Genomic DNA, 56,788 nt, shown 5'->3' on the forward strand with positions numbered 1-56,788 from the left:
AGGCCCGCGGCCACCCCGCCCAGCTTGTGGATAACCCCTTGAAAAGCTACAATCCCAGGCCCTGATCCGTTCCTCCTATCCACAAAAAGAACCCGCCTTCATGACCGAGGAACCCTCCCGCAGCCCCGACTTCGACACCGACGCCGATCCCGGCCAGGGGCTGTGGCAAGCCTGTGTCGAGCAGCTCGCGCAGGACCTGCCCGAACAGCAGTTCAACACCTGGATCAAGCCGCTCGTCGCCCAGGTCGCCCCCGACTTCTCCAAGGTCACCCTGCTGGTGGCCAACCGCTTCAAGCTCGACTGGATCCGCGCCCAGTACGCGGGCCGCATCACCGCGTTGCTCGAGGGCCTGTACGGCCAGCCGGTCACGCTGGAGTTAGCGCTCGCTCAGCGGGAAAGCGTTACCCGTACGGTGGTCCGCCCCGTGGTGCAGCAGCCCGCGGCCCCGGCAGAGACACCCATCGGCTCCACCCCGTCGGACGAGCCCGCGGCCGCCCCGTTCCGCTCGCGCCTCAACCCGGCACTCACCTTCGAGACCCTGGTGGAGGGCACGGCCAACCGCATGGCGCGTTCCGCCGCCATGCACGTCGCGGGCTCGCCCGGGCACCTGTACAACCCGCTTTTCATCTACGGCGGCGTGGGCCTGGGCAAGACCCACCTGGTGCATGCCGTGGGCAACCGCCTGCTGCAGGACAAGCCCGACGCCAAAGTTCTCTACATCCATGCCGAGCAGTTCGTCTCGGATGTGGTTAAGGCCTACCAGCGCCGCACCTTCGACGAGTTCAAGGCCCACTACCACTCGCTCGACCTGCTGCTGATCGACGACGTGCAGTTCTTCGCCAACAAGGACCGCACGCAGGAGGAGTTCTTCAACGCCTTCGAGGCGCTGCTGGCCAAGAAGAGCCACATCGTGATGACCTCGGACACCTATCCGAAGGGCCTCGCGAACATCCACGAGCGGCTTGTCTCGCGCTTCGACTCCGGCCTCACCGTCACCATCGAGCCGCCCGAGCTCGAGATGCGCGTGGCCATCCTGATCAACAAGGCCCGGGCCGAGAGCGCCGAGATGCCCGAGGAAGTCGCCTTCTTCGTCGCCAAGAACGTGCGCTCCAACGTGCGCGAACTCGAAGGCGCGCTGCGCAAGATCCTGGCCTATTCGCGCTTCAACCAGAAGGAAGTCTCCATCCAGCTCGCCCGCGAGGCGCTGCGCGACCTGCTGTCCATCCAGAACCGGCAGATCAGCGTGGAGAACATCCAGAAGACCGTCGCCGACTACTACAAGATCAAGGTGGCGGACATGTACAGCAAGAAGCGCCCGGCCTCCATCGCCCGGCCGCGCCAGATCGCGATGTACCTCGCCAAGGAACTCACGCAGAAGAGCCTTCCGGAGATCGGCGAGCTTTTCGGGGGGCGCGACCACACGACGGTGCTGCACGCGGTGCGCAAGATCGCGGGCGAACGCCAGCAGCTGACCGAGCTGAACCAGCAGCTGCACGTGCTGGAGCAGACGCTCAAGGGCTGAAGCAGCCCGCAAGACCACGGTGAAGCCCGCCCGCGCCCAGGAAATGCCCCGGTTCCCGGGCAAAATGCCAGGTTGGCCGAGGGGTGCCGGCAAAGGCATCGCCCACGCGGCCGCCGGGCGGCCCGGCACCGTCGCACAAATCACTAGGGGTTGAAGACATGATCGTCCTGAAGGCAACACAAGACAAGGTTCTCGCGGTACTGCAATCGGTCGCGGGCATCGTCGAGCGCCGGCACACGCTGCCCATCCTGGCCAACGTGCTGATCCGCAAGACCGGCAATGCCCTGCAGCTCACCACCAGCGACCTGGAAATCCAGATCCGCACCACCGCAGAACTCGGCGGCGACACGGGCGACTTCACCACCACGGTGGGCGCGCGCAAGCTGATCGACATCCTGAAGACCATGCCCGCCGACCAGACGGTGAGCCTGGAGTCGCAGCAGTCCAAGCTGGTGCTCAAGGGCGGCAAGAGCCGCTTCACCCTGCAATCGCTGCCCGCGGAAGACTTCCCCCTGGTGCAGGAATCCGCCGCCTTCGGTCCCGCCTTCAGCGTGCCGCAGAAGGTGCTGAAGGACCTGCTCGGCCAGGTGTCGTTCGCCATGGCGGTGCAGGACATCCGCTACTACCTCAACGGCATCCTGTTCGTGGCCGAGGGCAACACGCTGAGCCTGGTCGCCACCGACGGCCACCGCCTGGCCTTCGCGAGCGCCACGCTGGATGTGGAAGTGCCCAAGCAGGAAGTCATCCTGCCGCGCAAGACCGTGCTGGAACTGCAGCGCCTGCTGTCGGACGCCGGCGGCGAGAACCAGCCCCACATCGAGATGCAGTTCGCCAACAACCAGGCGAAGTTCACCTTCGGCGGCATGGAGTTCGTCACGAAGCTGGTCGAGGGCAAGTTCCCCGACTACAACCGCGTCATCCCCAAGAACCACAAGAACAGCGTCACCCTGGGCCGCGCGCCCCTGCTGGCCAGCCTGCAGCGCACGGCCATCATGACCAGCGACAAGTTCAAGGGCGTGCGCCTGAACATCGAACCCGGCACCCTGCGCGTGGCGTCCAACAACGCCGAGCAGGAAGAAGCCGTGGACGAGCTCGACATCGACTACGGCGGCGACACCATCGAGATCGGCTTCAACGTCACCTACCTCATCGACGCGCTCGCGAACATGGGCCAGGACATGGTGAAGGTGGAACTCTCCGACGGCAACAGCTCTGCGCTGATGACCATCCCCGACAACGACAACTTCAAGTACGTCGTGATGCCCATGCGCATCTGACGCACCGGTCCCCTGACTTTCTTTCGACCCCACCGGAAGCCGCACGCGGCTTCCCCGGACCCAAGGCCTTCCATGACCGCTGAGAACACCCTGCCCGAGCCCACCCTTCCCACGGGCGACAGCCAAGCGCAGTCCGTCGCAGCCCCCGACTCCGTGCCCGCCCAGGCCGCCGCGCCCAGCGACGGCTACGGCGAAGGCGCGATCCAGATCCTGGAAGGCCTGGAGGCCGTGCGCAAGCGCCCCGGCATGTACATCGGCGACACGTCGGACGGCACGGGCCTGCACCACCTCGTGTTCGAAGTGGTGGACAACTCCATCGACGAGGCGCTGGCCGGCCACTGCGACGACATCGTCGTCACCATCCACTCCGACAACTCCATCAGCGTGGTGGACAACGGCCGCGGCATTCCCACCGGCGTGAAGATGGACGACAAGCACGAGCCCAAGCGCTCGGCCGCCGAGATCGCCCTCACCGAACTGCACGCAGGCGGCAAGTTCAACCAGAACAGCTACAAGGTCTCAGGTGGCCTGCACGGCGTGGGCGTCTCGTGCGTGAACGCGCTCAGCAAGATGCTGCGCCTCACCGTGCGCCGCGACGGCAAGGTGCACCTGCTGGAGTTCAGCCAGGGCTTCGTGCAGAACCGCATCCTGGAGACGGTGAACGGCGTTGAGGTCTCGCCCATGCGCGTGACCGGCGAGACCGACAAGCGCGGCACGGAAGTCCACTTCCTGCCCGACACCGAGATCTTCAAGGAGAACAACGACTTCCACTACGAGATCCTCGCCAAGCGCCTGCGCGAGCTCTCGTTCCTGAACAACGGCGTGCGCATCCGCCTGAAGGACGAGCGCACCGGCAAGGAAGACGACTTCTCCGGCGCTGGCGGCGTGATGGGCTTCGTGCAGTTCATCAACGCCAGCAAGAAGGTGTTGCACCCCAACGCCTTCCACGCCACGGGCAGCCGCCCCGCGGAGACCTACGGCGGCATCCCCGGCACCGAGATCGGCGTGGAAGTGGCCATGCAGTGGAACGACGGCTTCAACGAATCCGTGCTCTGCTTCACCAACAACATCCCGCAGCGCGACGGCGGCACCCACCTGACCGGCCTGCGCGCTGCCATGACGCGCGTCATCGGCAAGTACATCGAGCAGAACGAGATGGCCAAGAAGGCCAAGGTCGAGGTGAGCGGCGACGACATGCGCGAAGGCCTGTGCTGTGTGCTCTCCGTGAAGGTGCCCGAGCCCAAGTTCAGCAGCCAGACCAAGGACAAGCTCGTCTCCAGCGAGGTGCGCGCGCCCGTGGAAGACATTGTCGCCAAGGCGCTCACCGACTACCTGGAAGAGCGCCCCAACGACGCCAAGATCCTCTGCGGCAAGATCGTGGAAGCCGCCCGCGCCCGCGAGGCCGCGCGCAAGGCCCGCGAGATGACGCGCCGCAAGGGCGTGCTCGACGGCATGGGCCTGCCCGGCAAGCTCGCCGACTGCCAGGAGAAAGACCCGGCGATGAGCGAGATCTACATCGTCGAGGGCGACTCCGCCGGCGGCTCCGCCAAGCAGGGCCGCGACCGGAAGTTCCAGGCCATCCTGCCGCTGCGCGGCAAGATCCTGAACGTGGAGAAGGCGCGCTACGAGAAGCTGCTCACCTCCAACGAAATCCTCACGCTCATCACCGCCCTGGGCACCGGCATCGGCAAGGCCAGCGCCGACGGCACCGGCAAGAGCGGCGCCGACGATTTCAACGTGGACAAGCTGCGCTACCACCGCATCATCATCATGACCGATGCCGACGTGGACGGCGCGCACATCCGCACCCTGCTGCTGACCTTCTTCTACCGCCAGATGCCCGAGCTGGTCGAGCGCGGCCACATCTACATCGCCCAGCCGCCGCTCTACAAGGTGAAGAACGGCAAGGAAGAGCTCTACCTGAAGGACGGCCCCGCGCTCGACACCTTCCTGCTGCGCGTGGCCCTGCGCGACGCCAGCGTGACCACCGGCGGCGAACAGGCCCGCACGCTCGATGGTGAAACCCTCAGCACCCTGGCGCAGAAGCACCAGGTGGCCGAGGCCGTCATCGAGCGCCTCTCCGCCTTCATGGACCGCGAGGCCCTGCGCGCGATCGCCGACGGCGTGGCCCTCAACCTCGACACCGTGGAAGACGCCGAGGCCAGCGCCGTCGCCCTGCAGGCCAAGCTGCGCGAACTGACCACCACCGGCGTGCCCGCCGAAGTGGCCGGCGAATTCGACGCCCGCACCGACAAGCCCGTGCTGCGCATCAGCCGCCGCCACCACGGCAACATCAAGAGCAGCGTCATCACGCAGGACTTCGTGCACGGCGCCGACTACGCCGCCCTGGCCGAAGCCGCCCACACCTTCCGCGGCCTGCTCGGCGAAGGCGCCAAGGTGCTGCGCGGCGAAGGCGAACGCCAGCGCGAGGAAAAGGTCGGCGACTTCCGCCAGGCCATGGCCTGGCTCATCAAGGAAGCCGAACGCACCACCAGCCGCCAGCGCTACAAGGGCCTGGGCGAGATGAACCCCGAACAGCTGTGGGAAACGACCATGGACCCCGAAGTCCGCCGCCTGCTGCGCGTGCAGATCGAGGACGCGATCGAGGCGGATCGGGTGTTCACGATGCTGATGGGGGATGAGGTGGAGCCGCGCAGGGACTTCATTGAGACGAATGCGTTGAGGGCGGGGAATATCGACGTTTGAGGTCGTTGTTTGCAGATGGGGCTTTCCAGCTTGGAGCGGAAGGCTCCACAGGTGAGGCCACCCCATACATAACCATGTGGCCGACTTCAGGGAGGGAGTGAGCGATGAACGGAACGACAGCGATCTACTGGATGGTGAGAGCCGGAGAGGGAGGTTTTCTCTTCGACGACTTCAAAAGCCAAGGCATCGTGGCGATCGGTTGGGAAGAAATGGATGACATGAGCAGCATGCTCAGCCGCGCCGACTTCCAGAAAGCCGCGGCGGAAGCCCATCCCCATGTCTCGGCAGGCACCTTGAGCAGCTACGCCGGCCAGACATACCGGTTCGTGCGCGAAATGAAGATCGGCGACCACGTCGTGACCTACAACCCCAGCACACGCAGCTATCTGCTCGGAACGGTGGCAGGGAACTACGAGTACGTGCCTGTAGGCACGAATGGCTACCCCAACCGCAGGCGCGTGCAATGGCGCGGCTCGATCGACCGCGACAGCCTCACCGTCGGCGCACGAAACAGCCTGGGCTCCATTTCCACGCTGTTCCAGCTGACCCTTGAAGTGGGCCAGGAGCTGGAACGACAGGCGGCCCAGCCTGCCAGCGCCGTCGCCCCGGCGCCTGAAGTCACCGCCGTCCAGGTGAGCGAGCAATACAAGGACATACAGAACCAGGCGCTGGAGTTCATCAAGGACCGCGTCAACGCGCTGGACTGGTCCGATATGCAGGAGCTCGTCGCAGGCCTGCTGCGCGCCATGGGCTACAAGACCCGCATCTCGCCCAGCGGCTCCGACCGGGGCAAGGACATCGTGGCCTCGCGCGACGGACTGGGGTTTGAAGATCCACGTATTGTGGTCGAGGTCAAGCACCGCGCGGCCGCCATGGGATCGCAAGAGATCCGCAGCTTCCTGGGAGGCCCTCATGAACGGGACAAGGGCCTGTACGTCAGCACCGGCGGCTTCACCAAGGACGCCCGCTACGAAGCCGAGCGGGGCCGCATTCCCGTCACGTTGATGGACCTGGACGATCTGGTCAAAACCCTGCTGGAACACTATGAGCAGGCCGACAGCCAGACCCAGCGGCTAGTGCCGCTGCGCAAGCTTTACTGGCCCGCCTGAGTCCCTGCGTCGGTAGCCACTGGTGCCCGGGCTACTGCGTCCCCACCGATGAATCTGCCAGCAGGCCCTGCGCACCTTGCCAGATCGCTTGCCGCCAGGGCGATTCATTTTGCGGCGGTGGGTTCACCAGATCAGTGGGATACCACCTTCCCCGGGTGCGCTGCAGTAGCTCTGGCACCAGCGCACAGCCTCTCTGTAGCCGCGTCAGGTCACGGGCCCCCAGCTCTTTGCCTACGGCCACCAACACCCCCGACTTCTGGGCCACATGCAGCAGCGCGGCCAGATTTTCGACACAGGGAGCATGGCCCATGTGCCATCCGTCTGTCAGAAGCCAATAGCGCGACCACTCCGATCCGTCCAGCCCGTCGCTCACCTCCTCGTACACCACGCTCAGCGGGCCGTCTGCACCAGGGCCCACAGGAGTGCCGATGGATTTCCAGACGGAGAGAAAACGATCTACGTTGGGCGCAGCCGTTTGGCGGGCTTGGAACCATGGGCCGTAAAGCGCAGGGTGCTTGTAATGATCGACCATGCGGTGCGGCGGCACATCCTCGCGCCCATCCAGCCAGTCGCGGCGCAGGTTCAAGTAATCAGCCGCCCAGTCCAGCAATGCGGGGGTGAGCTTGGGCTTGAGCTGATCGGGTGATGAGCAATCGGCCATGCCCAGCTCGGGCTTGGCCTGGGCAATGGCGGCAGGCACCAGACGAATGATCTGCTGCCGCGCGACGCCATGCGCTTCAAAGGCACGGATCAGCCGCTGTGCAGAGCGCCGGGCAGGGTCACGCCGCCCCCTCCACCAGTCCCAGCCCTTGCCCAACAGCCCCACCGCACTGGTAGCTTCACCGACCCACGACATGGTCAGGCCACCTCCTGCACCAGCGCCTCGGCCAAACGAGCCTGCACGGACTGGCATCCGGCCAAGCGCTGGCGCAGGTCGGCGCACAGGCGGCGAAGGGCCATGACGCGGGTGACGATGCGGGATTGTTCGGCGAGGGGTGGGACGGGCATCACCATTTTCTTGATGATTTGTCCGTTAATGTTCGGATCTTTCCGGAGCCCCCCAGCAAACGACATCCACTGAGAACGCACAGTGATCACATAGGTGTGCAGAAATTCACTGTCGATCCCAGCCACTGGAGGCAATGCAAATACAGATTGGTTGATTGTCGACGCCACGCCCAGTACGCCAGATTTGCCAATTGTTCCTGCACCGCCGTACATGGCGACACAGACCGTGCCTGCAGGGAAATACTTCAAACGGTTTTCAGCGACTGCCGCCTTAGTTATTAACTCCTCACACGTGGTGACTAGGCCGTTCGTCAAGTCAGTGGTCTTGACCCACGTTTCTGTACCGTCCGTGAAGAAATCAGTACGTGCTCTCAAAGGCGTAGTTCCGCTTCCGCCATCAAAAATGTTGCCCAACCTCACCCACTCCCACCCCACAGGCAACTCAAACGGCTTTTCCTCATCAGTGATGGGCGGCAGTGGCTTGTCGCGTTTGATCTGGCCGGTGGCGATGAGGCGGTCCTTTTCGGTGCGGATTTTCTGCAGCAGGGCGCTGGCGGGTTCGTCGGTGGGGTCTTGGGGCACGAGCAGGCCGCGCACGGCCAGTTGCAGCAGGGTTTGCTCCAGGGCGTCGATGGCTTCGGGGCGGTCCAGCAGCAGGTTGAAGTGCTGGGCCACGCGCTGCCAGTTTTCGGCCAATTCTTCGGGCGTGGTGCTGGCGGTGAGCGTGCCCAGCAGGGTGCTGACTAGTTGGGCATGTTGCGCGGCCTCCAGTTGGCCCTTGGCCTCCAGCGCATCGCACAGGCGCATCAGAGCTTCGACGCGAGTGACGATGCGGGATTGTTCAGTTAGGGGCGGGAGCGAAATAACTACGTTTGCAAAGTCCTTCCCGGAGATTTCCTTGAAAGTCGTACCAGAGGCCTCAGAATCAATTTTTCGGGCTAACTGCTTTAGATTCCAATACAAGTATTGACTCAGTCCCGCCAAATGAGGCACACAAGACTTGAAACCTTGATTGGTAGCCAGCGAATTCGCTGCAATCGCCACGTAGCCAATTGGTGCCCTGCTCGAAAACAAAACTGTCCCTGCGGGCAATACTCTCGCAGATGAAGAAGCCAAACCGTCGGCGCTAATGTCACGCCTTCCCGCAGCAACAGTAACGTCTCGCCGACCATAGAGATCAGCGGGTGTTAGCCATGGGATACCCTGGCTTGCCCAATACTTCGGCTCATCAGTCTTGGGGGTGCCTCCACCAACTACTTCGCCCAATTCGCCTACACGCGCCCAGCCCCACCCCTCCGGCAATTCAAATGGCTTTTCCTCTTCGGCAATCTCCGCCAGCGGCTTGTCCCGCTTGATCTTGCCTTCCGCAATCAGCCGATCCTTCTCCACCCGAATCTTCTGCAGCAGCCCGCCCACCGGTTCGTCGGCGGGGTCTTGCGGCACCAGCTTGCCTTGCACGGCCAGGGTGAGGATGAGTTCGCGCAGCTTGGCGACGCCACCGGGCGCGGTGGCCAATAGGTCTAAACGGGATAGCAGCATTGACTGAACACTCACTCGCCAGAGGTTTTCTTGTTCACCAAAGGGGCCAGCTTCTCCTGCGCGAGCTGATTGAGGGCCTGGGCTTGTTGCAGGCATTCGCGCAGGGCTTGCTCGGTGACCAGTTCGCCGTCGTAGTCGCTCAGATTGCGCTGTTTGCGCAAGGCGTCCAGCACGCGCACGGTGGCGGGGCTGACGCCCAGGGTGTGCGTGAGGCACTGCAGGGTGGTCTGGTGGTGGCCGGGCTTGCTGGTGGAGGTGCGCCAGCCTTGGGCGTGCAGGGCGGCGTCGGCCACGGCGCGGATGGCGGTGTAGGCGCAATCGAAGCGGGTCTCGGCACTGTTGTCGGTGCGCTGCGCGTCTTGCAGGCGGGTATGGGCGGTGGCCAGCATTTTTTGCAGCAGGGCGGCAGAGAACGGCACTTTGTCGAGCATGCCAATGCGGGCCAGGTTGTTGAGTTCTTCTTCAGGCATCGGGGTTTCCTGTCAGCACGATGCGGGGCTTGGCCAGCAGCTCCTGCACGAAGGGGTGGCCTTCGGCGCGCTGGCGTGCCCACTCGGCGGGGGTCATGACTTTGGGGTTGATCTCGCGGCCCAGCTGGGCCTGGGCGGCATAGGTGGCTTCAACCACCTGGGCAAAGCTGGCGCTGCCCACTACCAGCAAATCCACATCGCTGCCTGCGTGGGCGCTGCCGCTGGCCATGGAGCCAAAGACAAAGGCCAACGTCACTTGGTCGCCCAGCCGCTGCAGGGCCTGGCGCAGTACGTCGGCCAAGCCGGTCGTCTTGCGGATGAGGGCCTGCAGTTCGGCAAAGACAGGGTGGCCCGTGTTGGCCTGAAACTGCACCTGGTTGCCCACGCGCTCACTGGTGAGCAGGCCGACATGGCACAGCGCGTCCAGCTCTTTTTTCAGGGTGCCGGGAGCGGCCTGCGTCTGGCGGGCCAGTTCGCGCAGGTGCATTTTCCGATCGGGCTGCATCAGCAGCAGCGCCAGCACTTTGCGCCGGTACTGGTTGGGAAACAGCAGGTCAGCAAGCGCAGGATGTGTTTTCAAATGAGAAACGATTGTTTTCTTTAAGAAAACACATTATGCATCCCAGCGACTGAAGCCCTGCACCCGTAGTGCTGCCGGCTGAGGCCTCAGCAAAAGACGTTGCAGATCATCAGACGCTGGTAACTTTGGCAGATAAAGACTGCGCTAGGATGCCCTTCAATTCATCGCGCAGAGCCTGGGCCTCGGCCTGCAAACGGGCATAGTCGGCCAGCAGCACGTTGGGGTCGTGGCTTTGCTGCTCGCCAACGTGGGGGTTCTTCTGGTCCAGGTTGTAGCCTGCGGCCTTGATCTGGTCGATGCTGACCTTCCAGGCCTGCTCGTTCTCCACGCGGGCGGCAAAGCCGTCGGCCTCGGTGCCCCACCAGGCTTTCTCGGCATCGAATTCGTTGATGCGGATGGGCTTGGTCTTGTTGTAGTTTTTCACGCCCGGCGGGTAGGGGTGCTCGTAGTACCAGATGTGCTGCGTCGGCTGGCCCTTGGTGAAGAACAGCAGGTTGGTCTTGATGCCGGTATAGGGAGCGAACACGCCATTGGGCAGGCGGACGATGGTGTGCAGGTTGCACTGCTGCAGCAGTTGTTCCTTGATGCGGGCCTTCACGCCTTCACCGAACAGAAAGCCGTCGGGCAGCACCACGGCAGCGCGGCCATGGGGCTTGAGCAGGTGCTGGATGAGCACAAGGAAAAGGTCGGCCGTTTCCTTGGTGCGCACGTCGGCGGGGAAGCCGGCCTCGATGCCGGGCTCTTCGATGCCGCCGAAGGGCGGGTTGGTGAGGATGACGTTGACACGGTCTGCCGCCGTGTAGTCGCGCAGCGGGCGGGCCAAGGTGTTGTCGTGCACGATCTGGCTGGGTACTTCGATACCGTGCAGCAGCAGGTTGGTGACGCACAGCATGTGCGGAAGCTGCTTTTTTTCTACGCCACGGATGCTGTTTTGCAGCACCGCTTCTTGGTCGGCATTGCGCACCTGTCTGCGCAGGTGCTCGATGGCGCAGACCAGGAAGCCGCCGGTACCGGTGGCTGGGTCCATGACGCTTTCGCCCAGTTGGGGGTTGGTCATGTCCACCATGAACTGGGTGACGGCGCGGGGCGTATAGAACTCGCCCGCGTTGCCGGCGCTCTGCAGGTCGCGCAGGATCTTTTCGTACAGGTCGTTGAACTGGTGGCGTTCGGCCTGCCGGTTGAAGTCGATCGCGTTCAGCTTGTTGACCACCTGACGCAGAAGGTGGCCGCTCTTCATGTAGTTGTAAGCGTCTTCGAACACGCCGCGCACCACGTAGCCGCGCGGGTTGCGCACGGGATCGGCATTCAGGCCCTTAAGAGCCGGGAAGAGTTGCTTGTCGACAAAATCCAGCAAGGCCTCGCCGGTCATGCCTTCCGGATTCGCGGCCCAGGCGCGCCAACGAAGGTGTTCGGGGATGGGGCTCTGGTAATGATCGCGGGTGGTTTCAAGCTCCTCTTCAAGCGCATCAAAGACTTTGAGGAACAGCAGCCAGGTCAGCTGGCTGATGCGCTGTGCATCGCCGTCAACGCCAGAGTCCTGGCGCATGATGTCTTGAATGGATTTGATGACAGGGGACAGGTTGGACATGCGCGGTTATCGATCCAGGATCTTCTTTTTCTCTGCAGCAAACTCTTCGTCGGTCAGCACGCCTTTGGTCTTGAGGTCGTGCAGTTTTTTCAGCTCTTCGTACTTGTCAATGTCCAGCTTTTTAAGCTTGGGGATGCTGACCGCATCGGGGAATTCGTGGGGCATGGGCAAGATGACCGGGTCCGGGCCCTTGCTGCCGCCGCGCGTGATGTTCTTGTAGACACCCAACCCCGCACCGATGACGGCACCCGCCACCGGCCCGATTAACGGTACCGGTATGGCCACCACGGCACCCACCGCAGCGCCTGCTGCCGCATCGCGGGCCATGTCGGTTTTCAGGGCATCCTTGCCCAACCGGGCTATTTCTGTCACCACTTTGGTGGCGGTGTCCACAGCCGCGTCCGTAGTGCGTTTGACGTCGGCAGGCTCGGGGCGAAGGTCTTGGGCTACCTGGACCGCCTTGGTCTTGGCTTTGTTCAGCAGGTCTTTCATGATGGTGCGCCTTCTCCAGCAGTGCTGCCGGTTGACGTGGTGGGGAAATACAGTTCACGCTCCAGCGCGGCGAGCGCATGAAGGTACTGTGGGCGGCCGCCGAAGCTTCGCACCAGTTCCACTGGGCTGCCAAGGCCGGCAAACGGCTGAAGCTTGAACACCTCATTGCTTTCGATGGTGGAGACACCTTCGTCGGCATATTTGTCGAGCAGCGCGTCCAGCACCTTGCGGGCCGTGGGACCGTACTGCGTGAAAACGTTGCGCTTCTTCACACGCTGTGCACGCTCGCGGCGGGTGAGCGGAGGCTGATCGTAGGCCACGTGCAGCAGCAGGTCGAAAGGATCGAGTTCCTTACCCACCTCCGCGGCCAGCGCATCGATCATCACGCCTTGTGCCTCCAGTTCGGACAGCAATGCCGCCTTGCGGTCGGCCTGGTGCCATGTCTGCAGGAACTGGTCCAGCGATTCGTATTGTTTGCGCAGGTTGATGCGCGTGTAGTCGCGCAAGCTCTCCGTCACCAGTTTGCCCTGGGCGTTGAGGTATTGCACACGCTCTCGGGCCACTACCACGGTCACATCGTGGCCCACCGTGTATTTCCGTGGTTCGTCCGAAGTGCTCGCACCTCCCTGGTCAGAGTCGGAACCAGGTGATGGCCAGCCGGGAGTGGTTGCATCAGGCGGAGCTGGGGGGTCTGCAAACGGAGGTGCCAATGGCTCATCAGGCCCCGGTTCGTACACCTGCACTGGGTCACCATCGAATTGCTCGTCCGCGAACAATTCCGTGGCCCGCTTGAAGTCGAGAATGGTGAACCAGCTCTTGTCCAGGTCTTCCCGCAAACGGGTTCCTCGGCCAATGATCTGCTTGAAGAGCGTCATGGACCGGATGGTCTGATCGAGCACGATCACCTTGCATGTTTGCGCGTCCACACCCGTGCTCATGAGCCTGGACGTGGTGGCGATCACCGGATAGGTTTTTTCCGGATCGATGAAGTTGTCCAGCTCGCGTTTGCCCTCGGCATTGTCCCCCGTGATCTGCACCACGTATCTCGGCTGGGAAGCGCAAATGTCGGCATTGGCGTTGCTCAATGCCTGCCGCATGCGGGCCGCGTGTTCGATGTCTTCACAGAACACGATGGTCTTCGCGTAACGGTCCGTGGCTTTCAGGTACTCCGTGATCTTTCGGGCCACGACTGCATCGCGCTGCTCCAGCACGAGCTTTCGGTTCATGTCCGCGCCGGTGTAGATGCGGTCTTCGATCAGGTGCCCGAATTTGTCGCGCATGCCCTCCGTGGGGCGCCAGCCGAAGGTGTCTCGATCGAGATCCACGCGAACGACCTTGTATGGGGCGAGGTAGCCGTCTTCGATCCCCTGGCGAAGGCTGTAGGTGTAGAGCGGCTCGCCAAAATAATCGATATTGGAGACATCTTCCGTTTCTTTCGGAGTGGCCGTCAGTCCGATCTGCGCCGCGCTGGAAAAGTACGTGAGGATGTCGCGCCAGGCCGAGTCCTCCGCAGCACTGCCACGGTGGCACTCGTCCACGACGATGAGATCGAAGAAATCCGGGCTGAACTGCTTATAGATGTTGCGCTCTTCGTCCGAACCGGTCACGGCCTGGTAGAGCGAGAGATAGATTTCGTAGCTTTTGTCTACCTGCTTGGTGCTTTTGCTCACCGCAGTGACGATGTTGTCCACCGCCGGTTGACCCGCAGCATCGATGCGCTCCACACCCTTGGCATTGGGGCTGAGTTTGGCCATGGCTCCCTTGAACGGCCGGAAGTCATTGACCATGGTCTGGTCGATGAGGATGTTCCGGTCTGCCAGAAACAGGATGCGCTTCTGCCCTGCCGCTTTACCAGCCAGCCACGGAGACTTCCACAGCCGGTGAATGATTTGGAACGCGGTATAGGTCTTGCCTGTTCCGGTGGCCATGACAAGCAATACCCTCTTCTGCCCAGCCGCGATGGCTTCGACGGTGCGATTGATGGCCAGAAGCTGGTAGTAGCGGGGTGTCTTGCTGGGTGCATAGTCGGTGCTGGCGATCTGTTCCACCTCCGGCGGCCAGCCCTTCCAGACGCAATACTTGGCCCACAGTTCGTCAGGGGAAGGAAACTCGGTGAGCGTGAGGTTTCGCTCCAGCACACCATCCGAGAGCGTGGTGTCGCGGAAGACGAAGCCCTCGCCATTGCTTGCAAAGCTGAAAGGTACCCCGAGCAACTCGGCATACTGGATTGCCTGTGGCATTCCAGCTCCCACCGCATGATGGGGGTCCTTGGCTTCGACCACTGCCAGCGGAACGTTGGGCTTGTGGAACAGAACGTAGTCCGCACGCAGGATGCTGTTCTTGTCGCGAAACGCTGTGTTTCCGCGCACCACCACTCGTCCGGCACGCAACGTGTACTCGCGCAACACTTGGGCGATCAGGTCCCAGCCTGCGCTGGCAATGGCCGGACTGATACGCTTCTCGCAAACGTCGGTTTCGCTCCAGTTTTTCTTGTCCATGGCTCCTCGCCCGTTCTTCCAGCCCTGGCCTCACCTATCCACGGCAGGAAGGACCATTATCCGAGAGGAATCCGCATGCGGGCACCTACCCCTGCACCGCCTCCCACCCCAACCCGAACTTGAGCAAATACTTCCGCAGCCGGTCCGCATCATTGACAACCGACCGCTGCGTACGCGACTGGTCGAACAACCGGCGCCCCGCTTCCGACAGCGTCGCGCACTCCCTGCAGACGCGCACGACAGCCTCCAGCTGCAGGCGGTCGAACAGGTCCAGCGTGCGGGCCATGCCAGCGGGCAGCAGGCGGTCCAGCTCCTGATCCAGGTCGGCATACGGGCCTTCGCCACGGCCCCCGAGGCCCGCGGCTGAGCCCCCTGTCTGTGCATGGCGCAACTCCCCCGCAGGCTGCCAAAGCCACCGCAAGCGCTGGATCTCCGCATCGACCAAGGCGGTGGAGATCCGCCCCCCGTCCGCCAGGGTCGCCATGCGGGTCACGCTGGCCGACAGGTCACGGAAATTACCGTTCCACGTGGCCTCCGGCGACCGCGCGAACTGCAGGTAACGGGCCTTGGCCTCGGCGCTGAAGCGCACGGCGCGGCCGGCTTCCTCGGCCACGCGCGCGAGCAGGTGGTCCACGTTCGGCTCGATGTCTTCGGGACGCCGGGCGAGGCCCGGCAGCACATAGGACCAGAGGTTGATGCGGGCGAACAGGTCTTCGCGGAAGCGCCCCTCAGCGACGTCGATGCGCAGGTCGCGGTTGGTGCCGGCGATGAGCTGGAAGTTGCTGGCCACTTCCTTGTCGCTGCCCATGGGAAAGAAGCGCTTTTCTTCCACGGCCTTCAGCAGCATGGCCTGTTCGTCCAGGCCCAGTTCGCCGATCTCGTCCAGGAACAGCACGCCCTCGTGCGCGGTGCGCAGCAGGCCGGCGCGGTCGGCCGCCGCGCCGGTGAAGGCGCCCTTGCGGTGCCCGAACAGGGTGGACGCTGCGCCGTCGCCGCGCAGCGTGGCGCAGTTCACTTCCACGAAGTCGCCCTGCACCTGGTGGCGGGATTTCTTGAGTTCGAACATGCGCCGGGCCAGATGCGATTTGCCGGCGCCCGTGGGGCCCGTGAGCAGGATGGGCGCCTGCGATCGCACGGCCACGCGTTCGATTTCGTCGATGAGGGCATTGAAGCGCGCGTTGCGCGTGGCGATGCCGCTCTTGAGGAATTCCCGTGCGTCCGCCCGGGCCTGGCTGAAGCGCTGGGCCAGCGCGTCGTAGCGGGAGAGGTCCAGGTCGATCAGCGCGTAGCTGCCGGGGTGGCCGCTCTCCTGTTTGCGGGGCGGTGCGGTCTGCAGCAGCACGCCGGGGATGAAGCGCGACTCCACCATCAGGAACATGCAGATCTGCGCGACGTGGGTGCCGGTGGTGATGTGCGCCCAGTACTGCTCCCTGGCAGGGTCGAAACGGTAACCGCGCACCCAGTCGTAGAGGGCGGCGTACATCTCGCCGAAGTCCCACGGGTCCGCCACGTCCATGGGCACCAGGTTCACGGTGGTCTGCGGCGAGATGTCGGCAATGTCGCGCACCACGGTCTGCGCCAGCGCCGCGTACTTGGTCGCGTAGAGCAGTTCCATCCGGTCCACCAGCATGTCTTCGTGCTGCACGAGCGATACCGTGGGCCGCCACTTGGCCCAGCGCCCCGCTCCCAGGCCGGAATCGAGTTGGGTACCGATGAAACCGATGACGACGTTGCGCTTGGACATAGCTTTCTGGATAGATAGCTTATCTCACATTCTAGTTTTGGATGATTTTTGAATGCCGTGAGTTGGATGCAGAAGCCGGTCCAGGAGGATTTTTCTCTTTCCGATCAACGGGTTATGGAATCTCGCTTCTATTGGCATCCGGGTTGGCACGCGCGTTGCAAAGAAGAAGGCACTTACGAAGAAACGCAACGCATACGAGAGGTCATCATGGTCAACACGCAACTCTTCCAGACGCTCAAGGCACGCCTGCTGCCCGACGCCATGGCGTGCAATGCGGCCCAGGCGCCCGCCTACGCCTTCGGCCCGCGGCACCAACTCGCGCAACTGGCCGCCACGGGTTGCCTGAGCCGCACCTTCTATGCGGATGCGCAGGACCAACTCGACCAGGTAACGGCGCTGGCCCGCGCGCTGGAGCCCTCTTTCCTCGCCAGGACGGCGCTGTATGCCCGCGAATCCGGACACATGAAGGACATGCCCGCCCTGCTGGCCGCGCACCTCGCGGTGCGCGACGTGGCCCTGCTGGGCCAGGTGTTCGGCCGGGTGGTGGACAACGGCAAGATGCTGCGCAATTTCGTGCAGATCGTGCGCAGCGGGGCCGTGGGCCGCAAGTCGCTGGGTACGCGGCCGAAGAAGCTGGTGCAGCAATGGCTGCTGACGGCGTCCGAGAAGCAGCTGCTGAATGCCGCCGTGGGCAACACGCCTTCGCTGGCCGACGTGGTGAAGATGGTCCATCCCAAGCCGGCCGAGGCCTGGCGTGCGGCGTGGTTCGCCTGGCTGCTCGGCAAGCCGGTGGATGAAGCGGCGCTGCCGCCCATCACCCAGGCGTTCGAGCGTTTCAAGCGCGAAAGCGCCCAGGGCCTGGCGACCGACGTGCCGGACGTTCCGTTCCAGATGCTGACCACACTGGAGCTGGGCCCGGCGCAGTGGGCGCAGATCGCCCGGGCGGGGTCGTGGCAGATGGTGCGCCAGAACCTGAACACCTTTGCGCGGCATGGCGTGTTCGGGCTGCCCGGCATGGCCGAGGCGGTGGCCGCCAAGCTGGCCGACCCGCAGGCGGTGGCGAAGGCACGGGTGATGCCGTACCAGTTGCTGTCCGCCTTCAAGGCGGCAGGCGACGCGGTGCCCGAGGCGGTGCGAGATGCACTGCAGGACGTGATGGAGCTGTCGCTGGCCCACGTGCCGGCCTTACAGGGCCGGGTGGTGGTGTGCCCCGATGTGTCGGGTTCGATGGGTTCGCCCGTGACGGGCTACCGGGGGACGGCGACGTCCCGCGTGCGGTGCATCGATGTGGCCGCCCTCGTGGCTGCCGCCGTGCTGCGCCGCAACCCGCAGGCCCGCGTGCTGCCGTTCGAGCAGGAGGTGGTGAAGCTGCGGCTCAACGCCCGCGACTCGGTGATGACCAACGCGCAGGCGCTGGCCGCCATCGGTGGCGGGGGGACCAACTGCAGTGCGCCGCTGGCCCTGCTGAACCGTGAGCGCGCCGCCGTGGACCTGGTGATCCTGGTATCGGACAACGAATCCTGGGTGGACGCACGGCGCCATGGCGCGACGCGGACGATGCTCGAGTGGGAGGCGCTGAAGCAGCGCAACCCGCAGGCGCGGCTGGTGTGCATCGACATCCAGCCGAATGCGACGACGCAGGCCGCCGAGCGCAGCGACATCCTGAACGTCGGGGGATTCTCCGACGCGGTGTTCGGGATGGTCGGCCACTTCGCCGCAGGTACGCTGGACGCAGAGCACTGGGTAGGAGAGATAGAGAAGATGCCGCTGGCCGCGCAGTAGCGCAGCGGGAATGGAAGTTGGAGGATGTCCCGGGCGAATGCCTGCAGGAGTACAGCACCTTTTGGCCACGCGGGCCTGCAAGCCCGCAACGGAAACCCCGTCGGCCGCTCTTGCACCCTTCGTCGCCCGGGGCAGCCGCCTGGTCACACATTTTTGCGATGCTTTGCTGCGAATGCAGGTGGAACTACAGCCTGTCACGCTCGTGGTCGCGGGTTCGATTCCCGCCGGCGCCCTCCGGGTGCCGTAGCTCAGTGGATAGAGCACGATTGTTTCACCACCCCTTGTCGCAGCGGGCATCCCTTTTTTCGCGGTGAATGCGGATGGGAATACAGGTAGACGCACGCGGCGCTTGCCGCGGTCCCCTTGGATCATTTCCATGGGGCGTCCGGGTTCAAACCCCGGTCCAGCGATGGATGGCGGAAGACAATTTCCCATCGACCCTCGTCGCCGCAACCTATTTCATGGAGAAGAACAACATGTCGAAGACGAGCTATCAACTGCAGGAAGTGCCCGGCGGCGTGCCGGTGAAGATGTGGACGCAGGGCGTGCCGGTCGAGGACGAGGCCCGCCAGCAGCTGGCGAACGCGGCACGCCTGCCGATCGTGTTCAAGCACATCGCGGCCATGCCGGACGTGCACCTGGGCATCGGCGCCACCGTGGGTTCGGTGATCCCGACCTTGAAAGCCATCATCCCGGCCGCCGTGGGGGTGGATATCGGCTGCGGCATGATGGCCGCGAAGACCACGCTGCGCGCCGAGGACCTGCCGGACAACCTGGGCCCGCTGCGCTCGGCCATCGAACAGGCGGTGCCGCACGGGTCGGCCCCGCGCCACCGTGGCCGCGATCCGGGCAGCTGGGAACAGCCGCCCGAAGCCGTGGACCAAGCCTGGGCCACGCTGGCCGACGAGTTCGAGGCGCTGTGCGAGCTGCACCCGCGTCTGAAGAACACGAACAACCACAAGCACCTGGGCACGCTGGGCACGGGCAACCACTTCATCGAGGTCTGCCTGGACGAAGCCGGCTTCGTGTGGTTCATGCTGCACTCCGGCTCGCGTGGCGTGGGCAATGCCATCGGCACGCATTTCATCGAACTGGCGAAGAAGGACGCGGAACTCCACCAGCGCAACCTGCCCGACAAGGACCTGGCCTATTTCGAGGAAGGGGCCCGGTACTTCGGGGACTACGTGCGGGGCGTTTCCTGGGCGCAGAAGTTCGCGATGAAGAACCGCGAAGTGATGATGGACCGGCTGATCGCCACCGTGCGCAAGGCGATCCCCAAGCCGTTCGAGGCGCACGTGGAGGCGGTGAACTGCCACCACAACTACGTGCAGCAGGAGCGGCATTTCGGGCAGGACGTGTTCGTGACCCGCAAGGGCGCGGTGAGCGCGCGGCGCGGCCAGATGGGGATCATCCCGGGCAGCATGGGCGCGCGCAGCTACATCGTGCGCGGCCTGGGCAACCCGGAGAGCTTCGAGAGCTGCAGCCACGGCGCCGGCCGCGTGATGAGCCGCACCAAGGCGAAGAAGCAGTTCACCGTCGAGGACCATGCCCGGGCAACGGCGGGGGTCGAGTGCCGCAAGGATGCCGACGTGATCGACGAGATCCCGATGGCCTACAAGGACATCGACGCCGTCATGGCCGCGCAGAAGGACCTGGTCGAGGTGGTGCACACGCTGAAGCAGGTGGTGTGCGTGAAGGGTTGAGAACAATGAAGGGGAAAGGACCATGCAGGAAGAAACCGTTCTGAGCGCCCATCCCGTGTCGGATGCGATGCGGGCCACGGTGCTGGAGCAGCTGTCGGCGATAGAGAGCCGCCACCAGGTGGCGGTGCTGTTCGCCTGCGAATCCGGCAGCCGTGGATGGGGCTTCGCATCGCCCGACAGCGACTACGACGTGCGCTTCGTCTATGTGCACCGGCTGCCCTGGTACCTGACCGTGGACGCCGGCCGCGACGTCATCGAGCAGCCCATCAGCGGCGAACTGGACATCTGCGGCTGGGAACTGCGCAAGACGCTGGGGCTGCTGGCCGACTCCAACCCGACACTGCTCGAGTGGCTGCGCTCGCCCATCCTCTACCGGCAGGCACATCCGTGGACGGAGCGCCTGCGCACGCTGGCCGAGGAGGGCTTTTCTGCGGTGCGGGGCTACCACCACTACGTGTCGATGGCCAAAAGGAACCTGCGCGAGCACCTGCAGGGCGAGACGGTCCGGTACAAGAAGTACCTGTATGTGCTGCGCCCCCTGCTGGCCGCGCGCTGGATCCGCGAGGGGCGCGGCGTTCCCCCGATGCGCTTCGCCGATCTGGCGGCGCGCACGCTGGCGGACCCGGCCGTGCTCGAAGAACTGAACGCGCTGCTGGCCGTCAAGATGCGTGCCGGCGAATCGGCGACGAGCCCGCGCTGGCCGGGCATCCACGCGTTCATCGAGCGGGAGCTGGCCGAGGCGATGGCCCACGTGCCCGAGGCCACGCCGAAAGCCGGCCTGCGCCCGCAGCTCGACCGCTACCTGCAGGATGCCGTGCGGCATTTCGACGCGCCGTCATAAAAACGAACGACCAGAAAGAAGAACAACACCATGATCGACATCGATGGCTCCGCCGGGGAAGGCGGCGGACAGATATTGCGGGCATCGCTGGCCCTGTCCATGTGCACGGGCCAGCCCTTCGAACTGCAGCGCATCCGCGCCGGCCGGGCCAAGCCGGGCCTGATGCGGCAGCATCTGGCCTGCGTGGCGGCCGCAGCGGAGATCTGCGGCGCCGAGGTCCAGGGGGCGGAACTGAACTCCCAGTCCCTGCGCTTCGTCCCTGGCCCCGTGCGGGCGGGCGACTATGCGTTCCACGTCGGATCGGCGGGCAGCTGCACGCTGGTGCTGCAGACGGTGTGGCCGGCGCTGCTGATGGCCGATGCGCCCAGCCGGGTGCAATTGCACGGCGGTACGCACAACCCCATGGCGCCACCGTTCCATTTCCTGGAGCGCAGCTATGCCCCGCTGGTGCGCCGACTCGGTGCCCCGGCCGAGCTCACGCTGCACCGGCTGGGCTTCTATCCGGCGGGAGGCGGCCGCATCGAGGCGCGCATCACCCCCGGCGCGGACCGGCTGCAGCCATTCGACCTGCTGCAGCGCGGCACCGCGATGCCGCACTGCGCGGAATGCCTGGCCCCTGCGCTGCCGCGGGCAGTCGCCCGGCGAGAGCTGGAGCACCTGGGCGCAGCGCTGGGCTGGAGCAGGGAGCAATTGCGCCTGGCACCCGCCCGGCAGCACGAAGGGCCGGGCAATGCGCTGATGGCCACGCTGGCGTTCGAGAACGTCACGGAGGTTTTCACGCAATTCGGCGTGAAAGGCACCAGCGCGGAAGAGGTGGCGCAGGAACTGGCCCGCGACGTGCAGGCCCACCTGGCGAGCGACGCGGCGCTGGGCCCCTTCCTGGCAGACCAGTGGGCACTCCCGCTGGCCCTGGCCGTGTGGCAGCGCCAGCGCGGGGCCGCCTATACCTGCACGGAACTGACCGCCCACGCGACCACGCACTTCGACGTGATCGAACGCTTCCTGCCGGTGCGGTTCTCGGTGGAGGGAGCGGGCAACCGCTGGACGGTCCGCGCACAGCCGCAATAGGGTGAACGACAATCGCCTGCCTTCCTGCCTGCCTGCCTGCCAGTCCCGCCCCGCCATGCGCTCCCCCATTTCCATCGTCAACATCGACAACCCCGCCACCTGGACCCGCTACCGCGCGGGCCTGTGCGCGACCTGCGCCGCCAACTGCTGCACCATGCCGCTGGAGGTGCAGTTGTCCGACCTGGTGCGGCTCGGGCTGGTGGATGCGTTTGAGGCCGAGCACGAGGAGCCCCGGCACATCGCGAAGCGGCTGCAGAAGGCGCGGCTCATCGACCACTTCAACCACAAGAACGTGGTCTTCACGATGGCGCGGCGGGCGAGCGGGGACTGCCATTTCCTGGACGCCACCACGCGGCGCTGCACGGTGTACGAGGTGCGGCCGGACACCTGCCGGCTGCATCCGCAGAAGAAGAGCCCGCGCCCCGGCTGGTGTGCCTATGGCTCGGCCGCGCAGGGGCAGGGCGGCGGCACACGGCAGCGCTGAGCGCGGCCCGAGGGCCGTGCGGAAGAGCGACCTCGCGTGACGGAGGTCGTGGATCCGTTGACCTGGACTGTAGGACACGGACGGGGCCGTGGGCGCTCCCTGCGCCCACGTGCACGCGGCGCAAGCCATGCTGTGATGGCGGTTTGTCCCATCCACCGCAAAAGGAGTCCGCATGTCCGAGAAAACCGCATCCGTCCATTGGCAAGGGGCTGGAAAGACCGGCCAGGGCCAGATCAGCACCGAGACCGGCGCGCTGAAAAGCTACCCCTACGGCTTCGGCAGCCGCTTCGGCGACGACCGCACGGGCACGAATCCGGAAGAGATCGTCGGCGCGGCGCATGCCGCCTGCTTCACGATGGCGTTCGCATTCGCCTGCGAGAAGGCCGGCATCGCCACTGAAACGCTCGACACCACCGCCAAGGTGCGCCTCGCCAAGGAAGGCGAAGGCTTCAAGATCGACCGCATCGCGCTCACGCTCAAGGCCAAGGTGCCGGGCATCGACGATGCGAAGTTCCAGGAGATCGCGGCCGGCGCCAAGGCCAACTGCCCGCTCTCGAAGGCGCTCGCCGGGGTGCCGGAAATCACGCTGGACGCGCAGCTCGTGGGCTGACAGGCCGGGCTGGCATCATCTGCGGGAACACGCCGCGCCCGTGGCGTGCCATCGCTTCGCCGGCCGCCCATGCCCCCTTCCGCACCGAAAGCCCTGCCCGCCATCGATCCCGCCCGCTGCACGGGCTGCGGCCGGTGCGTGGCGGTCTGCGCACCGCATGTGCTGTCGCTGGGTACGGAGGGCAGCCCTGGCCGGGAAGGTGCGCCTCCGCCGCCCTGGGGCCCCAAGCGGTCGGTACTGCACGACCCGGCGGGTTGCACGGGCTGTGCCCTGTGCGCCGTGCATTGCCCCTTCGATGCCATCCGGATGGAGCGCGCCAGGCCGCGATGACCATCCGGCGTTCCTTTCCTGTACACTGCACCGCCATGTCGTTCGCACGCACCCCCAGCCCCCTGTTCCGCGCCCCCGTGGCGGCGGCAGCGGCCTGCTGCGTGCGAATGACGATGATCACCATTACCACCGCGGCTGCCTAGCCTGCGCGCTGGGTGGCCGTTCCGACGGTCGCCTGGTGTCATTCCCTCCTCGAACGAACCCGGCCCGACCGCCGGGTTTTTCGTTTCCGGGCCATAGCGCCCTTCGTTCGAGAGAAAGAGAGTGACCCGATGTTCAACGACCCCCAATGGCGTCCCCTTCCTGCCGCCGCTCCCGCCAGCGGCGCGGGCCTGCGTCCCCTGCGCGTGGGCATGATCGGCATCGGCACGGTGGGCCTGGGCACCTGGCAGGTGCTCGCCCGCAACCAGGCGCAGATCGCGGCGCGCGCGGGCCGGGGCATCGAGATCGTGGCGGTGGCGGCCCGCGACCTAGCGCGCGCCAGGCGCGTGCTCGGCGACGCGGCCGCTGGCGTGGAGCTCACCGGCGATCCGCTGGCGCTGGCCACGCATCCCGGCATCGACGTGCTGCTGGAGGTGGCGGGGGGCACGGATGCCGCGCGCGAATGGGTGGCGGCGGCCATCGGCCTCGGCAAGCCCGTGGTCACGGCCAACAAGGCGCTGCTGGCGGTGCATGGCAACACGCTGTTCGCCCAGGCTGAGTCGCGCGGCGTGCCGCTCGCCTATGAAGCGGCCGTGGCCGGCGGCATCCCGATCGTGAAGGCGCTGCGCGAAGGTGCCGCAGCGAACCGCGTGGAATGGCTGGCCGGCATCGTGAACGGCACCAGCAACTACATCCTGAGCCGCATGCGCCAGGCGGGCCTGGCATTCGGCGACGCGCTGGCGGAAGCCCAGGCCCTGGGCTATGCGGAGGCCGATCCCACTTTCGACGTGGACGGCATCGATGCCGCGCACAAGACCGCCTTGCTGGCTGCCAACGCCTTCGGCATGCCGGTCCGCTTCGACCGTGCCCATGTGGAGGGCATCCGCGGCGTGGATGCGCTGGATGTGGCTGCGGCGCGGGAATGGGGCCATGCCGTGAAACTGCTGGGCATCGCGCGGCGGCAGGGGGAATCGGTGGAGCTGCGGGTGCATCCTGCACTGGTGCCCGCCACGCACCTGCTCGCCCAGGTGGAAGGAGCGATGAACGCCGTCATGCTGTGCGGGGATGCGCAGGGTATCGCGCTGCACTATGGTGCCGGGGCGGGCGCGGAGCCGACCGCCTCGGCCGTGGTCGCCGATCTGGTGGACCTGGCCCGCCAGACGGTGGCGCAGGCCGGCGGCCCCGTCCGCTGCACGGTACCGCCGCTGGGCGTGCCGGGCGCGGCATGGGTGGATCGGCCCGTGCTGCACATGGACGACGTGGTAACCCGGCATTACCTGCGCGTTCCCTTGCGCGAAGGTGCCGAGGGCGCCGCGCCGGCCGCACTGGCGCAATGGCTGGCACAGGCCGGGGTGGCCGTGGAACGGCTCGACGCCTGGCGTTCCCAAAGCCGCGGCAGCGGCCAGGCCCAGTTGCTGGCGCTCACCCGGCCCGCGCGGGACGGCGCCGTTCGCGACGTCCTGCAGCGTGCCGCGCAGGCGGACTGGTGCCAGGGGACGCCGGCGCACCTGCGCGTCGAAAGCCTGGAGTAACGGCCGGCAGGCCGCGCCAGAGCAGAGGCTCAGCGCTTCTGCTTCTGGTAGGCCTCGTGGGCCGGACCGCCGCGGTCGGTGTCCTTGAGGCCCCGCTCCAGGTCGTCGTGGGCCTGCTTCATCTCCGGATCCGGCTGGCCGTCCGTCATGTCCACGGCCTGGTCGCGTTCGTGGGGCAGGCGCGCCTCGGGGCTGTTGAGGTTCTGCTGCTCGGCATCCGGAGCAGGGTGCTTCTGGGTGGTGTCGACGCGGCGCTCGACCCGCTGGGGCACGCGGGCGGAGGCCGTGGGATCGGCCCGTTGCTGGTCGGAGGAACGGGGGGCTTGGGACATGGGGAATCTCCTTGTGGGCACCGCCGGGAATGGCGGCTTGCAGGCAGCTCAGGGTCGTGTGGCTTCCCATGCTAGAAAGCGTGCCGCACCCCGTCTGTAGTCCACCGCGCACTGGCCTGGCCGGTACACTACCACTGTATGTCTCAACAGGAGTGGGCCGCGCAGGCCCTGCAGTCTTTCGATGCGGTGGTGCAGGCCACCGAGGGCTTCCGCAGCCGCGGCGGGCAGCGACGCATGGCCGAGCAGGTGGCGCACACGTTCGCGCGGGCACAGCTCGGCAAGGTGGAGGCCGACGACGGCGACAGCGCACCACCGCCGCCCGCACGCTCCATTGCCGTGGTGCAGGCCGGAACGGGCGTGGGCAAATCGCTGGCCTACAGCGTGCCGGCGATCGCCATGGCGCTTGCGCGCGGCACGCGCGTGCTGATTTCCACGGCCACCGTGGCGCTGCAGGAACAGCTCGTGCAGAAGGACCTGCCGGCGCTCGCGGCCCGCATGCCGCAACCCTTCCAGTTCGCGCTGGCCAAGGGGCGCGGCCGCTATGTGTGCAAGCTCAAGCTGGAGCGCCTGGCCGGTACGGGTGAGTCGGGCGACGAAGGACCCGAGGACGACCTGTTCGCCGAGGAAGAGGCCGCGGCCCGTGCCGCCCGCCCGCGCCACGAGACCGAAGCGCGCATGAAGTTCTACGCCACCATGGCCGACGTGCTCGCGCGCGGCGCCTGGGACGGCGACCGCGACACGCTGGAATCCCCGCCCGAGCCCGAGGTCTGGAGCCCGGTGGCGGCCGAGGCCAGTTCCTGCACCGGCAAGCATTGCCCGGCCTTCAGCCAGTGCACCTACTACGACCGGCGCAAGGCCCTCGTGGCCGCGCAGGTGATCGTGGCCAACCACGACCTGCTGCTGTCCTCGATCGGGGCACGGCTGCTGCCCGAGCTGGACAACTGCCTGCTCGTGGTGGACGAAGCCCACCACCTGCCCTCCACCGCACTCGACCAGTTCGCCTGCGAGGCGGACCTGAGCCGGCTGACCTGGATCGACAAGCTCGCGAGCCGCGCGCTGCGCATCGGCACGCTGATGGAAGTCGAGGAAGTGGCGGACATCCCCAACCATTCCGCCCGGCTGCGCACCGCGCTGCAGGACGCGGCGCGCATGGTCATGGACGCGTACGGCGACGAACTGCGCGCACCGCGGCCCGCCTGGGGCGGAGGGCGCACCGCTTCCACGCAATCCTCCCGCATTCCCGCGGCTGCGGCGCCCACGCGCGCACGCGTCTCGGGAGGCGCGCTGCCCGGGGCGCTGGTGGAGCCCTTCAGCCAGGTGGCGCACCATGCGGCAGGCTTTCTGGACGCGCTGCGCGCCATTGCCAAGGCGCTGCGTTCGGAAATGCGCGACAAGCCCGACGAGGCGCGGCGCCTGTCCACCCTGTATGCGCAGATCGGCGCGCTCGCGCCCCGGCTGGAGGGTGTGCACGATACCGCCCAGCTGCTGCTGCAGGATGCGCCCGAGGGCGCCGTGCCGGCGGCCAAGTGGTTCACGCTGGCGGTGGACGGCGACTTCATCGTCGTCAAGGCGCATGCCAGCCCCGTGCTGCCGGGCAACACGCTGCGCAACCACCTGTGGTCGGCCGTGCGCGGGGCGGTGCTCACCTCGGCCACGCTCACGAGTTGCGGCCAGTTCGATTTCTTCCTGCGCGAGGCCGGCCTGCACGGCGACGACGCCGTCACCACCCTGGAAGTGCCCAGCCCCTTCGACTATGCGCTGCAGGGCACGCTCGTCGCCACGGAGACGCAGGCCGATCCCCGGCAGGCGGCCGACTACACCGCTGAAATGGTGGATGCGCTGCTGAGCGACCTGGCCATGGTCGAGGCCGGCGCCCTGGTGCTGTTCACCTCGCGCGACCAGATGCGGCAGGCCGTGGATGCGCTGCCCACCGCCATGCGCAGCACGGTGCTGGTGCAGACGCAGATGCCGCGTTCCCAGCTGCTGGCACGCCACCGCGAACGCGTGGCGGCGGGCGAGCCGTCGATCATCTTCGGCATGCAGTCCTTCGGCGAGGGACTGGACCTGCCCGGGGCGCTCTGCGAATCGCTCTTCATCACCAAGCTGCCCTTCGCGCCGCCGGACGACCCGGTGGGCGAGGCGCGCGCCGAGTGGCTGCGCGGCGCGGGGCGCGACCCGTTCAGCGAACTCGTGGTGCCCGCCACGGCCATCCGGCTCGCGCAGTGGGTGGGACGCGCCATCCGCACCGAGGAAGACCGCGCCCATGTCTATTGCTACGACAAGCGGCTGGTGCGCACGGCCTACGGGCAGAGGCTGCTCAAGGGCCTGCCGCCGTTCACGCTGCAGCGCCGCACCGCGGCGTAGCGTGCCTGGCACGGATCCAGCGCGCTGACGCTACGGCGCCGCGGTGTCGGACGCCCCCGACAGCCGTGCGGCGGCAGGGCCGACCCCGGCAGGGCGGCGTGCGGCCTACAGTGGGTCTTCCACACCGGGCCGCAGCGCGCCCGGCCACGCACCCTACCGGAGGCTCTCCCATGACCCAGGATTCCCCCCAGACCACGCTCTGGAAGCTGATCAAGGACATCCGCTTCGGCATGCTCACCCACCGCTCGGCCACCGGCCAGCTGCATGCGCATCCGCTGACCACGCAGAACAAGGACATCGACGAGCACTCGGAGCTGTACTTCTTCATTCCGCACGACGGCGAGCTCGCGCAGCGCCTGAAGGCCGATGCCCAGGTGAATGTGACTTACGCGAACCCGGAGAAGGACAGCTACGTGTCCCTGTCCGGCTCGGCTGGTTTCATCGAGGACAAGGCCCGCAAGGAGGCGCTGTGGTCGCCCGCGGCCAAAGCCTGGTTCCCCCAGGGCATCGATGATCCCAACCTGGCACTGCTGGTGATCCGCATCCAGCACGCCGAATACTGGGACGTGAAGGAAAGCAAGATGACCCAGCTCTTCAAGATGGCCAAGGCGGCCGTCACCGGCAACCCGCCGAATATGGGGGAGCACAGGGAACTGTCGCTGTCCTGATGCGGCCGATTCGGCACCAACCTTTGAAGGAGACAGGCATGTCCGACAAGCAGCAGCCCGGCACGGGCAAGGTCGAGAACGACCACAACCAGCAAGGTAACCAGGAACCCACGCAGCGCAACGAAGGCCAGCGCACGCCGCAAAGCCGACACGACCGCGACGCGCACGTGGGCAGCAGCAACCAGGTGCAGTCGCGCCAGGGTGGTGGTGGCCCTTCCACCGGCGGGGGTGGCCGCGGGGCGGGCTGACGGCGCCGGCCTGGTCCGGAAGCGGGAAGGGCGACAATCGCCCCATGCCGTCCCGTATCGCCGTCATCGATTTTGAAACCACCGGCATGACGCCCTCGCAGGGCGCACGTGCCACCGAGGTGGCCATCGTGCTCATGGAAGAGGGCCGGCCTGTGGACCGGTTCCAGAGCCTCATGAAGACCGGGGCCTGGCTGCCCCCCTTCATCATCCAGCTCACGGGCATCACGCCGGCCATGCTGGACACCGCGCCGCCTGCCGAGTCCGTGATGCGCGATGCCGCACGCTTTGTCGGTGATGCGCCCATGGTGGCGCACAACGCGTCGTTCGACAGCCGCTTCTGGGCCGCGGAACTGGCCCGTGCGGATCTGCCCGCGCCCCACGCCTTCGCCTGCACGGTGCTGCTGTCCCGGCGCCTGTATCCCGAAGCGGCGAGCCACCAATTGGGCCGCATCGTGGCGCACCTCGGCCTGCCACCCGCTGCACGCGCCCACCGTGCGCTGGCTGATGCGGAAATGGCCGCGGCACTGCTGGGACGCATGCAGCACGACCTGCGCACCCGCTACGGCATCGCCGATCCCGGCCACGCACTGCTCGCGTCGCTGCAGCGATGCGCACGCAAGGGAATGGACAAGCTGCTGGCACGGCATGCCACGGGTGGAGACCTGTGGCGGGACGCCGGCAGCTGCGAGCCGTCAGCCCCACTGCCCTGAAGGCCGAAGCAACTCCCGCGCAGCAGTTCCCGCACGGCACCGTCCGGTCAGAACACCGCCCGGGCCGCAGCCGGCGCCAGGGCATCGGCCAGATCGCGTGCCAGGGGTCCGACTTCAGGGCCGGCGAGATCCCCGAGGCTGATGCGTACCGCCGGACCGCTGGCAATGCGGAAAGGCACCCCCGCCTGGGCCGCCCAGCCCCGGGCGGCCAGAGCGGACAGCACGGCGCTTTCGTCACGCACCGGAATCCACAGATGCAGGCCCTCGCCGGCCGCGGCCCCGGTGGCCACCGGATCCGCCGGCTGCGACCGGAGGGCGAATTCCAGCGCCTGCCGCCGCCGCGCATAGGCCTGGGCTGCCTGGGCGAGCTGGCCTGAACGCAGGGCATCCCGCCAGAGCCGGGCAGCCAGCGCCTGGAGCAGCCGGCTGACCGATCGCCCACCTGCGGCCTGCTGGGCACGCATGGCATCGATGAGCGCCGGTGTGCCGGCAGCGAGCGCCACGCGCATGTCCGGACCGAGGAACTTGCCCACGGAGAGGACGTAAAGCCAGAGCGGGGGCAGTGCGGCCGCCGGAGCCAGCGGCTCCTGGCTGAGCGGCCCCCAGTGGTCGTCCAGGATGCACAGCAGGTGGGGATGGCCGTGCAGCGCACGGCGCAGGGCTTTCCACCGCGGCTCGGAGATCGCGCAGCCGGTGGGATTGTGGGCGCGCGGCGTGAGCACCAGCGCGGCGCAGCTGTCCAGGCATTCGGCGGACGGCACCTGCACGCCCTGGTCGTCCATCGGCAGGGACACCGCCTTGAGCCGCAGCGCATGCAGCAGCGCGGCCATCGGGGGCCAGCAGGGATCTTCGACCGCGACGCGGTCGCCAGGGCGCGCATGGTGGCGCAATGCCGCTTCCACGGCGTCCAGCGTGCCCGAAAACACGCCCGTGGCATCGTGGGGCAGCCCCTGGCTGCCCAGCCACTCCAGCGCCATTTCGCGCCAGGGGGGAACCTCGGCGGCCCCACCGTAGCCAGGGCCTGCATCCAGCTGCACCCCCTGCCAGCCGTTGGAGGGAAGCCGCGGAAGAAGGGCGCGGTCCCCATGGCCGCCAGCGAGATCGCGCAGGCCCGTGGGCAGCGCCATCGCCTCGGCCACCGGGGGCCGGGCCGAGGCCACGCGCGTTCCGCGGCGGCCGTCGGTCACCAGCCGGCCGGCATCGCGCAGGCGTGCATAGGCTGCGGCCACGGTGTTCGGATTGACACCCAGTTGCAAGGCCAGCACGCGCACCGCGGGCAGCGCATCCCCGCAAGAAAGCGCCCCGGAGCGCAGGTGGGATTCGATGCTGTCCGCGATTTCTGCTGCCGACGATCCATCGAAATGCATTGTCTTCATACATTCATTTTAATGTATTAGTACAAATATCATTTGTATGGATACATTGGTTTCGCCCGGTGCTGAGACGGGATTTGCTTTCCTCGCATGGCCCAAGGAAATCTCCCGAAAACGCTGCGCGAAACGTGAAAGGGAAGAAAAAAAGGCCCCGGAAACCGGGGCCGTGGCGTGGGGGATGCAGGGCGGCGTGCAGGAGCCGGCAGGCGCTCACGCCGGATCGGGCGCGTATTTGTCGCCCACCTGTTCGCGCAGGGGGTGCGTGTCGTAAACGATGTGCATGTCCTGGATTTCGGCGCTGCCTTCGGCGAAGCGAAAGACGTCCACGCAGGTGAAATGGACGATCCGCCCGTCGTTCAGCGTCCAGTCGTACCGGAAGTACGCGGCCACGCGCACCAGGCCCGCCTCGGGCTCGGCAGAGACCAGCAGGTCGATCGGCGTGATCACGCTGGCGGCCGAGGATTCGGCGAGCTTCCTGAAGAATTCGCGGGCCCGCATGGTTCCCAGGAACGGCGAATGCACGAGGCCCTCGCTTTCGAAACAGGCGATCAGGCCGTCGGTGTCGCCCGCATGCAGGCGGGAGAGGTAGGTTTTCACGGTGGCGAGCTGGAGCTGGGTCATCAGGAAGCCTTTGCTGGGCGAAGGAAAGCAATGAAGAAAGGAGAGAAAGGACACGTGCTCCGCAGCATCTACTCCTGCCGCCACCCAGGCAAGCGCTGCCGCACCGGATATATAAATGGCGTTGATGTATCTCCCCCATCTGGCCTACCTTCGCGCGGTCATCGAACACGGCTCTTTCGCCGCCGCAGCGCGCGCCTGCGGCGTCTCCCAGCCGGCCATCAGCCACGGCATGCGCGTGCTGCAGGCCCGGTTCGACACGCCGCTGCTGGTGCGGGACGGCCGCCGCCGCGTGCCCACGGAGCTGGCGCTGCGGGTGGCCGCGGAATCGCGGCCCCTGGCCGATGGCATCGATGCCCTGGTTCCCGGCGGGGCAGGGCCGGCCACCGGCAGGCCGCGGGTACTGCGTGCCGGCCTGACGCCCTCGGCCGCGCTGGTGTGCGGCCCGCTGCTGTATGCAGGCTGGTGCGAAGGCCACCCCCGCCGCTCGCTGGAAATGGTCTGCGCCGATGAAGGCCGCCTGCTGGCGAATCTGGTGGACGGCACGGTCGATTGCGCCATCGCGCCACGCCCTCGCGGATTCGCGCACCACGGCGTGGTGCAGCTGCGGCTGTACGCGCTGCGCCCGCAGGCCTACGCGCGGCGCGGCCATCCGCTGGCCGGCGCCCGGTCGCTGGAGGCACTGCGGAGTGCAGCCTGGGCGCGCGTGGAACCCAGCGTGAGCGGGCCCGTGGACGTGCTGGCGGAAGCCCACCGCGTGCGCCGCATGCCACCGCCGCGCGTGGCCGCGCACTGCCCGGACTTCGCGAGCATGCTCCGGCTGGTGGCGCAGTGCGATCTGCTGGCCGTGGTGCCGCATCCCGCGCTGCTGGGGGCGGAAGCGCACGCGCTGGTGCCGCTGGCACTGCAGGAATCTTTCCCGCTCTACGACATGTGGCTGTTCGAGCCGGCACGCCGGCCATCGAAGCTGGCGCCCGGCCTGGTGCGGCAATTGGTGGCGCTCGGCAATACGCAACAGGCCACCGCCGGGCCGGCGGGGCAGGGCCGTTCCGCAATGGAAGCCGGCTGAAGTGAAGCCCGGGGCACGCGCCGGGCACCTGCGGTTTTTTTTGAATAGGCTTTACCGCTGCGCGGCGCCTGTGCTAGCATGAACGCTCAGTCCCGCACACCATGCAACGCAGCCGCATCCTATCCACCCTAGCTCTAGGCCTAGTGCCTGGCCGGGGTCTGCCTGCGTTCGCCATCCCCGTTGCCCGCTGATCCGGCCCCCGTGCCGCCAGTCCGCGCAACACCGACCTTCCCCTGACCCCGGCCCACGAACCAGCCTCCACCCGCGTGGAGGGCTGCAGGGAATGTCGCATCGTCTTTTCCGTTCGTTGATTTGATCGCGCCGTGGTGGCGTCATGCCATCCACCTTGCCCTTGCGGCGATGCCGGCCCGGCGCGATACCGTTTCGTGGAGCCCATCATGATGATCGCCAAGCCTGCCACCAAGTACCAACCCACCGCCATTGCGTCCCTGCCGGACCGCACCTGGCCGTCCCGCTCCATCACACGGGCGCCGGTCTGGCTCTCCACCGACCTGCGCGACGGCAACCAGGCGCTCTTCGAGCCGATGAACGGCGAGCGCAAGATGCGCCTCTTCGAGGAACTCGTGCGCATCGGCTTCAAGGAAATCGAAGTGGGCTTTCCGGCCGCGTCGCAGACGGACTTCGACTTCGTGCGTCGCCTCATCGAGGAAAACCGCATCCCCGACGACGTGACCATCATGGTCATGACCCAGTCGCGAGAGGACCTGATCGAGCGCACGGTGCAGGCCCTGCAGGGCGCGCCGCGCGCCATCGTGCACCTCTACAACGCCACGGCCCCGGCCTGGCGCCGCATCGTGTTCGGCATGAACGTGTCGCAGGTGATGGCGTTCATCGAGCACCACGTGTCCCTCATCAAGCGCCTCACCGACGCGCAGCCGGCCACGGCCTGGACGCTGCAGTATTCGCCAGAGACGTTCAGCGCCACCGAGCCCGAGGTGTCGTTGCGCGCCTGCCAGACGGCGATCGCGGCGTGGGGCGCCGGCCCGGGCCGGCCCATCATCATCAACCTGCCGACCACGGTGGAGAACGCCACGCCCAACGTGTTCGCCGACCAGATCGAATGGATGCACCGCCGGCTCGCACCGCGCGAGCACATCGTGCTTTCCGTCCACCCGCACAATGACCGCGGCACGGGCGTGGCCGCGGCCGAGCTGGCGATGATGGCCGGCGCAGACCGGGTGGAAGGCTGCCTCTTCGGCAACGGCGAGCGCTGCGGCAATGTGGACATCGTGACGCTCGCGCTCAACATGTACACGCAGGGCGTGCACCCGAACCTCGATTTCTCCGACATCACGCATGTGGCGCGCGTGGCCGAGGAATGCACATCCCTGCCGGTGCATCCGCGCCATCCGTATGCGGGCGACCTCGTCTTCACCGCGTTCTCGGGCTCGCACCAGGACGCGATCAAGAAAGGCTTTGCGGCGCAGGACCCGGCGGGCCTCTGGGAAGTCCCCTACCTCCCGATCGATCCGGCGGACCTCGGCCGCACCTACGACAGCGTGATCCGCGTGAACAGCCAGTCGGGCAAGGGCGGCATCGCCTTCCTGCTGGAGCGCGAGCGCGGCGTGGTGATGCCGCGCCGCCTGCAGGTGGAGTTCAGCGCCGTGGTGCAGCGCGCCACGGACACGAGCGAAGGCGAAATGGACGGCGACGCACTCTGGAGCCTGTTCTCGCAGACCTATATCGCGGCGCCCGCGCAAGGCACGCCCGGCGCGCTCACGCTGCACGGCCAGCGCCTCGATGAGGACGGCCAGGGCATCGCGCTGGACGTGACCATCGACGGCGTGCGCCAGACGCTGCAGGGGCGCGGCAATGGTCCGATCGACGCGACGGTGGATGCGCTCGGCCTGCCGCTGCGCGTGGACCATTACGAAGAACGTGCCACCGGCGCCGGCGCGGGCGCGCAGGCCCTGGCCATCGTCGAGGCCGCGCTCGAGGGCGTGCCGGGCGCCACTTTCGGGGTGGGCCTGGACCACAGCATCGTCAACGCATCGGTGCAGGCCGTGGTGGCGGTGGCCAACCGGCTGGTCGCACGGCGCGGTGGCGCGACCCAGGCCGCAGTGCGCGAGCCCACCGGCACTGAAGTCTGACGCACCGGCCCCGGCCACCACTCCCCGGAGAAAAACCTTCCGAAACGGTGGCCGGTCCATGCCTGGGTTAATCTGCGGCGCCATGCAGAACAAGCCCAGCCATGCCACAGGGATTTCCGCATCGGGGCCCGCCCGCAGGACCGTGCTGGTCGCCGCCGCGCTGCTGCTGTCCGCATGCGGTACATCGCCGCACCGCGGCGGACGTGGAACGGTCCCAGCGTATTCCCGCCTGACACCCGAGCAATCGAACGACATCGCGATCCACGCGATGGGTCTCGTGGGCACGCCGTACCGCTACGGCGGCAACACCCCGGAAGGCGGCTTCGACTGCAGCGGGCTCATCGGCTATGTGTACCGCAGCCTCGCCGGGGTTGCGCCGCCGCGCACGGTGGCGCAGCTCAGCGATTTCGGTGCTCCCGTGCCGGCCGGTGACGAACGCACCGGCGACCTGGTCATCTTCGGTTCCGGCCGCCCCACCCATGCGGGCATCGTGGTGGAGGGCGGGCGCTTCGTGCATGCGCCGTCCACGGGCGGCACGGTGCGGCTGGACCGCTTCAGTTCGGGCTACTGGTCGCGGCAGGCCATCGCGTTCCGCAGGCCATGAGACACGACCTGGGACAAGGTGCATCTGGCCGGGCGCGCGACAATCGCGGCCCATGAACCGCATCTTTTCCCCGGACGCAGGCCCCGCTTCGCATGTCCACCGCGCCACGCCGCAGCCCGGCACGCACGACACCACCCGCATCGACGACACCCGCATCAAGGCCGTGCGGCCGCTGATCACGCCCGCGCTGCTGCAGGAGTGGCTGCCCGCTTCGGACGGCGCCCAGGCCCTGGTGGAATCCAGCCGCGCCGCGCTCTCGCGGGTGATGCACGGCGAGGACGACCGGCTCATCGTCGTGGTGGGACCGTGCTCCATCCACGACCATGGCCAGGCCATGGAGTATGCGAAGGCGCTCAAGGCCCAGGCCGACCGGCTGTCCGCGGAGCTGCTGTTGGTGATGCGGGTGTACTTCGAGAAGCCCCGCACCACGGTGGGCTGGAAGGGCTATATCAATGATCCGCACCTGGATGGCAGCTTCGCGATCAACGAAGGCCTGGAAATGGCGCGCAGGCTGCTGCTGGACGTGCTGGCGCTGGGCCTGCCCGTGGGTACGGAATTCCTGGACCTGCTTTCGCCGCAATTCATCAGCGACCTGGTGAGCTGGGGCGCGATCGGCGCGCGCACCACGGAAAGCCAGAGCCACCGCCAGCTGGCCAGCGGCCTGTCCTGCCCCGTGGGGTTCAAGAACGGCACGGATGGCGGCGTGAAGGTCGCGTCCGACGCCATCCTCGCCGCCCAGGCGCCGCACGCCTTCATGGGCATGACCAAGATGGGGCAGGCCGCCATTTTCGAGACGCGCGGCAACCGGGACTGCCATGTGATCCTGCGCGGTGGCCGCCAGCCGAACTACGGGGCGGCCGACGTGGACGCGGCCTGCGCCCTGCTGCGCGGCGCGGGCCTGCGCGAGCAGGTGATGATCGATGTCTCGCACGCCAACAGCAGCAAGCAGCACCGCCGCCAGATCGAGGTGGCGGCCGACGTGGCGGCGCAGGTCGCAGCCGGGGACGGCCGCATCACCGGCGTGATGATCGAAAGCCATCTGCGGGAAGGCCGCCAGGACATCGTGCCCGGGCAGCCCCTGGAGGCCGGCGTGTCGGTGACGGACGCCTGCATCGGCTTCGACCAGACGGTGCCGGTGCTCGAAGGCCTCGCTGCCGCCGTGCGGGCGCGCCGCGGCCACCGCTGATCCGCTGCCTTCCCGAACCGCCCTGGGGGCGCTGCTGTTGTTTTCTGCACGGATCGGCCGCACTTGCCCGGCCTCTGGACGGTTGCCAGGGTGTAGCATTCGGAAACATGCAGGTTGGGACGTCTGCCGCTCCGGCGGGTGGACCCGGCAACGCGACCCCCTCCAACCCCACCACGACCACGCCATGCAGGTGCATCCGCTCCCGCTTCCGATGCCGCACGCTCCAGAGCGCCGGGCTCTCCCGCGTCTCCGGGAGCGCTGACCATGGTTGCGCGCACGGACCCGGACCGCCGGCGCCTGGACGCGTTGCACGCCTGCGCCATTCTCGAGACGCCGGCCGAAGACACCTTCGATCAGCTCGCCCGCCTGGCGGCCCATTTGTGTGGGGCCGCCATCGCCGCCATCGGCTTCGTGGGCAAGGACTGCGAATGGTTCAAGTCCAGCGCGGGCATGGAACTCGGCACCCTGCAGAACCTGGCGGGCGCCCATGTCCTGTGCAGGCTCGCCCTCGGGGGCCGGCTGGTGCAGGTGAAGGACGCATCGGCCGATCCGGTATTGCGCAGCCATCCCCTGGTACAGGGACCTTCGCGCATGCGCATGGCAGCCTGCATGCCGATCAACACCACCGATGGCCTGACGCTGGGCGCGGTCGTGGTCCTCGATACGGACCCGCGGGCGCTGGAAGAGTGCCACCGGGAGGCGCTGGTCGCGATCGCGAGCCAGGCGATGGCGCTCCTGGAACTGCGCCGCCAGCGCCGCGGCATGGCGCAGCGCGCGCAGGAACGCGCCCTGTCGGAAGAACGTTTCCACCTCGTGGCACGGGCCACCGCCGACGCGATCTGGGACTGGAACCTCACCGATGACTCGATGTGGTGGAACGAGGGGATGGAAGTCCTCTTCGGCGTTCCGCTGCATACGTTGCCGCACGACAGCACCTCCTGGACGCAGCGGCTGCATCCCGACGACAGCGACCGCGTGCTCGAGAGCATCCATGCCGCCATCGAAGGCGACGCCCTGCACTGGATGGACGAATACCGCTTCCGCCGGCAGGACGGCACCTATGCGTGGATCCGCGACCGCGGCTTCGTGATCCGCGACGCGCAGGGGCAGGGCCTGCGCATGGTCGGCGGGATGACCGACATCAGCGCCCAGAAGCAGAGCGCCCTGCAGGCCCAGCGCGATGCCGGCGCGCATGCGGAACTGGTGCGCGTGCAGCAGCGCATGAGCGCGCTCGACCTGCCCGTGGAAGAAGTCCTGCTGCTGGCGGCCCGCACCGCGATGGACCTGGCGGACGGGCAGGGCGCCATGGTCGTGCTGCGCGAGGGCGACCGGCTGCGCGTGCGCGCGAGCACCGGGCCGCGGGCCGCGCCGCTGGACGAATCCCGCCCGATGCTCGGGTACCTGCTCTGGCAGCATCTGGAAGCCGAACAGACGGTGCTGCACAGCGACGGCTCGCAGCAGCATGCACTGTTCGCCACCGACGAGGGCCAGCACGGGTTGCTGTCGTTCATCGCCGCGCCGCTGCGCGCGGGGGATACGGTGCTCGGCATGCTCAAGGTGAACGCCGACCCGGTGTTCACCTTTTCCCAGCGCCAGGTGGCCTATGTGCAGATCCTGGCCGAATCGCTGGGCGCCGTGCTGCAGCTGCGCAGCTATGCCGCGCAGCTGAGCGCCTCGGAACTGCAGTACCGCTCGCTCTTCGATGCGCATCCGCAGCCGATGTGGGTCTATGAGCGCGGCAGCCTGCGCATTCTCGCGGTGAACCGCGCCATGGTGCGCCACTACGGGTACACGGAAGCCGAACTGCTGCGCATGACGACCGCCCAGCTCTGGCCGGAGGAGGAACGCTCTCGGCGGGAAGTGGAGGCGCGGGCCCTGCCGACCGGCGTGCGCCGCGACGCGGTGCACCGCCGCCACCGCAAGAAGGATGGCACGCACATCGATATGGAGGTGTACGCGGGCGACATCACCTTCAACGGCCGGGCCGCGCGCCAGGTGCTCGCCACGGATGTGACGCAGCGCATGCGCGTGGAACGCGAACTCGCGCGCGTGGGCACCGTGCAGCGGCTGCTGAGCGCATGCAACGAAGCCCTGGTGCGCGCCACGGGAGAAACGGCCCTGCTGTCCGAGGTCTGCCGCATCGCCCGGGAAGTGGGCGGCTACCGCAGTGCCTGGGTGGGCATGGTGCGCCACTGGAACGGCACCGAGCGCCAGAGCATCGAGCCCGTGGCCTGGTCCGGCCTGACGACGGTGGGTGTGGAAACCCTGCGCCCGGCCGGCACCCCCGACGCTCCCTGGACACCCCACAGCCCCGGGCCGTCGGGCGAGGCGCTGCGCAGCGGGAGGCCGGTGATCGTCCACGACCTGCGGCAGGCGCCGGATGCCGACCTGTGGGCCCAGCCGCTGCGGCAGCTGGGACTGCCCGCGGTCATCAGCCTGCCCTTGCGCGATGCCGAGCAGGTCTTCGGCCTGCTCACGCTCTATCCGGAAGAGGTGCTGGAAACCGGCGCGGAGGAAACCGAACTGCTCCAGCAGCTCGCCAACGACATCGCCTTCGGCCTGGGCAGCCTGCGCACCCGCCAGGACCAGCAGCGCCTGCAGGCGGTGGTGCTCAAGGCCGCGGCCGCCGTGTCAGCCAGCACCGGAACGCAGTTCTTCCGGCAGCTGGCCAGCCACATGTGCGATGCCCTGGGCGCCCAGGGCGGCTGCGTCACGCGGCTGCTTCCGCAGCCGGGGGGGCGGGTGCCGCGCGCGGTGACGCTGTCGCGCGTGGAAGAGGGGATGGTCCAGCCGAATGCCGAATATCCCCTGGAAGGCACGCCCAGCCTGCGCCTGGTGAACGAGGCCGAATGCGTGATCCCCGAAGGCATCGCCGAGCTCTACCCGGATTCGCCGGTGGCGCGGCTCGGAGCCCAGGCATATGTGGGCCTGCAGCTGCGCAGCGCGGAAGGGCAGCCCATCGGTTTCGTCTTCGTGGTCTTCCGCGAGCCGCTGCAGCAGCCCGGCATGGTGATCTCCACGCTGCGCATCTTCGCGGCGCGTGCGGCGGCGGAGATGGCCCGCCAGGCATCGGACGCGCATATCCGCCGACAGGCATCGCTGCTGGACAAGGCGCGCGACGCCATCATCGTGCGCGACCTGGACCACCACATCACGTTCTGGAACGAAGGCGCCGAGCGGCTCTACGGCTGGACACGCGAGGAAGCGATGGGCCAGTCCATCGCCACGCTGCTGTACCAGGACACGCAGGAATTCCTGCGCGCGACCCGGGCCACGCAGGAGCAGGGCGAATGGGCGGGGGAGATCGTCCAGTTCCACCGGGACGGGCGGCGCCTGGACGTCGAGGGCCGCTGGACGCTGGTGCAGGGTGAGCAGGGCCAGCCGGATTCCATCCTGGCCATCAATACCGACATCGGCCAGCGCAAGGCCACGGAACGGGAGATCCAGCGGCTGGCGTTCTACGATTCGCTGACCGGGCTGCCCAACCGCATGCTGCTGATGGACCGCATGCGCCACGCCCTGGCCACGGCGCAGCGGCGCCGGCAGGGGGGCGCGCTGCTCTTCATCGACCTGGACAACTTCAAGACCCTCAACGACACCCTGGGCCACGACCAGGGCGACGTGCTCCTGCAGCAGGTGGCTGCCCGCCTGAACACCTGCGTGCGTTCCGTGGACACCGTCGCCCGCCTGGGCGGCGACGAATTCGTGGTGATGATCGAAGGGCTCAGCCCCCATCCCGAAGACCTGGCCCTGAGCGCCCGCACCGTGGGCGAGAAGATCCTGGCCGTGCTGGCCACGCCGTACGTGCTGCAGGGCTACCACTACCGCAGCACGCCCAGCATCGGCGTGGCGCCTTTCGGCGACGGCCGGGCATCGACGGTGGGCGAACTGCTCAAGCAGGCCGACCTCGCCATGTACCAGGCAAAGACCGCGGGGCGCAATACGCTGCGGTTCTTCGACCCGGGCATGCAGGCGGTGGTCACCGCCCGCGCGGAGCTGGAAAACGACCTGCGCACCGCCCTGGCACGGGAGCAGTTCATGCTGCATTACCAGCCCCAGATCGACCACCGGGGCGGCGTGACCGGTGTGGAGGCGCTCGTGCGCTGGCCGCACCCACAGCGCGGCATGGTGTCCCCGGGGGAATTCATTCCGCTGGCCGAGGAAACCGGACTGGTGCTGCCCCTGGGCCGCTGGGTACTGCACACGGCCTGCGCCCAGCTGGCACGCTGGCAGCACGTGCCCGGGCGCGGGCACCTCAGCATGGCGGTGAACGTGAGTTCGCGCCAGTTCCACCACGAGGCCTTCGTGGAGGACGTGGTGCGCGCCATCACCGCGACGGGCGCGCCGGCATCGCGCCTGAAGCTGGAGCTGACCGAAAGCCTCTTCGTCGAGGACATGGAGACCACCATCGCCACCATGGCCGCGCTGCGGTCCCACGGGGTGGGGTTCTCGCTGGACGACTTCGGAACGGGGTACTCCTCGCTGAGCTACCTCAAGCGCATGCCGCTGGACCAGCTGAAGATCGACCAGAGCTTCGTGCGCGACCTGCTCGCCGATCCGAACGACGCAGCCATCGTGGACACGATCATCGCGCTCTCGCGCAGCCTCGGGCTGGACGTCATCGCCGAAGGCGTGGAGACCGCCGAACAGCGCAGCCGCCTGGAACAGGCGGGCTGCCGCGCCTACCAGGGCTACTTCTTCAGCCGGCCGCTGCCTGAAACAGCCCTGGAAGACTTCCTGATCCAGCAGCTTCCCTCCCGCTGACCCGGAAGCGGGCGCCCCGCCCCGGGGCGAGCATGCGCAGTCGGCTGCGCGAGCATCACGGCATGCCGCGGAGCCTCCTGAAGGCCACAGGAGCCCGCAAAGGGCCCATGCGGCCCACCCCCTACTTCCCTTGTTCCTTGGACGCGCCTGACGCCCTTCAGGCCCTTCCACGGGGCATGGCCGACGGAACCACCCCGCGGCGGCACCTGGCGTTGTCATGTGCGAATCGGCATATCGCCGACACGGGGCCTGCACGGCCGGCACCACGCCGTGCCCGGTTGTTCCTTGTTCTTCCTTGTATGTATTTATAAAAACATAGTCGTAGTAGTAAGGCCGGCCCGCATCTGTGGATAACCGGAATTTCCCGTGGCGCGACAAGGTACTTGGCTTGCCGTGAACCATGTGGGTGGAACCAGGCTGCCGCTGTCGTCCTGCCGGGGACAAGTGCGGCGAGGCAACCGCTGCTGTGGAAAAGCAGGCACTTGTGCGAAAGATGTCCCCAGCTTTGTCCCGGAAACGGCATTCGGGAAGCCCTTTGGTGGCCTTGCGGCGGCGTTCCCACCGGGTTGCTGCCGTTGCTGTGGCCTCGAGGCGCCAGGCCGCGATGCAGCGATGCCCGGGCGGGGCACGGCCGTTCCCGCCGGACACCTGTGCTGCACGCCAAGGCCCCTGTGAAGCGGGGGCAGGTGCGGTCATGCACTCGCGGGCGATTCCGGGCCTTCCGCCATGGCCCTGAAGGATGTTTCCTGTTATTCCTTGAAAGCTTTTATAAAACCATAGGAATAGTAGTAAGGAGGGGCCTGCGTTGTGGACAAGCCTCGTTTTCCCAATGCTGGCAATCACTTGGGGCCACCACAAGCCTGTGGCCTGCGGGCGAGTGAACGCTGGCGCAGTCCGATAACAACTCCGGCCGCCGGCCTGCGGCAGTGGATAACCCGGAGATGTGCCTCAAACTATCCCCAGCTTTATGCACAGACACCCGGCGGATGGCCGGCCGGACCGGGCTGCGCCAAAGAAAAAGCCCCGCAGTGCGGGGCTTCGGAGGGGGCAAGGGCGTTGCGTCAGAAGTGGTACGCGTAGCGCAGCTGGACGAAGTTCTCCCCGGGGTTGGGACTCTTGATGCCAGCATTGGAGAGATGCTGCACGCGGATCGCGACCTCGTGCTGGCGCTGCGCTCCCAGGCTGTAGCCCACGCCCAGGTGGGTCGCGAAGTTGTACCGGGTGCTGAATTCCTTATGGGGCGTGTGATAGCGCTTGTCCATGTAGGTGATGCCGACCCCGCCTTCCAGGAACCAGGGGGAACGGCCGTTGTCGGGCCGCAGCCGGAAAGTGGGCGTGATGCCGGCCAGGGTGGCGTGGCCGGAGCCGCCGTCCACGCTGTCGTAGGCCCACCGGCTGGCATAGATGTCCCAATAGCCGCGCACTTCGCTGCCCCAGAGCTCGCTGCGCCAGGATGTCCACGGCAGGGTGATGCCCAGGGTGGCGGAGTCGGTCTGGTGCTCTGCCCAGCCTCCCTGCACATACACCGAGGGGCTTTCGGCGCCTGTCGTCTGGGCCTGGACACCGGCAGACGCGGCGGCCGCCAGAATGAAAAAAGCGCCCCGGGCCGCCAGAGGGGCCACGAGGCGCTTCATGAATGAATGGTGCATTTTGCGAATTCCCAGTTATGTCGCGACCGTAAGGTTACACAATCGACGTAACCCACTGTAGGACAGGGGCCGGGAAACCCGCTGTAGGTGGCCGCCGCATGCGCGGCGGGCCTGCATCACTGTGGTGCCGGAGCCGCAGGGGCCGGTGCCGCGCCGCCGTGCCGGCGGGCAGGTCCGTTGCCGCCGTGCATCCCCTTGTGGCGGGGGCCATGCATGCCGAAGTGCTCGGCATCGAACACCTTCTGCTGCGCCGGGGTGAGCGCGGCATAGAAGGTTTTCGTGGCGTCGTCCCGGCGGTCCGCCTCGGCGTTGTGCTGCGCGCGCAGTGCCCGCATGCGGTCGATGCGTTCCGGCGTGGTCAGCTGTGCCATTCCGGACATGTCGGGACGCGGGCCCTGCGGGCGCATGGCCGCGGTGAAGGCATCCCATGCCGGTTGCTGGGCCGGCGTGAGCTGCAGCTTCTGCCGGAGGGCTTCCGCGCGCCGGGCCATGCGGGCTTCGCGTTCCTCGGGGGTGGGCATGCGGTGGGGGCGTTCGGCACCTGCCGTGGGGGGCGCGGCCGGTGGGGGAGGCTGCTGCGCGAAGGACGGAGCCGCCAGCAGGGCCGTCAGTGCGGCGGCCGTGGCTGCGGTGGCAAAGCGTCGTTGCAGGAAACGTGCGGTCATGGCGATGTCCTTTCATGCCCCGTCGGGGGCGTTGCCGCCGCGACCGGTGCGGTGCGGCGGTTGGAAGCCAGTGTCGGCCGCCCGTGTATCCCCGCCATGAGGGGGGCGTGTGGCTGTGTAAAGTTGTGCCAAGGTTCTGTGACCCCGCCGGGGCGCGCAGCAACGACAATGGCGCCCTTTCGCCGGCACCGTGGCCGGCGCGCCCGCCGCAGGGCGATATCGCACACAAGGAATTCCGTGTTTAAGAACATGATCATCTACCGCATCGCCGAGTGGCATGCGGAACTGCCCCAACTCGAGGAAGCCCTGGCCCGCACCCCGTTCGTGGAATGCGGCGCCACCCAGGAAAAATCCGTGGGATGGGTACCGCCCCGGGGCGAGGCCCACGGCGCGCTCGCCGAATCCGTGGGTGGCCAGTGGATCCTGCGTTTCATGACCGAATCCAAGATGCTCCCGGGATCGGTCCTGGCGCGCAAGGTCAAGGACAAGGCCGCTCGCATCGAGAAGGAAACCGGCCGCAAGCCGGGCAAGAAGGAAACCCGCGAGCTCAAGGAAGAGGCCAAGCTCGACCTGCTGCCGATGGCGTTCACCAAGCAGGGATCGATGTGGGTCTGGATCGACACCGAGGCGCGCCTGCTGGTGCTCGACACCGGCAGCCAGGGCCGGGCCGACGAGGTCGTCTCGCTGCTGGTGGAAGCGCTGCCGGGCCTGTCGGTCTCCCTGCTCGATACGCAGACCTCGCCGCAGGCGGCCATGGCCCACTGGCTCAAGGAGCAGGAGCCGCCGGTGGCTTTCAGCGTGGACCGCGAGTGCGAGCTCAAGAGCGCCGATGAATCCAAGGCCGTGGTCCGCTATGCGCGCCATCCTCTGGACATCGACGAGATCCGCGAGCACATCGCCGCCGGCAAGCTGCCCACCAAGCTCGCGATGAGCTGGGACGACCGCGTCGCCTTCGTGCTGACCGAGGGCCTGCAGATCAAGAAGGTGTCGTTCCTCGACACGGTGTTCGAGGGCCGGGGCCAGGACGATTCTGGCTTCGACACCGACGTGGCGATCGCCACGGGCGAACTCTCCAAGCTGATCCCCGACCTGATCGAGGCACTGGGCGGCGAGGGCCGCACGGGCCTGGACGGCCCAGCGCCGGCACCGGGCGAGCGCAAGGCCGAAGCGGGTGGTGCCGCTGCCGCACCGGCCGCTGCCACGGCGGACGCGGACGACGACGCACCGTTCTGACCGGGCAGCACGGTCCGGGCAGCTACCATCGCCCCCCATGGCGCTCAACTGGGTCTGGATCGGCTTTTTCACCATCGCGTTCGTCACCGCCGCCACGCGCTGGGCCCTGGGCGACGCGGATGTCTTCCAGGCGTTGCTGGCCGCGATGTTCACGGCCGCGCGCTCGGGTTTCGAGATCTCCCTGGGCCTGGCCGGCGTGATGGCGCTCTGGCTGGGCCTGATGCGGGTGGGCGAGCGCGCCGGCATGGTGGAACTGCTCGCGCGCGCGGCCGGCCCGCTGCTGCGGCGCCTCTTTCCCGGGGTGCCGCAGGGCCATCCCGCGCAGGGTGCGATGACCATGAATTTCTCGGCCAATCTGCTCGGCCTGGACAACGCGGCCACGCCGCTGGGGCTCACCGCCATGCGCGAGCTGCAGTCGTTGCACACAGGCCCGCGGGATACGGCCAGCGATGCGCAGATCATGTTCGTGGTCATGAACACGGCCGGGCTCACGCTGATCCCCACCTCGGTGATCGCGATCCGCCAGAGCGTCGCCGTGCAGCAGGGGCTGGGCGCGGGCTTCAACGCGGCGGACATCTTCCTGCCTACGCTGCTGGTCACTTTCATCGCGCTGATCGCGGGCGTGCTGGCCGTGGGCCTGTGCCAGCGGCTGCCGCTCTGGCGCCCCCGGCTGCTGCTGCCGCTCGCGGCCGTGTCCGGGCTGCTGGGCGCGGCCGTGTGGGCGCTCGGCCGGCTGCCCGCCGAGCAGGCATCCCGCATCGCGGGCACCATCGGTGCGGCGGTGATCCTCGGCATCGTGATGCTCTTCATCCTGGCCGGGGCGGTGCGCCGCATCAACGTGTACGACGCCTTCATCGACGGCGCCAAGGAAGGCTTCGGCGTGGCGGTGCAGATCGTGCCCTACCTGGTGGCGATCCTGGTGGCCATCGGCGTCTTCCGCGCGGCCGGCTGCATGGACGCGCTGCTCGCGGTCGTCGGCGCGGGCGTGGCGGCGATGGGCTGGAACACGGATTTCCTGCCGGCCCTTCCGGTGGGGCTGATGCGGGTGCTGTCCGGCGCGGGCGCGCGCGGGCTCATGATCGACGTGATGCAGGCGCACGGCGTGGACTCGTTCGCCGGGCGGCTCGCCGCGGTCATGCAGGGCTCGGCCGAGACCACTTTCTACGTGCTGGCGGTGTACTTCGGCAGCGTGGGCGTGAAGCACACGCGCCATGCCCTGGCCTGCGCGCTGTTCGCTGACGCCGTGGGGCTGGCCGCCGCGATCGCGGTGGGGTACGCGATGCTGCGCTGACGGACGCAGGCGGGCGGTGGGAAAGCCCCGGCGGAGGGGCCGGCCAATTGCAGGAGAATCCGGGCTTCTTTCCTTTTCGCTTCACCCAGAGAGCTCCATCCCGTGACCGACGCAGTGCAACGCCCCGAACTCCCCGACCACCTCTCCATCGACCCGCGCAGCAAGTTCCACGTGCCCGCCGTCTTCGAGCACGACATCGGCATCCGCTTCAACGGCAAGGAGCGTTTCGACGTGGAAGAGTATTGCGTGAGCGAAGGCTGGATCAAGGTGCCGGCCGGCAAGACGGTGGACCGCAAGGGCCGGCCGCTGCTCCTCACGCTCAAGGGGACGGTGGAAGCGTTCTACAAGTAAAAGTCACTCGCACCGGAATCGCACCTGCAGCGCCGGTGGATCTCCGGCGGTGCGCGACATGGCCGTGCACCGCTTCGCCCCATCGTCCATGCGCTGCACCAGTCGCACCGTGCCTCCCGCGTAGTCGCACGAAGCGAACTTGCCTTGCGGATAGTCCCCCTCGAACACCCACGTGGCGGTGGATTCGCTTTTCGCCCGCTTCGTGCCCTTGCCGGGTTTGTCCGACGTGGGCACCAGTGCGGCACCTTGGGCTGGCGGGCCGTCGAAGAAGTTGTATCCGGTCAGGCGCAGCGGGCGCGCATCCAGCACGATCTCCGTGCCTGCGGGCAGGCCGGATGCCGTGGCCCGGGGGGCTTCGAGCTGGACCGTGGCCGGGCATTCCAGCGCGGCGGACGCAGCCGTACCGTTGGCCGTGGCCGCCGTAGCCGCGCCGGGCAGGCCGGTGGCCGCGACGAGGAGGCAGGCCAGGGTCGCGGACCGGCTGGCCGTGAAGGGGAGGGCAGAAGCTGGAGGCATCATGGAGATCCCGGTGTCGTTCTTCGTGTGCACCTTCATCATTCGATGACGGAATACGCGGCGGCGTTGTTGCTCGGGTCGGCGAAGTCGCCGTTCTTGCGCTGGGGCTTGGGGCGCACGTAGCGCATGGACACCTTGGGCTTTTGCGTATCGCTCAGCCACTGGTCCATGATCCAGATGCCGCCGGGATCCTGCGAGATGAAGAACGCCGCATGGTTGCCTGTGGGCAGGCTGCCGTACTTGCCGGCGCTGTTGAACGTGGCGATGGCCGTGCCCTTCTTGATGTTGGCATTGCCGAACACGGTTTCGCCCTGCTTCCAGTTGCTGGTGTGCGGCAGGTGGGCATAGTGCTGGAGGAGCGCCACGCAGTGCTTGCTGCCGACCTTGTCGGTTCCCTCGAGCGCTGCGGCATTCTGGTAGATGTATGGCATCGGTTGTGTGATGGTCGCGCAAAGGAGGCGATCCTAGTCGGCCTCGCCCGGTTTGCCGTGGCTGTTTCCAATCGTTTCAAACGCGCTCGAAAATGGCTGCGATGCCCTGGCCGCCACCGATGCACATGGTGACCAGCGCATAGCGGCCGCCCGTGCGGTGCAGCTCGGCGATGGCCTTGGTGGTGATGATGGCGCCCGTGGCGCCGACGGGGTGGCCGAGCGAGATGCCCGAGCCGTTCGGGTTCACCTTGGCTGGATCCAGGCCCAGTTCCTGGATCACGGCGCACGCCTGGGCGGCAAAGGCTTCGTTGGCCTCGATTACGTCCATGTCCTGCACCGACAGGCCCGTGCGCTGCAGCACTGCTCGCGTGGCGGGCACGGGGCCGATGCCCATGTAAGCCGGGTCCACCCCGGCGTGCGCGTAGCCGACCAGGCGCGCCAGCGGCCTGGCACCCAGCGCGGCCGCGCGGTCGCCCGCCACCAGCACCACGGCGGCCGCGCCGTCGTTGATGCCCGAGGCGTTGCCCGCGGTGACCGTGCCGCCGTCCTTCCTGAACGCGGGCTTCATGCCGGCCAGCACCTCGACCGTGGTGCCGCCACGCACGTGCTCGTCGGTGTCGAACAGCGTGGTCGTGCCCTTGCGGCCGGGGATTTCCACCGGAACGATCTGCTCCTTGAAATAGCCCGCCTCGATGGCGGCCGCCGCGCGGCGCTGGCTCTCGGCGGCCAATTGGTCCTGCGCCTCGCGGCCGATGCGGTAGCGCTCGGCCACGTTCTCGGCGGTGATGCCCATGTGCATCTTCTGCCAGGGGTCGTGCAGGATGCCCAGCATGTAGTCGATGCTCTTCGCATCGCCCATGCGCGCGCCCCAGCGCGATGCGGTGTCGAAATACGGCCCCCGGCTCATCGATTCGCTCCCGCCGCCGATGGCCACGTCGCAGTCGCCCAGGGCGATCGCCTGTGCCGCGGACACGATGGCCTGCAGGCCCGAGCCGCACAGACGGTTGACATTGAAGGCCGGCGTCTCCACCGGGCAGCCCGCATCGATGGCGGCCACGCGCGAGAGGTAGGCGTCCTTCGTGTCGGTGGGGATCACGTTGCCCATCACCACGTGGCCCACCGCATCGGCCGCGATGCCGCTGCGCTCGATGGCCGCGCGCACGGCCGTGGTGGCGAGCTGGGTGTTGGGAATGTCCTTGAGCGAGCCGCCGAAGGTGCCGATGGCGGTGCGGGCGATGGAGGCGATGAGGATGTCGCGGGAGGTCATGGCTGCAAGTCCTTCAGGAAAATAAGAGCGGGAAGATCGATTCCACCAGCAGAACCCAAGCCGCTCGGTGTTCATTGACCCAGAGGGTTTTATAAGCTGTTGATTTGAAATGACATTTTTAGAAGTAAAGCAATGCTTTACCTCTTTGGGTTAAACCCTGGTTTAAACACCGCTGCATCCGCCAGATACCAACGGGCCCAGCGTCTTTGGCCGACGACGCCGATCGAACCATCATTGCGGAGCTCATCCAGCAGCTTTTGCACGGCTTTCATGGTGAGCGATGGCAGCACCTGGCGGAATTCGCTCAGCGGGGCGCCTGCCTCACCTTGGTCTTTGAGGTGCTGCAGCAATAGAGCCTTGTTGGTTCCACGGTCCAACCCCCGTCTGCGGGTATAGGTGCCTTTGCTGCCCAACGTCGCATACAAGGCAGCTGCAAGCATGTATCTGGCGGTCTTTCCCCGTCCCATTACCTCGATCGCACCCACCTCTGCCAGAGTGGGCAGGCGTTCCTGCAACTCCGGCGTCAGAGCGCGATCCTGCTCCAGGCGCTCCAATGCCAGATAGTCCAGCGTTGAGAAGCTGCGCAATCTTTCCTCTCCCAGCCGCTCCATGAACCGCACGAACGCCGGGTTGCGCACGCCGCCTTCCAGCGTCAGCCGCACCTCGTGCGCAGCAGTGCCCGCGAAACTGGGCAGCGGCTTGCCTTGGCGCACAGCGCTCTCCATCATCAGGTTGAGGCCCTGGCCCGAGCGTTCGATCAACCCGCAGCGCGCAAGCGCCTCGGCCAGACGGCGATTGCGCGGATTTTGCTGGTCGATGATGTTCTCGGGCGTGATGCCCGCTGGCAAGCCGCCGGGACTCACCACCTCCAGCCGCTTGGCGAACTGGCGCACGAAGATGGAACCACCCAGCCGATAGTCTCGGTGGGCCACGGCGTTCAGCAAGGCCTCGCGGACTGGCACTTCGTCGAAGGTGGGCAGATCCATGCGGAAGAAATCGTCCTGGTAGCTTTGCCGGTCGTTGCGCAGGTTGATCTTTTTCCACAGTGCGTCTTGCCAGGAGAAAAAGCCTGCGCGGTACTCCTCCCGGTCGGCGGCAGGTCCAGCCGCTTCGGACGAGCGGTATTCGAACACCAGCTCGGCCTGGGCCAGCCATCGCGTGAGGCCCGCGCGCGTACCGAACAGGATGAGCGCCGCATAGCTCATCTGGTCGCCTTCCACCAGCAATTCGGCATCGCGCAGGGTCTGCAGATCGCTCAGATCGCGTCTGCGCAAGTCGCCAGTCTTCCTGGCCCAGCGCTCGCGAAAGAGCGCAATCGAGCCAGGGTCCAGATCCGCCAGCGTGGCACCAGGGCAGGGTTGTGCCGAAAAGTCGGGGCCCGTCTCGGCAAAGATGTCGCGTAATTCCGGTCCTTTCAACGCTACGAGGTCGTCACCCGCGCGTTTGAAATACTGACCGTCGATCTCCCATGCAGTGCCGGGCAACCGGGAAGGGACATGAATGATCACGACTCGACCCTCGGGCAGATGAAGCTCTTCGACCGGGATGCGGTGCCCCAGCCGTTGGTGCAGACCTGCTTCCGTGCGCTCGGGGGCTTCAAATGCAGACGAACCCACGATGCGGCGTGGCCGTTTGTCCGTTACGCCCAACACCATGGTGCCACCCCCTTCATTGGCCAGTGCCACACAGTACTTGAGCAACTTCTCGAAGTCGTAGCGCTGCTTGGCCTCCTTGAACTCCAGGCGTTGGCCTTCGGGCTCAAGCAGCCACTGTTGGAACTGGGCGAGGGAGGTAGGCATGTCGGCAGGCGAGGTGGAATGCATTGGAGTTTATGGATTCCAACGGCACTGCCAAACCTGCAAGGGACAACATGCCGAGAATTGGCATCGCTTGCCTGCTCTGCGTTTCAGCCTTCAGCCGCTTCCCGCCAGGTCATCCAGGATCGGACAATCCGGCCGCCCATCCCCCTGGCAGCAGCCCACCAGCTGCTGCAGCGAGCGCTGCATGGCCTGCATGGCGGCGATGCGGCGGCCCAGGTCGTCGATGTGGGCCTGGGCGATGCGCTTGACCTCGCGGCTGGCGCGGCGCTGGTCCTGCCAGAGGCCCAGCAGGGTGGCGATCTCTTCCATGGAGAAGCCCAGGTCGCGCGCGCGGCGGATGAAGCGCAGGGTGTGGACATCCCCCTCGGTGTACTGGCGATAGCCGCTGTCCGTGCGCGCCACGTCCCGCAGCAGGCCGAGGGCCTCGTAGTGGCGGACCATGCGCTGCGAGACGCCTGCCCGCGCGGCAGCCGTGCCGATGGGCACGGGGCCGACCGCCGCCGTGGCCGGGGATTCCTGCGCCGAGACGGATGGCGGGCTCGCCGGCCGGGCGCGGCGTTGCTTCGGTACCGCGCTCATGCTCAAGCGGCGACGGTGTAGCCCTCTTCGGTGATGGCGGCGGCCAGCGCCTCGCGGGGGCTGTCGCTTTCCACTACGACGCGGCCGGTGGGCAGGTCCACCTGCACGGTGGCGCCGGTATCGACGCTGCGCACGGCGTGGACGACGGCGCGTTCGCAGTGGCCGCAGGTCATGCCCTGGACCTGGAAGTTGTGTTGCATGGCGGGTTCCTTCTCAAAGAATCGTTGGAATGAATGAATGGATGGATGTCGGGATCTTCAAGCCTGACATGGTGGCAGAGTCAAGCACCAGCCGCACGCGATCCGGCCTTGACCTTGCCATGATGTCAGGGGTTAAGGTGCCGGCATGGATGCTTCCCCTGATTCTTCCTCCGAGCGGTCCCTGGACCTGGGTATCGGCGGCATGACCTGCGCGAGCTGTTCGGGCCGCGTGGAGCGCGCATTGCGCAAGGTGCCCGGCGTGCGCAGCGCCGAGGTCAACCTCGCCACCGAGCGTGCGCACGTGGTCTATGGCGCGGCACCGGACAGCGTGCCGGCCTCCATGGACGGGCTGCTGCGCCGCGCCGTGCGCCATGCGGGCTACGAGCCGCGCGCGGCGGATGCACCGGAGCCGCCGGATGCGGCCTCGCCCTGGGCCGGATTCGGACCGGTGGCGGCGGGCATCGCGCTGTCGCTGCCGCTGGTGCTGCCCATGCTCGGCGGCCTGGCGGGGCGGGACTGGATGCCGCCGGCCTGGCTGCAGTGGCTGCTGGCCACGCCCGTGCAGTTCGTGCTGGGCGCACGCTTCTACCGGGCGGGCTGGCATGCGCTGCGCGCGCGTGCCGGCAACATGGATCTGCTCGTGGCCATCGGCACCAGCGCGGCCTATGGCCTGTCGCTGTGGCTCTGGCTCGCGTCCGTGCATGGGACGGGGCATGCGCCGCACCTGTACTTCGAGGCCTCGGCCGTGGTGATCACCCTGGTGCTGCTGGGCAAGTGGCTGGAGGCCCGCGCCAAGCGGCAGACCACGGCGGCGATCCGGGCGCTGCACGCGCTGCGGCCGGACGCCGCGCACTGGATCGGACCGGACGGCGAGGTGGACCTGCCCGTGGCCGAGCTGATGGCAGGGGACCGCATCGCCGTGCGTCCTGGCGAACGCCTGCCGGTGGACGGCACGGTGCTCGAAGGGCATACGCAGGTGGACGAATCCATGCTGACCGGCGAGCCGCTGCCGGTGGCGCGCGTGCCGGGCGACGCGGTGACGGGTGGATCGGTGAACGGCGACGGCCGCGTGGTGGTGCGGGTGACGGCCGTGGGCGCGGAGACGGTGCTGGCGCGCATCATCCGGCTGGTGGAGGACGCGCAGGCCGCCAAGGCGCCGATCCAGCGGCTGGTGGACCGGGTCTCCGCCGTGTTCGTGCCGGTGGTGCTGGCGCTGGCACTGTGCACGCTGCTGGGCTGGCTCGTGTCGGGTGCGGGCCTGGAGGCGGCGCTCATCCATGCCGTGGCCGTGCTGGTGATCGCCTGCCCCTGCGCGCTGGGCCTGGCCACGCCGGCCGCGATCATGGCGGGCACCGGCGTGGCCGCGCGGCACGGCATCCTCATCAAGGACGCGGAGGCGCTGGAGGCTGCGCACGGCGTGGACACCGTCGCCTTCGACAAGACGGGCACCCTGACGCTGGGCCGTCCCCGCCTGCAGGCGTTCGAGCCAGCGCCCGGGCAGGACGCGCAGAGGCTGCTGGCGACCGCGGCTGCGCTGCAGGCGGGCAGCGGGCATCCGCTGGCACATGCCACGCTGCAGGCTGCGCGCGAGCGAGGCCTGGCGCTGCCCCAGGCCGCGGAAGCCGCGAGTGCGGTTCCGGGCCAGGGCGTGGAGGGCCGGACCGGGGGCGCGCTCTGGCGCATGGGCAGCCTGCGCTGGATGGCCGCGCTGGGCGCCGCGGTGCCGCAGCCGCTGGACGAGCGAGCGCGCGCGCTGCAGGAGGGCGGTGCCACGGTATCCGCGCTGGCCGAGCAGTTGCCGGAGGGCGGGCATGCCGTGCGTGCCGTGCTGGCGTTCGGGGACGAGCCCAAGCCCGGCGCGGCCGCGGCCATCGAGTCCCTGCGGTCTCGGGGGCTGCGGGTGGTCATGCTGTCGGGCGACAACCGCGGGGCTGCCGAGGCGATGGCACGGCAACTGGGCCTGCGGCCCGAAACGGGCGAGGTCGTGGCCGAGGTGCTGCCGGGCGGAAAGGCCGAGCGCGTGGCGGAACTCCAACGCGGCAGTGTGAAAGCCCAGGGGGGGCTCAGGCGCGTGGTGGCCATGGTGGGGGACGGCGTGAACGATGCGCCCGCGCTGGCGGCAGCCGACGTGGGCATCGCCATGGGCAATGGTACCGACGTGGCCATGCATGCGGCCGGCATCACGCTCATGCGGGGCGATCCGGCCCTGGTGGCGGCCGCCATCGACATATCCCGGCGCACGGTGGTCAAGATACGGCAAAACCTGTTCTGGGCGTTCGTGTACAACGCTGCGGGCATTCCGCTGGCCGCGCTGGGCTACCTCAGTCCGGTGGTGGCGGGGGCGGCCATGGCGCTCAGTTCGGTGAGCGTGCTGGCAAATGCCTTGTTGTTGAAGCGTTGGCGCCTTTGAGAATTGCAATCGCTTCGGTTACGCTCGGCGATCGCTTTGCTACGTTTTGTTTCATTCATAGCCGGCTCGCATCGACGTGCTGGGGGGATTAGAGGAAGGCAATCATGAAATTCGATTCGCTCATGCGCGGGTTCACGATCCGGGTTCGCATGCTGGGGGCCATCGGCGTCGTGCTGTGTCTGCTGGGCCTGCTCGGCGGCGCGGGCATGCTGGGCATGTTCCGCATCCATGCGATGAGCGAGGAGTTCATCGGCCATTCCTTTTCGGAAGTGAGCGCCATGGCCGAGCTGCGCGGCGAGATGGGCAACATCCGCCAGCACGAAAAGGACATGATCATCCAGTACGAGAAGCCAGAGGGCGTGCAGAAGTCGCACGCGGCCTGGCTGGAGAGCCTGGACCGCGCCAAGAAGGCAGCGGCGCGCTTCCAGGATGGCGGACAGGACAAGGACAACCAGCTGGCCTCCGACATCGTGAAGCGGCTCGATGCCTACCGCACCCAGTTCGCGAGCGTCGCGCGCCAGCTCGAGGCCGGCGGCTATGACAGCGCCACCATCGCCAACCGCATGAGCACCAAGGCCGTGGCGGAATTTGCCGAGGCCGACAAGCTGCTCTCCCAACTGGACAGCGAGCTGCGCAAGGAAGTGGCGGAAGTGACCGCACGCCAGCAGTCCGTGTCCGAGCAGACCAAATGGCTGTTCGCGCTGGCGGTGGTGATCACCGTGGTGGTGGTGGTGCCGCTCACGCTGCTGAACATGAATTCCATCTGCCGTCCGCTGGTGGAGGCGCGCCGCATGGCCCAGGCCATCGCCGGCGGCGACCTGTCGCAGCGCATGCACGTGGAGGGCCGCGACGAGGTGGCCGACCTGCAGCGCTCGCTGCAGGGCATGCAGGAGGGGCTGAGCGCGCTGGTGTCGCAGGTGCGCGATGCGAGCGGCAGTATCGCCACGGCCAGCCAGGAGATCGCCTCGGGCAACCAGGACCTGTCCTCGCGCACGGAGCAGACCGCCAGCAACGCGCAGGAGGCAGTGGCATCGCTGTCGCAGCTCACGTCCACGGTGCAGCAGACCGCCTCCTCCTCGCAGGTGGCCAACCAGCTCGTCGCCTCCGCATCGGGCATCGCCACGCGGGGCGGCGCCGTGGTGGAGCAGGCGGTGGCCAGCATGCACGAGATCTCGGCCTCCAGCCGCAAGATCGGCGACATCATCGGGCTGATCGACTCCATCGCTTTCCAGACCAACATCCTGGCGCTGAATGCGGCCGTGGAGGCCGCGCGGGCCGGCGAGCAGGGCCGGGGCTTCGCCGTGGTGGCCGGCGAGGTCCGCAGCCTCGCGCAGCGCAGCGCCCAGGCCGCCAGCGAGATCAAGGGCCTGATCGGCTCCAGCGTGGCAGCCGTGGACGGTGGCGTGCGCCACGTGGAGGATGCGGGCTCCGCCATGAAGGAGATCGTGGAGAGCGTGCAGCGCGTCTCGGACATCATCGGCGAGATCAACTCCGCCGCCGCCGAGCAGTCTTCCGGCATCGGGCAGGTCAACGGCTCCGTGGGCGAGATCGACCGCATGACCCAGCAGAACGCCGCGCTGGTGGAGCAGTCTGCCGCCGCCGCGGAATCGCTGCGCGAACAGGCAGCTCGCCTGTCGCAGGTGGTGCAGCAGTTCCACCTGGACGATGCGGCGGTGGCGCGCCATGCCACGGCGGTACCCGGTTCCGGCGCCTATGGCGATGCGGCGGCTCTGCCGGCTGGTGGCCGGACGGCGTTGCTGTCGGCTTGATTGCAAGGCGGGGCGGGAGCAGTTCTGTTCTTCGCCCCAGCCCGCCGGACGGGACGGTTTTTCCGATTCCCAGGCGGTCTCTCACGGCGTGCTGAACTCGACTATTTCAAAGGCAGGTCTGCTACCGCGTCACGCAGTTGGCGGGCCCGGGTGCTGTTGAGTTCCGTAATGCACGCCAAACGCAGGATTTCGTGAGAATTACCGGCACCACCTCCGCTCAGAGAAGCCTTGAATTTGCAGTATGTATCGCGGTATTTATCGAAATCCTTATCGGACGCAGCCAAATCGGCCTTGGCTCGGCTGGAATATTTGGCATCTTCATCCCACTTCGACAAAGCGCTAACTGCATTTTTTGTTGCCTGTTGCAATTCAACCTGACTGTCTGAAGCCTTTTTTGCAAGGCAGTCACGCATTCCAGCTTGGGAGAATATACTGCATTCCTCACGTAGAGCGCGCTCTTCTGTGGCATGCGTGGGTGACGCCGCAATAACTGATGCGAAAAGGAAGCTTGCCGAAGATATCGCCCTGAGAACTATTTTCCGCATACTGCAGCCTTTCCTTTTCGCAGCAATGGTAACACGTAGTCGAGTTTTCTTGCATAATCGGGATCACCGCCACCGTTATATCTTTGCGCCACCATCTGGGTTGATAAAGTCCGCCAGCTTTTTATGGTTCTCTGGATTGATGATTTTTGGTATGTCAGCACTTGTCCGGGTCGCAGGAGCAAGATGTTTGGATTCAATTTTTGTATTGTCTCCACCGTGCTGCCATTTTTTCTTGCGATCTTCTCGAAGCTGTCTCCCGGCTTGACGACAACTTCGTAGTATTTTTCATCTGAACTCGGCAGGTTGCGGTATTCGTAATTTCCCATCTTCATCAGCAAATAACCTATTCCTGCACGTAGGTTATATTGAGGGATTGTTCTGACCGTATTTGACGTCAATTTAGATTTCCAGTTGGGTGGCAATATCAAATCGCCGCCTTCATCCCCGCTGAGAAGCGAGGCCATTCCAGGGTCTCCAGCGACACCGATCTGCATTGGTTTGATTTTCCATTCTGGACTGTTTGCACCAGTTTCTACCCAAACCATCGATTTGATTAAATACCAATCCAAGGGTATATAGCCCGCCACACCGGAAAGGTGTTGGTTGTATTCATTGACGGCCAACTGGATCTCGCAATCCCAGTCGTTCCAGCGAACATCCTGGACAGCTTTGTCGATGCCCTCTTGCCACTTCTCGAATCCCGTCTTCTTGCGTCCTTGCTCTGCCATCAAAGCCCTCTCCGTCTTATGCCGTTGTTTACGTTTGCTCTACTCGCACCGCTATGCTGGGTTGAAGATAACGTGAACGTGCCGTGCAATTACGTAACTTCTATTCATGCTTTGCATAAGTTAGAGGAGGGTTCGAAACGCGCAGGCGTTGGATAGAGGTATGGCGCATGGTCTAGGTCGCGCTGGTGTCGCCGACCTGCACTGCTGGACACCGCGAGCATCGCCATGCCATTCAGCAAGACCTTTCCCGAGAGTCTTATGGA

The 56,788-nt window shown here is 66.9% G+C and carries 47 protein-coding genes; 26 read left to right on the forward strand and 21 right to left on the reverse strand.

The annotated features are described in order from the left end of the window. Positions 1-100 precede the first annotated feature (100 nt). The 4 genes from dnaA (at position 101) to ACGHC0_RS00020 (ending at position 6,614) form a co-directional block, all read left to right on the forward strand. Complete coding sequence (dnaA, locus tag ACGHC0_RS00005) at positions 101-1,522, forward strand: chromosomal replication initiator protein DnaA (protein WP_019700678.1); 1,422 nt, start codon at positions 101-103, stop codon at positions 1,520-1,522. A 158-nt stretch (positions 1,523-1,680) separates the two neighbouring features. Continuing rightward, positions 1,681-2,799: a DNA polymerase III subunit beta gene (gene dnaN, locus ACGHC0_RS00010; protein WP_107158276.1), complete on the forward strand. Its 1,119-nt coding sequence runs from the start codon at positions 1,681-1,683 to the stop codon at positions 2,797-2,799. A 72-nt stretch (positions 2,800-2,871) separates the two neighbouring features. After that, positions 2,872-5,505, forward strand: a complete 2,634-nt coding sequence (gene gyrB, locus ACGHC0_RS00015; protein WP_415267059.1) for a DNA topoisomerase (ATP-hydrolyzing) subunit B — start codon at positions 2,872-2,874, stop codon at positions 5,503-5,505. A 104-nt stretch (positions 5,506-5,609) separates the two neighbouring features. Further along, a complete protein-coding gene (locus tag ACGHC0_RS00020) occupies positions 5,610-6,614 on the forward strand; it encodes a restriction endonuclease (protein WP_368353442.1) in 1,005 nt (334 codons plus the stop codon). A gap of 31 nt (positions 6,615-6,645) precedes the next feature. On the opposite strand, the gene ACGHC0_RS00025 is transcribed toward ACGHC0_RS00020, so the two are convergent. From ACGHC0_RS00025 to rtcR, 8 genes are all read right to left on the reverse strand, one after another. Beyond that, positions 6,646-7,470 (reverse strand): hypothetical protein, encoded by an 825-nt coding sequence (locus ACGHC0_RS00025; protein WP_368353443.1) that lies wholly within the window; start codon positions 7,468-7,470, stop codon positions 6,646-6,648. A gap of 2 nt (positions 7,471-7,472) precedes the next feature. Further along, positions 7,473-9,161 carry a restriction endonuclease subunit S gene (locus ACGHC0_RS00030; RefSeq protein WP_415267060.1) on the reverse strand — a complete coding sequence of 563 codons (1,689 nt, stop codon included), beginning with the start codon at positions 9,159-9,161 and terminating at the stop codon, positions 7,473-7,475. A gap of 11 nt (positions 9,162-9,172) precedes the next feature. Continuing rightward, positions 9,173-9,631 carry a hypothetical protein gene (locus ACGHC0_RS00035; RefSeq protein ID WP_368353445.1) on the reverse strand — a complete coding sequence of 153 codons (459 nt, stop codon included), beginning with the start codon at positions 9,629-9,631 and terminating at the stop codon, positions 9,173-9,175. Continuing rightward, positions 9,624-10,154 carry a nucleotidyltransferase domain-containing protein gene (locus tag ACGHC0_RS00040; protein ID WP_368353446.1) on the reverse strand — a complete coding sequence of 177 codons (531 nt, stop codon included), beginning with the start codon at positions 10,152-10,154 and terminating at the stop codon, positions 9,624-9,626. Before ACGHC0_RS00040 ends, ACGHC0_RS00035 begins: the two co-directional genes overlap by 8 nt. Positions 10,155-10,320: 166 nt before the next feature. Continuing rightward, positions 10,321-11,799 carry a type I restriction-modification system subunit M gene (locus ACGHC0_RS00045; RefSeq protein ID WP_368353447.1) on the reverse strand — a complete coding sequence of 493 codons (1,479 nt, stop codon included), beginning with the start codon at positions 11,797-11,799 and terminating at the stop codon, positions 10,321-10,323. A 6-nt stretch (positions 11,800-11,805) separates the two neighbouring features. Further along, complete coding sequence (locus ACGHC0_RS00050) at positions 11,806-12,291, reverse strand: SHOCT domain-containing protein (protein ID WP_368353448.1); 486 nt, start codon at positions 12,289-12,291, stop codon at positions 11,806-11,808. Then, on the reverse strand, positions 12,288-14,789 hold the full coding sequence (gene hsdR / locus ACGHC0_RS00055) for an EcoAI/FtnUII family type I restriction enzme subunit R (protein WP_368353449.1): 2,502 nt from the start codon (positions 14,787-14,789) through the stop codon (positions 12,288-12,290). The genes ACGHC0_RS00050 and hsdR overlap by 4 nt, the downstream gene beginning before the upstream one ends. Positions 14,790-14,874: 85 nt before the next feature. Next, positions 14,875-16,533 (reverse strand): RNA repair transcriptional activator RtcR, encoded by a 1,659-nt coding sequence (rtcR, locus tag ACGHC0_RS00060; RefSeq protein ID WP_415267061.1) that lies wholly within the window; start codon positions 16,531-16,533, stop codon positions 14,875-14,877. Between the two features lie 207 nt (positions 16,534-16,740). Here rtcR and ACGHC0_RS00065 point away from each other — a divergent pair, with 207 nt between their 5' ends. The 8 genes from ACGHC0_RS00065 to ACGHC0_RS00100 all read left to right on the forward strand — a co-directional run bounded on the left by ACGHC0_RS00065 (position 16,741) and on the right by ACGHC0_RS00100 (position 25,024). Continuing rightward, positions 16,741-18,315 carry a vWA domain-containing protein gene (locus ACGHC0_RS00065; protein WP_415267062.1) on the forward strand — a complete coding sequence of 525 codons (1,575 nt, stop codon included), beginning with the start codon at positions 16,741-16,743 and terminating at the stop codon, positions 18,313-18,315. Positions 18,316-18,791: 476 nt separating this feature from the next. Continuing rightward, positions 18,792-20,018: an RtcB family protein gene (locus ACGHC0_RS00070; protein WP_415267063.1), complete on the forward strand. Its 1,227-nt coding sequence runs from the start codon at positions 18,792-18,794 to the stop codon at positions 20,016-20,018. A 22-nt stretch (positions 20,019-20,040) separates the two neighbouring features. After that, entirely contained in the window at positions 20,041-20,859 is an 819-nt protein-coding gene (locus ACGHC0_RS00075; protein WP_415267064.1) for a nucleotidyltransferase domain-containing protein, read from the forward strand. 30 nt (positions 20,860-20,889) lie between these two features. After that, positions 20,890-21,927: an RNA 3'-terminal phosphate cyclase gene (gene rtcA, locus ACGHC0_RS00080; RefSeq protein ID WP_415267065.1), complete on the forward strand. Its 1,038-nt coding sequence runs from the start codon at positions 20,890-20,892 to the stop codon at positions 21,925-21,927. 55 nt (positions 21,928-21,982) lie between these two features. After that, complete coding sequence (locus ACGHC0_RS00085; RefSeq protein WP_368353455.1) at positions 21,983-22,411, forward strand: YkgJ family cysteine cluster protein; 429 nt, start codon at positions 21,983-21,985, stop codon at positions 22,409-22,411. Between the two features lie 172 nt (positions 22,412-22,583). Continuing rightward, the gene (locus ACGHC0_RS00090; RefSeq protein WP_368353456.1) at positions 22,584-23,021 is read left to right on the forward strand and encodes an OsmC family protein; all 438 of its coding nucleotides are present in this window, start codon (positions 22,584-22,586) and stop codon (positions 23,019-23,021) included. Between the two features lie 69 nt (positions 23,022-23,090). Beyond that, positions 23,091-23,351 carry an ATP-binding protein gene (locus ACGHC0_RS00095; protein WP_415267066.1) on the forward strand — a complete coding sequence of 87 codons (261 nt, stop codon included), beginning with the start codon at positions 23,091-23,093 and terminating at the stop codon, positions 23,349-23,351. Between the two features lie 272 nt (positions 23,352-23,623). Then, a complete protein-coding gene (locus tag ACGHC0_RS00100) occupies positions 23,624-25,024 on the forward strand; it encodes a homoserine dehydrogenase (RefSeq protein WP_415267067.1) in 1,401 nt (466 codons plus the stop codon). Between the two features lie 29 nt (positions 25,025-25,053). Here ACGHC0_RS00100 and ACGHC0_RS00105 read toward each other — a convergent pair whose 3' ends face one another. After that, positions 25,054-25,356, reverse strand: coding sequence for a hypothetical protein (locus tag ACGHC0_RS00105; RefSeq protein WP_415267068.1), 303 nt, complete (start codon positions 25,354-25,356; stop codon positions 25,054-25,056). Positions 25,357-25,494: 138 nt separating this feature from the next. Here ACGHC0_RS00105 and dinG point away from each other — a divergent pair, with 138 nt between their 5' ends. The 4 genes from dinG (at position 25,495) to ACGHC0_RS00125 (ending at position 29,346) form a co-directional block, all read left to right on the forward strand. Continuing rightward, positions 25,495-27,720, forward strand: a complete 2,226-nt coding sequence (gene dinG / locus ACGHC0_RS00110) for an ATP-dependent DNA helicase DinG (RefSeq protein ID WP_368353460.1) — start codon at positions 25,495-25,497, stop codon at positions 27,718-27,720. Positions 27,721-27,890: 170 nt separating this feature from the next. Beyond that, positions 27,891-28,388 carry a pyridoxamine 5'-phosphate oxidase family protein gene (locus tag ACGHC0_RS00115; RefSeq protein ID WP_368353461.1) on the forward strand — a complete coding sequence of 166 codons (498 nt, stop codon included), beginning with the start codon at positions 27,891-27,893 and terminating at the stop codon, positions 28,386-28,388. Positions 28,389-28,426: 38 nt separating this feature from the next. Further along, complete coding sequence (locus tag ACGHC0_RS00120) at positions 28,427-28,636, forward strand: hypothetical protein (protein ID WP_011793210.1); 210 nt, start codon at positions 28,427-28,429, stop codon at positions 28,634-28,636. A 44-nt stretch (positions 28,637-28,680) separates the two neighbouring features. Beyond that, positions 28,681-29,346 (forward strand): PolC-type DNA polymerase III, encoded by a 666-nt coding sequence (locus tag ACGHC0_RS00125; protein WP_415267069.1) that lies wholly within the window; start codon positions 28,681-28,683, stop codon positions 29,344-29,346. Positions 29,347-29,393: 47 nt separating this feature from the next. Here the strand turns inward: ACGHC0_RS00125 and ACGHC0_RS00130 are convergent, their stop codons facing one another. Beyond that, the gene (locus ACGHC0_RS00130) at positions 29,394-30,722 is read right to left on the reverse strand and encodes an aminotransferase class I/II-fold pyridoxal phosphate-dependent enzyme (RefSeq protein ID WP_415267070.1); all 1,329 of its coding nucleotides are present in this window, start codon (positions 30,720-30,722) and stop codon (positions 29,394-29,396) included. 207 nt (positions 30,723-30,929) lie between these two features. Next, a complete protein-coding gene (locus ACGHC0_RS00135) occupies positions 30,930-31,340 on the reverse strand; it encodes a nuclear transport factor 2 family protein (protein WP_415267071.1) in 411 nt (136 codons plus the stop codon). 124 nt (positions 31,341-31,464) lie between these two features. Between ACGHC0_RS00135 and ACGHC0_RS00140 the strand changes: the two genes are divergently transcribed. From ACGHC0_RS00140 to ACGHC0_RS00160, 5 genes are all read left to right on the forward strand, one after another. Continuing rightward, entirely contained in the window at positions 31,465-32,406 is a 942-nt protein-coding gene (locus ACGHC0_RS00140) for a LysR family transcriptional regulator (RefSeq protein ID WP_415267072.1), read from the forward strand. Between the two features lie 401 nt (positions 32,407-32,807). Then, positions 32,808-34,517 carry a 2-isopropylmalate synthase gene (gene leuA, locus ACGHC0_RS00145; protein ID WP_415268461.1) on the forward strand — a complete coding sequence of 570 codons (1,710 nt, stop codon included), beginning with the start codon at positions 32,808-32,810 and terminating at the stop codon, positions 34,515-34,517. 82 nt (positions 34,518-34,599) lie between these two features. After that, a complete protein-coding gene (locus tag ACGHC0_RS00150; protein WP_368353466.1) occupies positions 34,600-35,121 on the forward strand; it encodes a C40 family peptidase in 522 nt (173 codons plus the stop codon). 52 nt (positions 35,122-35,173) lie between these two features. Beyond that, a complete protein-coding gene (locus ACGHC0_RS00155; RefSeq protein ID WP_415267073.1) occupies positions 35,174-36,307 on the forward strand; it encodes a 3-deoxy-7-phosphoheptulonate synthase in 1,134 nt (377 codons plus the stop codon). Positions 36,308-36,571: 264 nt separating this feature from the next. Continuing rightward, positions 36,572-41,071, forward strand: coding sequence for an EAL domain-containing protein (locus ACGHC0_RS00160; RefSeq protein ID WP_415267074.1), 4,500 nt, complete (start codon positions 36,572-36,574; stop codon positions 41,069-41,071). 1,061 nt (positions 41,072-42,132) lie between these two features. Here the strand turns inward: ACGHC0_RS00160 and ACGHC0_RS00165 are convergent. Further along, positions 42,133-42,720, reverse strand: coding sequence for an acyloxyacyl hydrolase (locus ACGHC0_RS00165; RefSeq protein ID WP_415267075.1), 588 nt, complete (start codon positions 42,718-42,720; stop codon positions 42,133-42,135). A 116-nt stretch (positions 42,721-42,836) separates the two neighbouring features. Then, the gene (locus ACGHC0_RS00170) at positions 42,837-43,385 is read right to left on the reverse strand and encodes a Spy/CpxP family protein refolding chaperone (protein WP_415267076.1); all 549 of its coding nucleotides are present in this window, start codon (positions 43,383-43,385) and stop codon (positions 42,837-42,839) included. 237 nt (positions 43,386-43,622) lie between these two features. On the opposite strand from ACGHC0_RS00170, the gene ACGHC0_RS00175 reads away from it, so the two are divergent. The 3 genes from ACGHC0_RS00175 to ACGHC0_RS00185 all read left to right on the forward strand — a co-directional run bounded on the left by ACGHC0_RS00175 (position 43,623) and on the right by ACGHC0_RS00185 (position 46,260). Further along, the gene (locus ACGHC0_RS00175) at positions 43,623-44,618 is read left to right on the forward strand and encodes a recombination-associated protein RdgC (RefSeq protein ID WP_415267077.1); all 996 of its coding nucleotides are present in this window, start codon (positions 43,623-43,625) and stop codon (positions 44,616-44,618) included. 37 nt (positions 44,619-44,655) lie between these two features. Further along, the gene (locus ACGHC0_RS00180; protein ID WP_415267078.1) at positions 44,656-45,909 is read left to right on the forward strand and encodes a nucleoside recognition domain-containing protein; all 1,254 of its coding nucleotides are present in this window, start codon (positions 44,656-44,658) and stop codon (positions 45,907-45,909) included. Positions 45,910-46,011: 102 nt separating this feature from the next. Further along, on the forward strand, positions 46,012-46,260 hold the full coding sequence (locus ACGHC0_RS00185) for a DUF3297 family protein (protein WP_013592554.1): 249 nt from the start codon (positions 46,012-46,014) through the stop codon (positions 46,258-46,260). Between the two features lie 3 nt (positions 46,261-46,263). On the opposite strand, the gene ACGHC0_RS00190 is transcribed toward ACGHC0_RS00185, so the two are convergent. From ACGHC0_RS00190 to ACGHC0_RS00215, 6 genes are all read right to left on the reverse strand, one after another. Beyond that, complete coding sequence (locus ACGHC0_RS00190) at positions 46,264-46,779, reverse strand: STY0301 family protein (RefSeq protein WP_415267079.1); 516 nt, start codon at positions 46,777-46,779, stop codon at positions 46,264-46,266. Between the two features lie 35 nt (positions 46,780-46,814). Then, complete coding sequence (locus ACGHC0_RS00195; RefSeq protein ID WP_368353474.1) at positions 46,815-47,207, reverse strand: BPSL0067 family protein; 393 nt, start codon at positions 47,205-47,207, stop codon at positions 46,815-46,817. Between the two features lie 76 nt (positions 47,208-47,283). Further along, positions 47,284-48,474: an acetyl-CoA C-acyltransferase family protein gene (locus tag ACGHC0_RS00200; RefSeq protein ID WP_415267080.1), complete on the reverse strand. Its 1,191-nt coding sequence runs from the start codon at positions 48,472-48,474 to the stop codon at positions 47,284-47,286. 137 nt (positions 48,475-48,611) lie between these two features. Beyond that, positions 48,612-50,273, reverse strand: a complete 1,662-nt coding sequence (locus tag ACGHC0_RS00205) for an ATP-binding protein (protein WP_415267081.1) — start codon at positions 50,271-50,273, stop codon at positions 48,612-48,614. Positions 50,274-50,387: 114 nt separating this feature from the next. Further along, a complete protein-coding gene (gene cueR / locus ACGHC0_RS00210; protein ID WP_415267082.1) occupies positions 50,388-50,873 on the reverse strand; it encodes a Cu(I)-responsive transcriptional regulator in 486 nt (161 codons plus the stop codon). Positions 50,874-50,875: 2 nt separating this feature from the next. Continuing rightward, positions 50,876-51,073, reverse strand: a complete 198-nt coding sequence (locus ACGHC0_RS00215; RefSeq protein ID WP_415267083.1) for a heavy-metal-associated domain-containing protein — start codon at positions 51,071-51,073, stop codon at positions 50,876-50,878. 145 nt (positions 51,074-51,218) lie between these two features. On the opposite strand from ACGHC0_RS00215, the gene ACGHC0_RS00220 reads away from it, so the two are divergent. Together ACGHC0_RS00220 and ACGHC0_RS00225 are read left to right on the forward strand one after the other, a co-directional pair. Beyond that, positions 51,219-53,483 (forward strand): heavy metal translocating P-type ATPase, encoded by a 2,265-nt coding sequence (locus ACGHC0_RS00220; protein ID WP_415267084.1) that lies wholly within the window; start codon positions 51,219-51,221, stop codon positions 53,481-53,483. 104 nt (positions 53,484-53,587) lie between these two features. Continuing rightward, the gene (locus ACGHC0_RS00225) at positions 53,588-55,252 is read left to right on the forward strand and encodes a methyl-accepting chemotaxis protein (protein WP_368353478.1); all 1,665 of its coding nucleotides are present in this window, start codon (positions 53,588-53,590) and stop codon (positions 55,250-55,252) included. Positions 55,253-55,353: 101 nt separating this feature from the next. On the opposite strand, the gene ACGHC0_RS00230 is transcribed toward ACGHC0_RS00225, so the two are convergent. Further along, complete coding sequence (locus tag ACGHC0_RS00230; RefSeq protein WP_415267085.1) at positions 55,354-55,665, reverse strand: lysozyme inhibitor LprI family protein; 312 nt, start codon at positions 55,663-55,665, stop codon at positions 55,354-55,356. A 119-nt stretch (positions 55,666-55,784) separates the two neighbouring features. Beyond that, on the reverse strand, positions 55,785-56,525 hold the full coding sequence (locus ACGHC0_RS00235; RefSeq protein WP_415267086.1) for a LysM peptidoglycan-binding domain-containing protein: 741 nt from the start codon (positions 56,523-56,525) through the stop codon (positions 55,785-55,787). Between the last annotated feature and the right edge of the window lie 263 nt (positions 56,526-56,788).

The sequence above is a fragment of the Acidovorax sacchari genome (genome assembly GCF_042847045.1).
Lineage (GTDB): Bacteria > Pseudomonadota > Gammaproteobacteria > Burkholderiales > Burkholderiaceae_C > Paracidovorax > Paracidovorax sacchari.

Bases quoted from the DNA above. Each gene is read 5' to 3' on its own strand.
- dnaA (WP_019700678.1), top strand. From the start codon at position 101: ATGACCGAGGAACCCTCCCGCAGCCCCGACTTCGACACCGACGCCGAT.
- dnaN (WP_107158276.1), top strand. From the start codon at position 1,681: ATGATCGTCCTGAAGGCAACACAAGACAAGGTTCTCGCGGTACTGCAA.
- gyrB (WP_415267059.1), top strand. From the start codon at position 2,872: ATGACCGCTGAGAACACCCTGCCCGAGCCCACCCTTCCCACGGGCGAC.
- ACGHC0_RS00020 (WP_368353442.1), top strand. From the start codon at position 5,610: ATGAACGGAACGACAGCGATCTACTGGATGGTGAGAGCCGGAGAGGGA.
- ACGHC0_RS00025 (WP_368353443.1), bottom strand. From the start codon at position 7,470: ATGTCGTGGGTCGGTGAAGCTACCAGTGCGGTGGGGCTGTTGGGCAAG.
- ACGHC0_RS00030 (WP_415267060.1), bottom strand. From the start codon at position 9,161: ATGCTGCTATCCCGTTTAGACCTATTGGCCACCGCGCCCGGTGGCGTC.
- ACGHC0_RS00035 (WP_368353445.1), bottom strand. From the start codon at position 9,631: ATGCCTGAAGAAGAACTCAACAACCTGGCCCGCATTGGCATGCTCGAC.
- ACGHC0_RS00045 (WP_368353447.1), bottom strand. From the start codon at position 11,799: ATGTCCAACCTGTCCCCTGTCATCAAATCCATTCAAGACATCATGCGC.
- ACGHC0_RS00050 (WP_368353448.1), bottom strand. From the start codon at position 12,291: ATGAAAGACCTGCTGAACAAAGCCAAGACCAAGGCGGTCCAGGTAGCC.
- hsdR (WP_368353449.1), bottom strand. From the start codon at position 14,789: ATGGACAAGAAAAACTGGAGCGAAACCGACGTTTGCGAGAAGCGTATC.
- rtcR (WP_415267061.1), bottom strand. From the start codon at position 16,533: ATGTCCAAGCGCAACGTCGTCATCGGTTTCATCGGTACCCAACTCGAT.
- ACGHC0_RS00065 (WP_415267062.1), top strand. From the start codon at position 16,741: ATGGTCAACACGCAACTCTTCCAGACGCTCAAGGCACGCCTGCTGCCC.
- ACGHC0_RS00070 (WP_415267063.1), top strand. From the start codon at position 18,792: ATGTCGAAGACGAGCTATCAACTGCAGGAAGTGCCCGGCGGCGTGCCG.
- ACGHC0_RS00075 (WP_415267064.1), top strand. From the start codon at position 20,041: ATGCAGGAAGAAACCGTTCTGAGCGCCCATCCCGTGTCGGATGCGATG.
- rtcA (WP_415267065.1), top strand. From the start codon at position 20,890: ATGATCGACATCGATGGCTCCGCCGGGGAAGGCGGCGGACAGATATTG.
- ACGHC0_RS00085 (WP_368353455.1), top strand. From the start codon at position 21,983: ATGCGCTCCCCCATTTCCATCGTCAACATCGACAACCCCGCCACCTGG.
- ACGHC0_RS00090 (WP_368353456.1), top strand. From the start codon at position 22,584: ATGTCCGAGAAAACCGCATCCGTCCATTGGCAAGGGGCTGGAAAGACC.
- ACGHC0_RS00095 (WP_415267066.1), top strand. From the start codon at position 23,091: ATGCCCCCTTCCGCACCGAAAGCCCTGCCCGCCATCGATCCCGCCCGC.
- ACGHC0_RS00100 (WP_415267067.1), top strand. From the start codon at position 23,624: ATGTTCAACGACCCCCAATGGCGTCCCCTTCCTGCCGCCGCTCCCGCC.
- ACGHC0_RS00105 (WP_415267068.1), bottom strand. From the start codon at position 25,356: ATGTCCCAAGCCCCCCGTTCCTCCGACCAGCAACGGGCCGATCCCACG.
- dinG (WP_368353460.1), top strand. From the start codon at position 25,495: ATGTCTCAACAGGAGTGGGCCGCGCAGGCCCTGCAGTCTTTCGATGCG.
- ACGHC0_RS00115 (WP_368353461.1), top strand. From the start codon at position 27,891: ATGACCCAGGATTCCCCCCAGACCACGCTCTGGAAGCTGATCAAGGAC.
- ACGHC0_RS00120 (WP_011793210.1), top strand. From the start codon at position 28,427: ATGTCCGACAAGCAGCAGCCCGGCACGGGCAAGGTCGAGAACGACCAC.
- ACGHC0_RS00125 (WP_415267069.1), top strand. From the start codon at position 28,681: ATGCCGTCCCGTATCGCCGTCATCGATTTTGAAACCACCGGCATGACG.
- ACGHC0_RS00130 (WP_415267070.1), bottom strand. From the start codon at position 30,722: ATGAAGACAATGCATTTCGATGGATCGTCGGCAGCAGAAATCGCGGAC.
- ACGHC0_RS00135 (WP_415267071.1), bottom strand. From the start codon at position 31,340: ATGACCCAGCTCCAGCTCGCCACCGTGAAAACCTACCTCTCCCGCCTG.
- ACGHC0_RS00140 (WP_415267072.1), top strand. From the start codon at position 31,465: ATGTATCTCCCCCATCTGGCCTACCTTCGCGCGGTCATCGAACACGGC.
- leuA (WP_415268461.1), top strand. From the start codon at position 32,808: ATGATCGCCAAGCCTGCCACCAAGTACCAACCCACCGCCATTGCGTCC.
- ACGHC0_RS00150 (WP_368353466.1), top strand. From the start codon at position 34,600: ATGCAGAACAAGCCCAGCCATGCCACAGGGATTTCCGCATCGGGGCCC.
- ACGHC0_RS00155 (WP_415267073.1), top strand. From the start codon at position 35,174: ATGAACCGCATCTTTTCCCCGGACGCAGGCCCCGCTTCGCATGTCCAC.
- ACGHC0_RS00160 (WP_415267074.1), top strand. From the start codon at position 36,572: ATGGTTGCGCGCACGGACCCGGACCGCCGGCGCCTGGACGCGTTGCAC.
- ACGHC0_RS00165 (WP_415267075.1), bottom strand. From the start codon at position 42,720: ATGCACCATTCATTCATGAAGCGCCTCGTGGCCCCTCTGGCGGCCCGG.
- ACGHC0_RS00170 (WP_415267076.1), bottom strand. From the start codon at position 43,385: ATGACCGCACGTTTCCTGCAACGACGCTTTGCCACCGCAGCCACGGCC.
- ACGHC0_RS00180 (WP_415267078.1), top strand. From the start codon at position 44,656: ATGGCGCTCAACTGGGTCTGGATCGGCTTTTTCACCATCGCGTTCGTC.
- ACGHC0_RS00190 (WP_415267079.1), bottom strand. From the start codon at position 46,779: ATGATGCCTCCAGCTTCTGCCCTCCCCTTCACGGCCAGCCGGTCCGCG.
- ACGHC0_RS00195 (WP_368353474.1), bottom strand. From the start codon at position 47,207: ATGCCATACATCTACCAGAATGCCGCAGCGCTCGAGGGAACCGACAAG.
- ACGHC0_RS00200 (WP_415267080.1), bottom strand. From the start codon at position 48,474: ATGACCTCCCGCGACATCCTCATCGCCTCCATCGCCCGCACCGCCATC.
- ACGHC0_RS00205 (WP_415267081.1), bottom strand. From the start codon at position 50,273: ATGCCTACCTCCCTCGCCCAGTTCCAACAGTGGCTGCTTGAGCCCGAA.
- cueR (WP_415267082.1), bottom strand. From the start codon at position 50,873: ATGAGCGCGGTACCGAAGCAACGCCGCGCCCGGCCGGCGAGCCCGCCA.
- ACGHC0_RS00215 (WP_415267083.1), bottom strand. From the start codon at position 51,073: ATGCAACACAACTTCCAGGTCCAGGGCATGACCTGCGGCCACTGCGAA.
- ACGHC0_RS00220 (WP_415267084.1), top strand. From the start codon at position 51,219: ATGGATGCTTCCCCTGATTCTTCCTCCGAGCGGTCCCTGGACCTGGGT.
- ACGHC0_RS00225 (WP_368353478.1), top strand. From the start codon at position 53,588: ATGAAATTCGATTCGCTCATGCGCGGGTTCACGATCCGGGTTCGCATG.
- ACGHC0_RS00230 (WP_415267085.1), bottom strand. From the start codon at position 55,665: ATGCGTGACTGCCTTGCAAAAAAGGCTTCAGACAGTCAGGTTGAATTG.
- ACGHC0_RS00235 (WP_415267086.1), bottom strand. From the start codon at position 56,525: ATGGCAGAGCAAGGACGCAAGAAGACGGGATTCGAGAAGTGGCAAGAG.